Genomic DNA, 55463 nt, shown 5'->3' on the forward strand with positions numbered 1-55463 from the left:
CCTTTGGCCCAGCGCACCGGGGTGAGCACCAGCGCGGTGACGATGTCCTGCAGCAGTTCCCGCTTGCGCGAGTGTGCTGGGTCGTCATCCTCCCACGCGTCGGCCAGCACATCGGCCTGGTGCTGGGGCAGGCGGGCCCGCCGATCGTGGCGGGCCGGATCGAGCACGGGGTCGAGGAACAACTGGACAGCCATTAGCGGTACGGGCTGTTCGAGCAGGTCAGGGCGGTGCACGACCAACAGTGTCGAGTCAGCTTTTCGGCCCGAACATGGCAGGACAGTCCGGCGCGATACCACGATCTTTAGTGTTTCCGCAGGTCGCGGCGACCATCCACACCATGATCCATCTCACCGCCAATGGCTGTCCCCGCGTTCCTCGACCCCGGATCTCCCTCGCCGCCGTCAACCCGCCATCCATGCCCAGAGGGAGAGCCGTGAGCCAGCCGACGAGAGCTCCCAGGGCTCCGACGATCAGCACGTCCCTGAGGACGGGGAGGAGCTCGGTGAGCCTGCCGCGGAAGTGGAAGTCGACGTGGCCCGGTGACTCGGTGAACCAGGGCCCGATCAAGACCATGATCATGAGCGCGGACGGCAGGCCGGCCGATACGCCTGCCACGGGTTGCCCTGTCACCAGGGCGACCCCGATCCCGATCCCGATCGCGGTGGCGACCCCCATGCGGACCGAGATGCTGGACATGTAGCCGGCCAGATACCACCACGCCACGTCATGCGCCTGGCTGAGTGAGAGCTGCCGGGACAGGTATGTGAGCCAGCGGTCGACCGGCTCGGCGGGGCCCAGGTGTGCTGTGGCCGGAAGGGCTGGGCCGGGCCGTCGGCGGGGGGACGCGCGTTCACCAGCGCGGGGATGAGCTGGTCGCACAGATGGTCGTGCAGCTCGGCCGCGCTGCCGCGCCCGAGTTCCAGCAGCGGTGCCGGATCCACTCGCGGCGCGAGGCGCAGAGCGCATGCCGGGCCCGGCATGCATGGTCGGGATGAGCGGGTGGGACCCGGGCGCGGCGCATCCGGACCGGGGCGCGGTCACCTGCCGACGCTGCCTGAAGCTGACCCAAGGCCCCCAGGAGGTCGGCAGCGAACAGCTGGAGCTGTTCACCGCAGCCGCACCCGAGCCAGAAGGGGCCTGACCCCGGCCACCGGATCGTTTCGGGGAGCGTTCTACCTGCACAAACGCGGCGAACTCGCTGCCACAGCCGAGTTCGCGGCAGGCGGTGACCTCCTCAGCCCAGTTCCGAGGCTGCGCCGGAGGTCGCCGTTGAGGTGCTGGAGGGAGGCTCTTCGGGGCTCACGCGCTCGGGCGTACGCTTCGTTCGGCGATGCGGATCAGGGGGCGCTCCGGCGCCAGGCGGCTGATGACGCGTGACACCAGGGCATTGCCGGCGCCGTCGACGACGGTCGCCTTGCGTCCGCCGAGCGCCGCGAGTGCTGTGGCGACGACCTGCTGCGGTGTGCGCCGGGTGCCGACCGACGCGTTGTCACCGGCCACGTCGAAGAACGGGGTGTCGGTGGCGCCCGGGCAGATCCCGAGGACGGTCACACCGGTGCCGCGGGTCTCGCCCCAGAGGGAACGCGTGAAGGACAGGACGAATGCCTTCGTCGCGGAGTACACCGCCATGTGTGGCACCGCCTGGAATCCGGCCGTGCTGGCGACGTTGATGATGGTGCCGCGCCCGCGCTCGACCATGCCGGGCAGGAGCCGGGTGGTGTTGCCGACGAGCGTGCCGACGTTCAGCTGCACCTGGGAGGCCATGTGGTCGGGGTCGGCCTCAGCGAGGTCGCCGTGGGAAGCGAAGCCGGCGTTGTTGACGAGGATGTCCACGGCGACGCCCTGCTCGTCGAGCGTGCGCGCGAGGGTCTCGGAGGAGTCGGGGCGGGAGAGGTCGAGGGTGATCGGCGTGACGGTCACGCCGTGCTTGGTCCGCAGGGTCGAGGCGAGCTCCTCCAGCTTGTCTTTCGAACGGGCGACGAGGACCAGGTCCACACCGCGGGCGGCCAGTTGCTGGGCGAACTCGGCGCCGATCCCTGACGAAGCGCCGGTGACGACGGCCAGCTGGGAGGTGAGGGTGTCCGAGTAGTTCATGTCTGTCTCCATACCGACTCAAAGGTTTTTTTCTTCGTGATGAGGAGGCCGAGGTGGCCGACGTGCGTGGTGTCCGGCCTGCCCGGCGTTCAGTGAGCTTCGATGGCCGCCTCGATGACTTCGGTGAGAACGGCCGCTGCACGGTGCAGCTCTTCGGGGGTGGCGCGTCCAGTGGCCTCGAGGACGCCCTTCAAGCCGTCGAACGCGCCCACAAACACGGTCGCCAGCGTGTGGGCGTCGGCCGAAAGATGGAGGTCGCCCGCGTGGGCGCCTGCGAGGAGGAGTTCTTCGACCAGGCCGACCCACTCCGCGAGAACGGACGCCTCGGCATGGTCCTGCGGCGACTCGGTGGTGAGCTCGCGGTCGAGCCGTACGACGGACCATCCCGCGGGTTCGGCGATGACGAGGTCCACGAGGATGGGGACGAGTCCGCGTACCTGTGCGGCCGGCCCTCCGAGCCCTTCGAGCTGCCTGCGCACATGGGCAAGCGTCCCCTGCTTCTGATCGTCGACGACCGCATGGGCCAGGGCGGCCTTGCTCTTGAAGTGGAAGTACACGGCGCCCTTGGTGAGGCCGGTCTCGCTCACCACGTCGTCCATCCGGGCCAGGGCGTACCCCTTGGCGTCGAAGACACGGGCGGCGGCGCGCAGAATGTCCCGGCGCGTCGCCGCGCCCTTCGGTGTCAGTTGGTCCACTGGCCTTCCCATGCCCCAATAATAAATACCTTCGAGTCGGTTTTTCAAGTTGATCAGGAGCCGCATTGCCCGGAGGGCCGTAGATTGTCGCAGGCAATGACCGGATCGCGCGGAGCTCGCTCACGACGAGTTCGGTGGTGAAGGCTCGCCTCCCCGGACGGCGGCGCGCTGCTCCGCGCCATCGCCGGCGAGCTGGACGGTCACCAAGGCTCGGAGGCGACGCACACCCCGATCACGATGATCCACGCCACCGTCCACCCCGGCGCCGAGGTGACCCTGCCCTGGCGCGAGGTAGCAAACAGCTCCTCGACCACCTCGCGACCACGCATCCGACCGTGACCAAGGTCTGGGCCGACGGCAGATAGCAGACCACCGTCATCAACCACGGAGCCCGCCTGGGCCTCGACGTCGTCGAAGTGGTGAAGCGTCACTCCGCCACCGGCTTCCGACCGCTGCCGAAACGCTGGGCGATCGAGCGAACCTTTGGCTGGCTGATGCTTCTACTGCTGCCCGGGCATCGAAGGAGCTCACGAGAAGGGCGGAGTCGAAGGGATGATCGGCTACTTCCGCCGCAACCACTTCACTCCGGCCTGTTGATGTTCCCCGTGTTAGGTGGAGTCGGGTTGCTGGACTCTTATGCCGGTTGGCGGGTTGGGTAGAGCATCTCGTATTCGATGGGAGTGCGCATCCCGAGGGCGCTGTGGCGGCGTTGCCGATTGTGGAAGATTTCGAGGTAGTCGAAGATCGCGTTGGCGAGTTCGGGGTCGAGGAACAACTGGACAGCCATTAGCGGTACGGGCTGTTCGAGCAGGTCAGGGCGGTGCACGACCAACAGTGTCGAGTCAGCTTTTCGGCCCGAACATGGCAGGACAGTCCGGCGCGATACCACGATCTTTAGTGTTTCCGCAGGTCGCGGCGACCATCCACACCATGATCCATCTCACCGCCAATGGCTGTCCCCGCGTTCCTCGACCCCGTGCATGGCCTGGGGGCCCTTGAACGGGCGGAGCTGCGCCGCCTGCACGCTCTGGCGGCGAAAGCACCGCGATAACGAAGGACCCTGCGCTGGCTGCGGCGAGACGGCTCTGCTCCGAGGCGGCCACTGCCGGTTGTGCTGGAACCAAGCCCGCGCCGAGGCCCGCGCGACGGGCCGGCTGCACGGCCGCGTGGTCGCCTCCCGCTTCCTGGACCGGGTCGGTGCCTTCCATCAGCTGTTCTTCGCCGGGATGCACAATCAGCGGGGCGCGGCCACGACTCCGCCCCGCACGCACGACCGGCGCAGAGCACCCCAGAAACCACCGCCGCCTCCGGCCCACCGACCACCGATCGGCTGGATCCAGCCGAAGCTGTTCGACGCGCCCCGGGCCTTCACCCGGTTCGACGAAGCGGTCGACGCCGACCTTGGGAACCCCTGGCTGGCCTGGGGACTCTATCTCGCCCACCAGATCGGCGAAGCCCATGGCTGGCGACGCGGCACCCATGACGATGTCCGGCGCGCCCTTCCACGAGTGCGGATGGAACGGCAGGCCGCGCTCGTTCAGCCATAACCACAACGGCTCCAGCCCGTGCGGGCCTTCGCCGAACAACAGCGCCCGCTCCGTGACGGACAGCATGCTCAGCAGGTCTTGGCCGACGACACCATCCCGGTCCACCCAATGGACTACTGGATTCAGACCGCGGGTGACCTCGGTAACGATGCGCATCTCGGGCAGTTGCTCATAGGCACCTCGTCGCTGAGCCTGCCGCACCGCCCAGGCCCGCGAGGACTCCACGTAGGCCTCGACATCCCCGATCGCCTCCGAGGCGACGTAGAACGTTCGATCCTTCTTCGATCGCGTCACCACGGCCGCGACCTTGCCGCGGTAGTACCGGCCACCATCCAGTCGCCGCTGGGGGACCTCGAACGTCAGCAGCGACCCGCCCTCGCTGCGCCTCAGGCCCGAGGACACCAGTAGCCGGACGAAGGTTACGTTCCGGTCCTCCAGGCGGCCCACCCAGCCCGGCTCGACCACCCCCTCCTTCGCGTGGCCCCGCAACCCGACGTCGACCCACCGCCGCCAGGTCCGTGGGGTCAGCCAATGCACGTTGCTCGACCGGGCGTCCTTCGCTCGGGCCTGCGCGACCGTCAGCATCTCGCCGTACCGGCCCGTCACCTGCTTCGTGGCCACCGGGTTCTGCTTCATGAGCCCGGCTTTGACGGCCCACCGGTAGAGGCTCATGAAGGCCGCCAGCTCCCGGTCCCACTTCGACCCGCCGATCCTTCTCGGGTTCGACCCCTCGAAGCGCCGCCAGTGCTCGAAGTCCTCCAGATCCCGTTCTCTCGCCTCGGTCCACCCGCGACCACGGCTCCACAGGAAGTTCAGCAACAGGCAGATGTCCGTCGCATAGTTGCGTCGCGTCTCCCGCGTGCAGGATCGGAAGCCCTTCGACCGTCCGTACGTGGACAAGCCTGGATCCACCCGATAGTCGGGGGACAAGAAGATCGGATCCCCGGTCCGCACACCCACCTCACGCTCCCGAGCGGTCAGGTCCTCCCACCCCTCCAGAACCGACCGCCGAACACCGCCACGTGCCGCATCTCGGGGTACCCAAAACACCCGCCAAGCCGTCACATCAGCCACCCTAGTGAGCAGGAACAACACGCCTATTCAATAGGGAAGTGCGGATCCGCGGCGTTGAGCAAGCCGGGGCCCTGGTCGGCGAATCGGGGCGCCGCCGTTGCACCCGTACTCCGTCCCGCCCACGACAACAGTCCGGGCGTCACCCCGCGCCTTGCCTCATCCGGACAGGCGGCGAGCACGAGGCCCCTTCCGCGCGATGCCGGCCCGTGAAGTGGATCTGGTCTCCGCGTCCGGGCCTGGTTTAGGGTCGCGTTCGTGATGATCAGGAACTCGCATTGCTCCTCCTGTGGCAGGGCCTTCACCTCTGACCAGTCGTGGCCGCGTACCTGCTCCGGCTGCGGAAACACCAGCTACCTGAACCCGCTGCCGGTCGCGGTGATGGTGCTGCCGGTGGACGACGGCCTGCTGGTGGTGCGCCGCGCCGTCGAACCGCGGCGTGGCGGGCTCGCCTTGCCCGGCGGCTTCATCGACATGGGCGAGTCCTGGCAGCAGGCGGCCGTCCGGGAGCTTCGCGAGGAGACGGGCGTCGCCGTCGGGGCGGCGGATGTACGGCTCTTCGACGTGCTCAGCGCCCCTGACGGCACTGTGCTGATCTTCGCCTTGGGCCCGCGGACCGCCTCGGCTCTCCTGCCGCCCATGACGCCCACGGCCGAGACGACGGAGTGGCTGCTGATCGACGGGCCGCAGGAGCTGGCGTTCCCGCTGCACACGCAGGTCGTGGCCGAGTACTTCGGCTCGAATTGAGCACAGGCGAACTCAGCCAGCCGTAGTCCTCGCGCCCGGCCCGCATCCCGCTACCGAGCTTCCTGTTCGCGCGAGAGCAGTACGGGCGCGAGGTCGGGGCGCTTGGCGCTGCGGCCGTCGCCGGAGGATCTGCCCCGCATGCGGCGGTAGATCCACGGGCCGGCGAAGCCGGCGACCCAGCGGACCTCCGTCCCCGCGGTGCGCAGGCGGCCGCGCGGGGCGACCGGCACGAGCGGGACCGACCAGGTGTCGTCGCTGCCCGGCAGTCCGAGGGCGTGCGCGAAGGCCGCGGCTATCCGGGCGTGGCCCAGCGGGCTGGCGTGCAGGCGGTCGACGCTCCACATCCTGGCGTCGGTGGCGAAGGCCAGCGGGAAGGTGTCGATCACGGTGACGCCGTGGCGGGCCGCGGCCTCGCGGATCCGCTCGTTCAGGGCGAGCACGCGCGGGAGCAGCGGACGGGCCAGGGGCGCGATCTTCCCGATGTCGGGAAAGGTCACCGTGAGGACGTGCGCGCCCGACGCGGTGAGCGCGGCGAACATCTCCTCCAGGCTCGCGGCGACCGCGGCGGCGTCGAAGCCGGGCCTGATCAGGTCGTTCATCCCGGCTATCACCGTGGCCAGGTCGGGCCGCAGCCGTAGCGCCGGGGCGAGCTGCTCGGCGAGCACCTGCGCGGCGAGGCGCCCCCGTACGCTCAGGTTGGCGTACTGGACGTCCGGGGTCGCCGTGGCGAGGTGCTCGGCGAGCCGGTCCGCCAAGCCGCGGTAACCGCGGATCTCGTCGCCGTCGCCGAGTCCCTCCGTCTGGCTGTCGCCGAGCGCGACATACCGGGTGTACGTCCTGGCGTGCGTCATCGCCCCTCCTCGGGGTGGCTCGCGGCGCGGGAGCGGAGCAGGGCGGCGGTGCTCAGGCACCAGTCGCGCATCTCCCGCTCCAGGCGGCATCCGGCCAGGTAGGTCAGGTATGGGCCGATTCGTGCGGAGGAGCGGAGGAACTCCTCCTCGTCGAGGCCGCCCCGCAACCGCCGCATGCCCTGGTCGAACAGCGCCAGCTTGGCGGCGGCCTCGACGGCCCGCTCGTCGAGCTGGGCCAGTACGGGGGCGGGGTCGAGGTGGTCGACGGCCTGAACCTTCACCGCCAGGTCGTCGCGGATGGACAGCGGTTTGGACGCGGCCGCTGCGAAGGCCGCCAGCTCCTCCAGGCCCGCCTCGGCGACCGTGAAGACCCGCTTGTTCGGCCGGTCGAGCTGGATGACCTGCCTCCCGGAGATCATCCCGGCCTTCTCCAGCTTCGCCAGCTCGGTGTAGAGCTGCTGCGGTGAGGCGTACCAGAAGTTGGACACGCCCACGTCGAAGATCTTGGCGAGCTGGTAGCCGGTGTATTCACCGTCGAGCAACGCCGCCAGCACCGCATGCCGTAACGCCATGAGACAGGACTATCTACTCAATTCCATGACTAGTCAAGAAATGGAAGGCGGCTTTGCCGCTTCCGGCGGGCACGGCGGCCGGGCACGCCAAGATCACGCCTAGAATCTGGGGCTGTGAAGGACCAGCCCGAGGGACTCCGCGACGAGCAGGTACGGCAGGCGCTGCTGGCCTGGGACATCGACGCCGCCTCCCTCCTCTACGAACCCGTCGGCTTCGGCGACCACCACTGGAGCGCGAAGGGGGCCGACGGCCGGCGCTGGTTCGTCACTGTCGCCGACCTGCGCCACAAGGCCTACTGCGGTCCCGACCCCTTCGACGGCCTGCGCCGGGCCATGCGCACCGCCCAGAGCCTGCGCGAGGCCGGGCTGCCCTTCGTCGTCGCCCCCGAGGGCGAGGCCCTGCGCAGGCTCGGCGAGTGGTACGCGATCAGCGTCTTCCCCTTCCTCGACGCCGTCTCCGGCGACTTCGACCAGGCCCTCCCAGCCGAGCGGCGCGCCCAGGTCATCGAGTTCCTCGCCGCACTCCACCAGGCCACACCTCCCGCGAGCACCCCGGCCCCCGGCCTCGGCCTGCCCAAACGGGCCGCGCTGGAGGACGCACTGGCCGCGCTCGGCTCTCCCTGGTACGGCGGGCCGTACGCGGAACCGGCGCGTGAGCTCGTCGCCGGCCGGGCCGGGGCGCTGAGAGGGGGGCTGGAGCGGTTCGACGCGCTCGTCGCCGAGCTGGACGGCCGCGAACGGGTCGTCACCCACGGCGAGCCGCACCCCGGCAACCTGCTGTGGTCCGGCGACCAGCCGCTGGTCGTCGACTGGGACACCACCGGCCTCGCCATGCCCGAGCGCGACCTGCGGGGCGCGGGGGCCGACGACGACGATCTGGCCCGCTACACCGACCTGACCGGCCGCGCCCCCGACCGGACCGCCCTGGACTTCTACGGCCTGCGCTGGGACCTCGACGAGATCTCGATCTACGTCGAGCAGTTCCGCTCGCCCCACGCGCAAACCGGCGACACCGAGCTGGCGTGGACCGGTTTCACCGGCAGCCTGGACCATCTGACCGGCTGACGCTCTCCCGGGCAGTCGTCGGGCAGGGGCATGTCGAGGTGGAGCCCTCGACCGACCGACGCGAGATCACACCGCCTGGAAAGGTGGATATCTTCAAGAATGCGATCTATACCGCCCCACCCGGGCCGCCGGGCATGAGCGAGTCAGCCGTCCGGCATCCGTCCGGTCAAGGGCCCGGCATCGCGCTGCAGCGCCGCCTGCGATCGCTTATCGCCGGCGAAGTGGTCAACATCCCCCTCCAGGCGGCCATCTGGTACGGAATAGTCGGGTTTCCCGCCACTTGGGCCAACCTGGTCGGCTTCGCGGTGTTCTCTCTCCTGCTGATCCAAGGTGCGGCGTACTGGGCGGCGAAGCTGGAGCAGTTGCGAAACCGGAGGGCACTCCCCCGCGGAATGAGCGCCTTCGCGGTCGCGCGCGTGGCGAATCTCGCCGTACTCGGCGCGGGATTGCTCGCGACAGGCGCGGCCGTGCTCACCGACCCCGGCAGGGGCTCCCTGCCGGGGCTGGGCTTCGCCCTCTTCGCGGTGCTCGAGCACGTCAACTACTTCCACACCCAGCTCATGCACGACACGGTCGCCGATCTTCGACGGTTCCGCACGGTCGGCTTTCGTCGCTCACAGCTCGCCCGAGATCTGGCCCGTCACAGCAAGAGCTCCCGGGCCTGAGCGCCAGGTGGGGTCCGGGTTCTCACCGGCTCGCCTGGCTGACAGGATGTCGGTTGTGTCCCCTGAGGATCCGGTCCTGCGTCTGGCCCGAGCCACCGTTTTCGCCACGGTGTGCGTCGTGGTCTCCGCGGGTGGACACGCCTTCGCCAGGGGCGGCGCGGTCGCCCGGCGGTGATGCTTCTCGGCGGGCTCGTCTCGTTCGTTCTGGCCTATGTGCTCAGCGGGCGCGGGCCCGAAACAGTGCTCTTCGCGACGGCGGGTACCCAGATCCTGCTGCATGAGGTGTTCGCACAGACCTCTCCCGCCTCGGTGGCCGCCGCTCCGGGGCATGGGCATCCGGCCAGGCCGGGTCGTAGGCGACAACCTCGATGATCATGGACGCCATCCTGCCGTACGAGCCCACAGGCGGCGAGAGGCGAGCTTCTCCCCCGGTTTCATGGGAGGTGCCGAGTTCTGCGGGCACGCCCGCTCACCGCTGACCCGAGATCTGCGCGGGCGCCGTTCCTTTGCCAACAATGGCCCTGGACCATGCGCCCCGACCAGGCGATACCGGCCGACTCCGGGTAGATGTGACGACGAGAGGACATGTCGGGCGGTGCACGGCTCGGTCCTGCTGATGGGCCGCCACAAGGACCTGTCGCGCCCTGAACGACCGATACGCCAAGACAAGGAGCATCACCGTGACGGACCCGGCCCCGGCGCAGCAGGCGAGTGGCGACTTCGCCCTGCCGAAGGACGTCTTGTGAGCAAGGTCGTTTTCATCACCGGTGCCGGCCGGGGCATGGGCACCGACATCGCCCGGGCGGCTCTGGAGGCCGGGCACCAGGTCGTGGCCACCGGCCGGCGCCCCGAGCGCAGCGACCAACTGACGCGGACGTGTAGGCATCCGATCGCACCCGCACACCACCCATGACCCACCACACCACTGGCATGACGAAGGAGACGCGCCGATGGCCTCGTGGACCAGCGATGAACTCACCGAGATCGGACATGCGGAAGAACTGGAGCTCGCCTCACAGCGAGACGACGGAACCCTGCGCGACCCGGTGACCATATGGGTCGTCCGCCACGGCGACGACCTGTACGTCCGCTCCATGAACGGGCGCACCGGCGCCTGGTTCCGCGGTACCCAGACACGACACGAAGGCCGCATCCAGGCCGGCGGCATCGGCAAGGACGTCACCTTCACCGACGCCGACCCCGCCGTCAACGACCAGCTCGACACCGCCTACCGCACCAAGTACCACCGCTACGGCGAGGGCATCGTCGGCGGCGTCGTCAACCCCGGCGCGCGATCCGCGACGATCAGACTCGTACCGCGCCCGTGATCGGCATCACGACACCGGTCTGAGCCGCAAGGGGCGCCGATCTTCTGGATGGCGTCGCTGTCGCTGGTCCAGGCTGATGTCGGAAGGTGGCCGGGCAGCCAGGGTATGGATCAACGGTGGCCGCCGGCATCGACAGCACCGCGATGGCCGACGTACGCCGCTGGCTGGGCAACGGCTGAGCCGACCAGGGGGTGTCGGGGTACCGGATCCACCCGCTGGTCGGCTCATTCTGGGCGAGGATTCAGCCGCTGGTCGGCGCTTCCAGGTCGCGTGCCTGGTGCAGCCAGGTGGTGAACAGGTCGGGGTCGAGGTCGGCCAGGGTGTGGAGTTTCACGCTGGACATCGCTCGCGCGTTGGGTTCGAGGCGGCCGGAGGGGTCGTCGATCTCCTGTCCGCGCCAGAAGCCGAAGGTCACATAAGCGGAGTAGGCCTTGATGTAGCAGACCGGGGAGTTGCCGGGTTTGTCGCCGAGGCTCCACACCGGGTGCCCCTGCCAGACCGCGCCGGCCCCGGGCAGTGCCGTCTCGATGAGCGGCAGGAGCTTGTCGGCGATCTGGCGCTGGGACTCGGGCAGGGAGGCGAGGTAGTCGTGCACGGTGGCGAACTTGGCCATGTCGATGTCCTTAGTCGTAGGGGGGGTCAGGCCGTCTGGTAGGTCAGGTGGACGACCCCGGTCTTGAAGGTCGTCGACTCGACCAGGGTCATCGGCTGCTGCGGGAGGCCGTCCTCGAACAGGCGCTGCCCGGTGCCCACGACCAGGGGGTGGACCAGCAGTGACAGTTCGTCGAGCAGTCCGTTGCCCAGCAGCCAGCGTACGAGGGTGGCGCTGCCGGTGATCGAGATGTTCTTGCCGGGCTGCCGCTTGAGCGCGGTGATCTCCTCGAGCAGGTTGCCGCGGAGCAGGACCGAGTTCTGCCATGCGACGGTGTCCAAGGTCGTCGAGACGACGTACTTGGCCGTGCTGTTGAGCTGGTCGGCGAGCGGCACGTCGCTGCCCTGGTGCGGCCAGTAGGCGGCGAACTCCTCGTAGGTCGCCCGGCCGAACAGCATGGCGTCGGCGGCGTCCGCCTGGGCTCCGACCCACTGGCCCATCTCGTCGTTCATGTACGGGAAGTGCCACTTGTACGGTGCTTCCACCACGCCGTCCAGCGAGATGAAGAATCCGGCGACGATCTTTCTCATGTGACTTCTCCTTAGATGTGATGGTGTTGGCGATGCCCGGGGAGGTTCAGAGTGCGCTGCGGAAGCGGGCGGCGACCGCGGAGATCCAGAGCATCGCGGTGATGGCGCCGACGGCCAGCGTCAGAGACCCGCCCTGGCCGCCGCTCATCGCCCAGCCGTTGCCGATCAGCAGGGCGGTGCCGGCGACGCGGGAGGCGATGGCCAGACCGCGGTTCCCCGCGCGGCTGAAGTGACGGCCCAGCACGTAGCAGGCGGCGATCAGGGCGACGAAGGCGACCGAGCCGGCGACCATGTGGCCGTAGCTGTGCCAGGTGAGCGCCTCAGGCATCCCGTAGGGGGTGCCGGTCGGGAAGCCGTCGGCCGGGTCCATGACGAAGACCCCCGCGGCGATCATGCCGATGCCGTTGACCCGGACCAGCCATGGCACCCACGTACCTCCGACAGTGCCGCGCAGGACTCGGCGAAGACCGGCCGCTCCGACGATGACCAGGACCCCGGCGACCAGGAAGTTGGTGATCTGCAGCCAGCCGAGGGAGCCGTTACTCAGCGCGCTCAGCGGGTGCCTGGTCAGGTCGAAGCCCTCGCGGGCGGCGGCCTGGGCCAGGGAGACGACCACCCAGAGGGGCCCCGCGACGACCGAGCAGGTGAGCAGTGTGCGGGTAGTGGTGGCGGCGGGGATCTGGGTGGCGGTCATGGCGAGGCCCTTCTCGGTTCGTCCTGGTTCTCACTCACACGTCGATTCGGCGATGTGACAGGGAACGCCGCCGTTCCCTGTCACATAGGGTGCTGTGGACACCCGGACGAGAAGGAGAAAGCCCATGCGCTACCTGATGATGTCCAAGACCGCCTCCGAGAGCGCCCCCGACGAGAACCTGTACCTCGAGATGGGCAAGTTCATCGAGGAGCTGACCGCGGCTGGCGTCCTGCTGGCCACCGGTGGCCTCGCGCCGGGCGGTGTCACCGTGACCTCCTCCGGCGAGGAGATCACGGTGACCGACGGGCCGTTCGCCGAGGCCAAGGAGGCCGTGGCCGGCTTCGCACTGGTCGAGGTCCGCTCCAAGGAGGAGGCGATCGAGCTGACCCGCCGCTTCCGCAAGATCGTCGGTGACGGCGAGAGCGTGATCCAGCAGGTCTTCGGCCCCTGAGCGCCGTCACCGTGCCCATGACGGACGCCCACCGCGCCATCGACGCGGTCTGGAAACTCGAGTCGGCCAGGATCATCGCCGGGCTCACCCGGATGGTGCACGACGTCGGCCTCGCCGAGGAACTGGCCCAGGACGCCCTCGTCGCCGCACTCGAACAGTGGCCCGACTCGGGCATCCCGGATAACCCGGGCGCCTGGCTGACGGCCATCGCCAAGCGCCGCGCCATCGATCACCTCCGGCGCTCCCAACGCCTGGAACGCCGGCACGAGCAACTCGCCCACGAGCTGGACCAGGCACAGGACCCCGAGCGCGACGACGTCCTGCGGCTGATGTTCATCTCCTGCCATCCCGTGCTGCCGACCGAGGCGCGGGCCGCGCTCACGCTCCGGCTGCTCGGCGGCCTGACGGCCGCGGAGATCGCACGGGCCTTCCTCGTCAACGAGCCGAGGATCGCCCAGCGCATCGCCGGAGCGAAGCGGACCCTGGCCGAGGAGCGGGTGCCGTTCGAGCTGCCGGACGAGCCGGAACTGGCCGGGCGTCTGTCGTCGGTGCTCGAGGTCATCTACCTGATCTTCAACGAAGGGTACTCGGCGACCTCCGGCGACGATCTGATGCGGCCCGGACTCTGCCTGGAGGCGCTACGCCTGGGCCGGCTGCTGGCCGACCTGGTGCCACAGGAGGCCGAGGTGCACGGCCTGGTCGCACTCATGGAGATCCAGGCGTCCCGCTCGGCCGCGCGGACCGGCCCCTCGGGCGAGCCCGTACAACTGCACGAGCAGAACCGGGGACGCTGGGACCACCTGCTCATCCGCCGCGGTTTCACCGCGATGCTGCGGGCACGGGAAGCCGGCGGCACGCCCGGCCCGTACGTGCTGCAGGCGGCGATCGCCGTGTGCCACGCCCAGGCCCGGACCCCCGAGGACACCGACTGGGCGCAGATCGCCACCCTGTACGAGGCGCTGGCCCGGCTGCTGCCGACGCCGATCGTGCAGCTCAACCGGGCTGTGGCGCTTGGGATGGCGCGCGGGCCGCAGGCGGGACTCGACCTTGTCGACTCCTTGACCTCCGATCCCGCGCTGCAGGACTACCACCTGCTTCCCGGCGTCCGGGGAGACCTCCTGCTCCGGCTGGGACGCCACGAGGAGGCGCGACTGGAGTTCGTCCGGGCCGCCTCCCTCACCAGGAACGCCGCCGAGCGCGCCTTCCTGCACCGCCGCGCCGACCAGATCCCCACCGGCGACACGCCAGGAGACACCCTCGGGCGGGCCGCCCAGGACTTCCTGAGACGCGACGACCTGGACACCGCGACGATCCGCTCCTACGGGCAGACCCTGCGGCGCCTGTGCCTGACCCTGGGCGAACAACTGCCGCTGACCTCCCTGACCGCCGACCAGGTGACGCGGGTGTTCGCGACGACCTGGGGCGAGGCGGCGGCCAGGACGTGGAACCGGCACCGGTCGGCCGTCCGATCGTTCGGCGCCTGGGCGTCCCTGGACCACCTCACGGCGGGCCTCGACCGGCGCGCCGAGACCCGTCCCCGGACGGCCTCGATCACCCCGCCACAGCTCGAGGCGCTCTGGAGCCGCCCCGACCTGCCGATGCGTGAACGAACCCTGTGGCGGCTCCTGCACGAGTCCGAGGCCACAGTGGCCGCCGTCCTGTCACTGAACGTCGAGAACCTGGACCTGGAGGACCGGCGGGCGCGTACGGGCGACGCCTGGGTGAGCTGGCGTTCGGAGACCGCCCGGCTCCTCCCTCACCTGGTGGCCGACCGGACCCGGGGCCCTTTGTTCCTCGCCGACCGGCGGCCCGGGCCGTCCCGGACCCCGGCCGCCGCCGACCTGTGCCCAGAGACCGGCCGCCGCCGCCTGTCCTACGAACGGGCCGAATACCTCTTCAAACAGGCCACCAAACCCCTGGACCCGACGGGCAACGGCTATACCCTCCGGCAACTCAAGCACGCGCGGTGAGATCGGACCGGCTGAAGGTGCCGGTGCGGCGTTGCGGGCTTCCGGCTCGTGTCCGCGCTATCGAAGATCCTCACCGATGTCATCGCCGAAGGCTGCAGCGAGCGCCTTCGCGATCAGGCCGGGCAGTTCGGTCCGTCCGTCGTCCTCGGCCCAGCGCACCAATGCCGTGTGCAGGGCGGCCAGGCAGGCACTGGCCGCCACTTGGGCGCGGAACGCCGAGTCGGGATCGGCGGCATCGTCCCCGAGGGCGTCGACGATCGCCTGCTGAAGGGCGTAGTGGTTGTCCAGGTGTTTGGCCCTCAAGGCCGGCGTCGAGATCATGAGCCGGAGGCGGGCCAGTAGGAACTGCTTGCCCGCCGTCAGGTCGTCTCCACCGGTCAACGTCGCGGCCGAGTCGATGAGCGCGCCGCCGATGCGGCGGACCAGGGGCTGCGCGGCGGACGACGCGACGATCCGCTCGGCGACGAGCCGACCGTGCTGGTCGACGAGCACCAGGTCCTCCTTCGTGGGGAAGTGCCGGTACACGGTCATGGGCGACACCCCCGCGGCTTCGGCGACATCGGTCACGGTCGTGGCGTCGTATCCGCGCTCGGTGAACAGCCGTACCGCGTGCGTCTGAATCATGCGCTGCGTCTCGGCTCGCCGCTGCGCTCGCAATGTTGAGTGCTGGTCGGGCATGTGATAGACACTACCGCAGTGATAGTTACTACCAAATCGGTAGCAACTAACAAGTAGGGGTGGTTGGCATGAGTGATCTGACCGGCAGGACCGCTCTCGTGACCGGAGCGTCGCGCGGCATCGGGCAGGCGATCGCGGCCCGGCTGGCAGCGCAGGGGGCAATGGTCATCGTGCACTTCGGCACGGACAAGGACGGTGCGGCGGCGACCGTCAACGCGATCGAACGTACCGGTGGAACCGCGCTCGCCGTCAGGGCGGAGCTGGGCGTGGATGACGACGTCGAGACGCTCTTCGCGGGAGTCGAGGCCGGCCTGGCCGGGCGGCCACTCGACATCCTCGTCAACAACGCGGCGGCTGCGCCCGCCGGCCCGCTCGGAGTCACGACGCGGGCGGAGTTCGACCACCTCTTCGCGGTGAACGTGCGAGCGCCGTACTTCATCATCGAGCGAGCGTTGCCGCTGCTCCGCGACGGTGGCCGCATCATCACGATCTCGTCCGTGGCGACCCGGATGGCCAACCCCGCCCAGACGTCCTTCGCCATGACGAAGGGCGCGGTCGAGACGATGAGCCTGACCTTGGCCAACCAGCTCGGAATCCGAGGGATCACGGTGAACGCGGTCGCTCCCGGCGCCACCCGGACGGCGACCAACGGATCGGCCTTCGAAGCGCCGGGCCTGGCCGAACACATCGCCGGATCGACGGCGCTCGATCGCCTGGGCGGGCCCGACGACGTCGCCGACGTAGTCGCGTTCCTCGCCTCCGACGCCGCGCGCTGGATCACCGGTCAGGTCATCGACGCAAGTGGCGGCCTGTTCCTCGGACCGCGCGCCTGATCGCAGTTTGTCGACGAGAACTCACTACTCGATGGCGCCCAGGTGGTGAGGGTCCTCGATTTGACCGGCCACATGCCGACCGCGGGGGTTCGGGTGGAACGGGCACGGGGAGCACGACTCAGAAAGCCGGCCAGGGTCACCCGAGACACAGCGGTCGGGCCGCCGCTCACCGAAAGCCTCACGGACATGCCGTACATCACCGTAGGGGAAGAGAACTCCGGCGCCATCGACCTCTACTACGAAGACCATGGCCAAGGTAAACCGGTCGTCCTCATCCACGGGTTCCCGCTCAGCGGCCACTCCTGGGAGAGGCAACTGCCCGTCCTGCTGGACGCGGGGCACCGGGTCATCACCTACGACCGCCGAGGCTTCGGCGACTCCAGCCAGCCCACCACCGGCTACACCTACGACACCTTCGCCGCCGACCTCGACGTCCTGATGGAGAATCTCGACCTGTGGGAGAGCACCCTGGTCGGATTCTCCATGGGCACCGGCGAAGTGACACGCTACCTCGCCGCGTACGGCTCCAGCCGGGTGAACAAAGCCAGCCTGATCGCCCCCATCCCCCCCTTCCTCCTCAAGACCGACGACAACCCGGAAGGCGTCGACCAGAGCGTCTTCGACGGCATCATGGCAGCGATCGTCGCCGACCGGCCCGCCTACCTGAAGGCGTTCCTCGACGACTTCTACAACGTCGACAAACTCGGCGGCACCCGCATCAGCGAGCAGGCCTGGCAGCTGAGCTGGAACGTCGCAGCCGCCGCCTCGGCCAAAGGCACCCTCGACTGCGTCCCGGCCTGGCTCACCGACTTCCGCGACGACCTGCCCAAGAACAACGTCCCGACCCTCATCATCCAGGGAGACGAAGACCGCATCCTGCCGATCGACTCCACCGGCAGACGCCTGCCCGCACTCATCGCGAACTCCCGCCTCATCGAGATCCCCGGCGGACCGCACAACATCGGCTGGACCCACCCGGCCGAAGTCAACCAGGCCCTGATCGACTTCCTCGCCGAGAAGTGAGCCAAGCCCCCATTCCGGCAGGTCGTACTGTGGGACAAGTGAACCCTGATGAAACGATCCCCTTCGCCCAGTGGCGTACAACAGCCGACGACCCTGTCTTCAGCGAATGGCTGCGCTCATCCAGCGAGCCCGACTGGACCGCCGTCGTCACCCACCCCTTCGCCACCGCGATCTGCCACGGTGAAGCCGACATGCGGCGCTACCTCGCACAGGACTTCCAGTTCGTCGACACCTTCACCGCGCTCCTCGGCGCCGCCGTCGCCTGCGCCGACTCCTTCGAGGCCCGCGTCCCCATCGCCCGCTTCCTTGGCCTCACCGTGACCGACACCGAACGCGGCTACTTCCACCGCGCCCTGGCCGCCCTCGGCGAAGACCTGGTGCCCAAGACACTCGAACCGGTCACCGTGGACTTCCGCGCGCTCATGGACGAGGCACGCACCGGCCGGCGATACCCCCTGATCATCGCCGTCCTGTGCGTCGCCGAATGGTCCTACCTCGGCTGGGCCAGCCGGGCCGAAGAACCACTCCCGGCCGACTTCGTCCACCGCGAGTGGATCGACCTGCACGACGGCCCGGACTTCCGCTCCTGGGTGAACTTCCTGCGCGGCGAGCTGGACCGCCTCGGCCCCGACCTGCCCGACCAGGAACAGCAGCAGGTCCTCGACATCTTCCAGCGCACCACCCACCTGGAACGCCGCTTCTTCGACATGGCCGCCGACTAGAAGAACCAGCCCGGTGCCGCCGCTGTCATCCGTTGGTGCGGAGACTGTCAGCCCCCCAGACCACGCTGCCGCACATGGAAAGCACAGACGCGGTCTCGCTGGAAGCCGTACGCAAGACCTACGGCAAGGACGGCGCGGCAGTGGAGGCACTGGCCGGCGTCACCATCGGCTTCCGTAGGGGAACCATGACCGCGATCATGGGCCCCTCCGGGTCAGGAAAGAGCACCTTCCTGCACTGCGCGGCCGGCCTCGACCGGCCCACCTCCGGATCGGTCACCCTGGACGGCCGCGAGATCACCGCGATGAAGGAGAAAGCACTCACCCGACTACGCCGGCAACGCATCGGCTTCGTCTTCCAAGGCTTCAACCTCCTGCCCACCCTCACCGTCCAGCAGAACATCACCCTGCCCCTGCGACTGGCCGGCCGCCGAGCCGACCACACCCTGGTCACCCAGGTGATCGCCCGAGTCGGCCTCACCACCCGCACCCACCACCTGCCTGGCGAACTGTCCGGCGGACAACAACAACGCGTGGCCATCGCCAGAGCACTCATCACCCAACCCGCGGTGACCTTCGCCGACGAACCCACCGGCGCCCTCGACACCCGCACCGCACTCGAAGTACTGGCCCTGATGCGGGAGATGGTCCGAGACGCCGGACAGACCATCGTCATGGTCACCCACGACCCGGTGGCCGCCTCCCACGCCGACCGCGTCGTCTTCCTCGCCGACGGCAAACTCGTCGACCAACTCGACCAGCCCGGCGCCGACGCGATCGCCAAGCGCATGACGCACCTGGGCGCCTGGGGGCGATCCTGATGTGGCGACTGGCCATGAGCACACTCCGGCTCCGCCTGACGGCCTTCACCGCCGCCTTCCTCGCCATGCTGGTCGGAACCTCGATCGTCGCCGCCTGCGGCGGCCTCATGGAGACCGGCATCCGGCTCGCCGTACCACCACAGCGGCTGGCCGCCGCACCCATCCTGGTCACCGGCGACCAGATCTACGAACTACCCAAGGCGAACCCGGCCGACGACGAAGAAGACACCGAGTCAGCCGTCCTGCCCGAACTCGTCCGCCTCGGAACCGACACCCTCCCCCAGGTCACCGCCATACCCGGAGTACGGCAAGCGACCACAGACCGCCGAAGCGGCGCCATCATGGTGCACCCCGACCCGGACACCGACATCACCACCCTCGCCGACCTGATCGAGAACACCGTCCCCGGCACCGTCACGCTGACCGGCGACGAGCGCGGCCTCGCCGAACACCCGCAAGCCCGGTCAGGCCGCGAGAACCTCATCGTCATCGCCGCGGTCTTCGGCGGAACCGCCGTCATGGTGGCGATGTTCGTCGTGGCCACCACCCTCGGCCTGTCCGTCCAGCAACGCCACCGAGAGATGGCACTGCTCCGCGCCATCGGCGCCACCGCCGGCCAGATCCGCCGCATGGTCCTCGGCGAAACCCTCGCGGTATCCGCCCTCGCGACCCTCCTCGGTTGCCTGTTCGCCCCACTCCTGGGCCACCGGCTGTACGGCCGGCTCGCCGACGGCGGCGTGATCCCGCCCGTGGTCGAATTCCACCAAGGCTGGATCCCCGCACTCGCCGCCGTCGCCGTCTCCGCACTCACCGCCCTCATCGCCGTCCTCACCGCCGTACGAGGCACCACACTCGCCCGCCCCACCGAAGCCCTCGCCGGCGCCGCGGCACCCGGCCGCCCCACCGGCGGACCGCTCCGGCGAACCCTCGCGATCATCTGCTTCGCCGCAGGCTGCGTCCTCGGCCTGGTGAGCGTCCTCTTCATGCCCGCCACCCTGGTCAGCAGCACGGCAGGCCCCGCGGTACTCGTCTGGGCCATCGGCCTGGCACTCATCGGGCCCACCCTGACCAAAACGATCACCAAGGCGCTGCCCTGGCCGTTCCCCGGCCTGGCCGGATACCCCGCCATCGTGAACGCCCGGGCCCGGACCGCCCAGATGGCCGCCGCCATCACCCCCATCATGCTCGCCACCGGCATGGCCACCGCCAACCTCTACATGCAGACCACCCAGGTCGACGCGGCCACCGCCGCCTACACGGCCGGCCTCCGAGCCGACACCGTCCTGTCCCCCGTCACCCCCGGCCTGCTGGAGCGGGTCCGCGCGGTGCCAGGCGTCAGCGCCGCCTCCGAACACGTCACCAGCACCGGCTTCGTCGAGAGACCACACGACAACTGGCAACGCGAGGACGGCTGGCCCCTGCACGGTGTGACCGCCGAAGGCGTCGAGCAGACGATGACACTGAAGGTCACCGCCGGCTCACTCACCGACCTGCGCGGCGACACGGTCGCCCTGGCAGCCGAGCACGCCCGCAACATCGGCGACGGAGTGGGAGTGGGCGACACGATCACCCTGCGCCTCGGCGACCGCGCCGCGGTCGACCTACGCATCGTCGCCCTGCTGGCCGTCGAGACGGGCAGCGAGCAGTTCATCCTGCCCGCCGACCTGCTGGCACCGCACACCACCGCCGGAGTACCCGACCAGATCCTGGTCCGCGCCGCACCGGGCACCGACCTGAGCACACTCGGCGCCAACGCCCAGGACCGCACCGCGCTCTCGGCCGTCTACGGCGCACAGCAACAGACCCAGGCCTGGGTGAACTACCTCCTCATCGCGATGATCATCGCCTACACCATGATCTCGCTGGTCAACACCCAGGTGATGACGACCGCGCAACGGCGCAGAGAGTTCGCCCTGCAACGGCTCACCGGCTTCACCCGCGCCCAGATCATGCGCATGACCGGCCTCGAAAGCCTGCTCGTCACCGCCATCGGCGTCCTGCTCGGCACCGTGGCCAGCATGATCAGCCTGATCCCCTTCAGCATCGCGGTCGCCGGATCGCCTCTCCCCTCAGGACCCGTCTGGATCTACCTCACCACCATCGCGGCAGCGGTGGCCCTGGTCCTCGCGGCCACCTGGGCACCCGCCTGGACCGTCATGCGCACCCGGCCCGCGGAGGTCGCCGCCACCGTGTAGGCGACAGCCAGGATGCCGAACCGCGATAATTCCGGGCATGCAGTTCGGCATCCTGGGGTCAACAGAGGTCTGGTCCGCACCACACCTCCCCCAGATCCCCGTCGGCGGGCCACGCGTACGCGCCGTCCTCGCGCTACTCCTCCTCGCGCCCCGCCGCCTCGTCACCACCGAACGCCTGATCAACGGCATCTACGGCGACACACCACCGAACCGCGCAGACAACGCCATCCACTCACAGATCGCCAGACTCCGTCGCATGCTCGGCGACGACCCCCTGATCCACTCCAGGCCAGGCGGATACCTCCTCGCCACCGACCCCGACGACATCGACGCCCACCGCTTCGAGCGACTCGCCGCCGAAGGCCACCGGGCACTCACCACCGGCGATCACCGACGGGCCACCGCCCTCCTCCGCGAAGCCCTGGCACTCTGGCGCGGGCCGGCCCTGGCCGATGTCGGCCCCGCGCCCTTCGCCGCAACCCAGATCACCCGACTCTCGGAACTCCGGATCACCGCCACCGAGGACCGCGTCGAAGCCGAACTGGCCCTGGGCGGCCACCGAAACCTCGTGCCCGAACTCGAAGAACTCGTCACCGCCCACCCCACCCGCGAACGCCTCCGCGCCCACCTCATGCGCGCCCTCGCCGCCTCGGGCCGCCAGACAGAGGCCCTGGAGACCTTCGAGGACATCCGCCGAACCCTCGCCGACGAACTGGGCGCCGATCCCTCTCCCGAACTCGCCGCCGCCCACCTCACCGTGCTGCGCGGCACCCCGCCCACACCCCCGAACAGCAGGACCGGCCTCCCCGCCCAGCTCACCGCATTCGTCGGCCGAACCGAAGACCTCCAACGACTCACCAACCTGCTCAGGACGCACCGCCTCATCACCCTCACCGGGCCCGGCGGCATGGGCAAGACCCGACTGGCCATCGAAGCCGCCGCCCAAGAGACCGGCGACGTCTGCTTCGTCGAACTCGCCGCCCGCTCGAGCGTCCTGCCCGCCATCCTGGACGCCCTCGACCTCCGCGAAAGCGGCCTGCACCCACAGGGCCCCGCACCAGACCCGACCCAACGACTGATCGCCGCCCTCGCCGACCGGCCCCTCCTGCTGATCCTGGACAACTGCGAACACCTCGTGGACGAAGCCGCCGCACTCGCCCACCACCTGCTCGGCCGCTGCCCCACACTCCGCATCCTGGCCACCAGCAGAGAAGTCCTCGCCATCACCGGCGAAGCCGCCTTCCCCGTCCCACCGCTCTCCCCCGCCTCGGCCACCCGACTCTTCACCGAGCGCGCGGCAGCCGTACAACCGTCGTTCGTCCCCGACCCGCCCGCGATCGAGCGCATCTGCGACCTTCTGGACCGATTACCGCTCGCGATCGAACTGGCCGCCTCGCAACTGCGCACCCTGCCGTTCGCGGAGCTCGAGTCCCGGCTCGACGACCGCTTCGCCCTGCTCTCCCGCGGCAGCCGTACGGCACAGCCACGGCACCGCACCCTGCGCGACGTGGTCGAATGGAGCTGGAATCTGCTCGAAGAGACCGAGCGGACGACGGCACGACGCCTCGCGGTGTTCGTCGGCGGAGCCACCAGAGAGGCCGCCGAACGCGTCTGCGGCAGCCACACCGCCGCGACACTCTCCTCACTCGTCGACAAATCCCTCGTCGACTTCGACGGAGAGCGCTACCGGATGCTCGCCACGATCAGAGCCTTCTGCCTCGACGGATCCACCACGGGCCGGCAGGCGCACCTGGACTACTACCTCGACCTGGCCGAAACCGCCGAACCGATGCTGCGGCGAGCCGAACAGCTCTCCTGCCTGGCCGCGCTCACAGCCGAGCACGCGAACCTGGACGCCGCCCTGCGATGGGCGATGACCTCGGGAAACCTGAACGCGGCGATCAGACTGGTGGCCGCGCTCTCCCCGTACTGGCTGCTCAGCGGACGACGCGGCGAGGCCGGGCGGATGGCCGCCGAACTCCTGGAACTGCTCACCGGGCCGATCGACGGGCTGGAGGAGGAGTACGTCCTGTGCGTGCTGGACGCCGCGGCCGTCGGGATGGCGCCGGACGGCCATGTGGCGTGCGCCCGGGCCGTGATGGCCGGGCGGACCGCCACCAGGCCGTTCCTGACCCTCATGTGGGGCAGCTTCTCCGGCGTCGCCGAGGGGCCCGCCGACCTGCGAGCCTCCGGGGACCCGTGGACGCTGGCCCTGCTCTACCTCGGGCTGGGGCTGCGGTCGTGGTGGGTGTACTCGGACCGCGTCGCGGCGGAACGCGAGCTCGGCCTCGCCCTGCAGGGGTTTCGCGCACTCGGCGAGCGCTGGGGCATGGCCGCCACGCTCGCCGAACTCGCGTTCCTCACCGACCAGCGCGTGGACCCCGCGGTGACCACGGCCATGATCGATGAGGCGCTGGATCTCACCGAACAGCTCGGTGCGATCGAGGACATGGCGAACCTGCTGTGCCGCAGAGGCGACGCCGGCCTGACCCGCGACCTGCTCACCAGCGCGAGCGAGGACTACCGGCGGGCCGCCGTACTGGCCAAGCGGGTCGGCTCGCCCGGTTCGCTGGCCATGGCCCAGCAGGGTCTGGCCGGAGTGGCGCGGGCCATGGGCGACCTGGCGGAGAGCCGCCGGCTGTGCCACGCCGCGCTCGCCGCCTGCCCGGACGGGTGGGTCAGCGGTGAGGAGACGCGGGCCAAGGTGTACATCTCACTCGGTCGGATCGCCCAGGCGGAAGGCGACCACGGCGAGGCCAGGATTTGGCTGCGCCGAGCCCTCGGATCCCAGAACCTCGAGATCACCGCGGCGGCGACTACGTCCCTGGAGGCGCTGGACGATGTGCCCTGCTCCTCCTCGACGGCATCGCTCTTCCCGGAGCCCGGCTCCTGACGTTTAGCGGACACCGAACTGGCCGACCGCCTTTACAAAGTAGATCAGAAGTCGGCGATGATGCGACTCAGGGTGGCGCGCAGGTCGGTGAGGCCCTGCTCGCCCAGCAGGGTCGCGAGGCGGCGTTCGACCTCGTCGATCGCCGCGTACCCGGTCAGCAGCGCCTTGTCGCCCTGGTCGGTGAAGACGATGAGTTTGGCCCGGCGGTCCCCCGGGTCGGGCACCCGGCGCAGGTAGCCCAGCTCCTCAAGGTCGTCGACCAACTCCCCCATCGCCTGCGGGGTCATCTGGGCCTTCTCCGCGAGCCGGCCCAGCCGGATGCCGTCGTGCTCCATATGGAAGAACACCGCCGAGTGGGCGGGCCGGATCCGGGCGTCGAACGTCTTCCCCACCTCCAGAACCACGTTCGAGACGCGCAGGTAGGCCTCGTAGAGCTGGGCGACGACGTGGGGTGGATGAGTCGGGGCCAAGGGCTTCTCCAATTGCTAAGGCGGCATTATATTCAGGTTACCTTAGTAGGAGGTTCGCGATGAACCAGGAAGAGATCTGGGCGGCCCTTGAGGTCGAGCGGCGCGGCCTGGCCGACCTGCTCGACGAACTGCCCCAGGGCGACTGGGAACGGCCGTCCCTGTGCGCGGGCTGGCGGGTCCGCGATGTGGCCGCCCACCTCGCGCTCGCCACCCAAGCGACGGCCGGGCAGGCGTTCGTCGAACTGGTCAAGGCGCGCGGCAGCTTCAACGGCATGATCTACAACTCGGCGGTACGGCACGCCAGGCGGCCGATCGCCGAGATCATCGGGCAGATCCGCGAGTCGGCCGTCTCGCGCCGTCGGGCGCCCACCACCAAACCGCTCGACCCCTTGTTCGACGCACTCGTGCACGGCCAGGACATCGCCGTACCGCTGGGGATCGAGCGGGTCATGCCGCTCGAACCGGCGCGGGCCTCCGCGACCCACATCTGGGAACGCGGCTTCCCCTTCCACCCCAAGCGGCGGCTGCGCGGGCTGCGACTGGTCGCCACCGACGTGGACTGGTCGGTCGGCGAGGGAGACGTGGTGGAGGGACCCGTACAGGCTCTGCTGCTGCTGGTGAGCGGGCGGCCCGCCGCGCTGCCGAGCCTCAGCGGCACCGGCATGGCCGCGCTGACCTCGCGCATGCCCTGACCCCGGTGGCCGCCGGGCCTCGGCCAGGCGCGGAGACCGCTCAGCCGGCGGGCGACCCGAGCCGGGCCTGGAGGCCGTCGAGGACTCGGTCCAGGCCGTAGGTGAAGTTCTCTTCGCGGTTCTGCTCCGGGTCGTGGTCCCGGTAGGCGGCGTACAGCTCGCGTAGCCGCGGGTGCGCCTGCGCGGCACCTTCGGCGGACGGCCGCAGGCCCTCCATCCACTCCCGCTCGTTCTGGTCGCCGCCGGCGAGTCTGGTCAGCACTGCGGCCTCGCCGCCGGTCATCCCCAGGACGTACGCGATCACCGTCTTCATCGCCTGGTCGGCCTCCACCAGAGCGAAGCCGCCCGCCTCGAACAGGGCGAGCATGCGGTCGGACAGCCGCATCATGTTCGGCCCGAGGTGGGTCAGGCCCACCTGGTCAAGCACGGAGACCATCCAGGGATGGCGGAGGATCATCGACCGCAGGCTGCGGGCGCAGGTGGCCGCGGCCTCCCGCCAGGACGCCGGATCGTCGACCTCCGGCACCTCCATCTCGCCGTAGACCTCGTCCACGACCAGTTCGATCAGCTCGTCCTTGTTGGCCACATGCCAGTAGACCGCGGTGGCCACGGCGCCGAGCCGGGTGCCGATCTCCGGTCGTCCGGTAACGGCGGCGGAGCCGGAGCGATTCACAGGGCGTGGAGAAGATTGGGTTGCCGGAGGCGATCGAGGCGGTGCGGGCGGAGCTGCGGGCCGCCGTGGATCAGGCGGCCGGACAGGACATGCAGTTCCCGGTCTCGTCCGTGGAGCTGCAGTTCCAGGTGGGAGTGACCCGGGAGAAGAGCGGCTCGGCGGCGCTGAAGGTGTGGGTCGTCGAGCTTGAGGGGGGCGGCGGGCTGACCCGCGAGGACACCCACACCGTCACGGTGACCCTCGGTCCTCCGGTGGACCAGGACGGAGAGCCCGTCAAGGTGCGTCGCCGCAGGCGTGAGAAGCCGTAGCGGGCGATGACCGGGATCTCCCTGGCCGACCTCGTTGTCGAGGTGCTGCACGACCAGGGCGGCGAGGACGACCCCGACTGGTCCACCGGGTCCGGCTACGTGGTGGCGCCCCACACGGTGCTCACCGCGGCGCACAACGTCGGACCTGCGGGGACCCTGTTGGTGCGCGTACGGGATGTGGAGTATCCCGCCACGGTGGCGCTGCTCGGCGACGATGTCGTCGACGTGGCCGTTCTCACGGTGCCCGGTCTCCTTCCCGAGGCGGCTCCCCCGCCGTGCGGAAAGGTCAACCGGCACCGGGCCGCGCTGATCCGCGACTGCTGGGCGGTCGGGTTCCCCCGGTTCAAGGAACGGCGGAAGCGGCAGTTGACGGCCCAGGCCAACGGCGACATCGCCACCGGTGAGAACCTGGCCGCCGACCTGCTCACGCTCCGCGTCACCGCGACTCCGCGCGCCCTCGCGGCGGGTTCCGACGGCAGCGAATGGTCGGGGATGTCCGGTGCGGCGGTGTTCAGCGGCACCATCCTGATCGGCGTGGTGACCGAGCATCACCGGCCGGAAGGCGGCCAGGCGCTCGGCGTGGTCCCGCTGACAGCGCTCGACGGGCGCGCCGACGCCGACCGGTGGTGGTCGGCGCTGGGTGTCGCCCGCGACGACTTCGTCGACCTCCCGCACGCCCCGCCCTCGGACGAGTACCTGCGCGAGCGCGTCGCCGAGCTGGGCGCGGACGAGCTGCTAGACCGCGAGGACGAGCTGGCGTTCCTGGCCGCCTTCTCGACCGGCCGGGAGCCACTGGCCTGGCTGGTGGGCGGCCCGTGGGCGGGCAAGACGTCACTGACGGCCCATTTCCTCCGTACGCCGCCGGAGAACGTGGACTGCCTGGCCTTCTTCCTGTCCAGGCGCATGGGCGACGCCGACGCCTCCGCCTTCCTTCACGCGGTGTCCACGCAGCTCACCGCGCTCCTCGGCGTCACGGCCGACCGGCTCGGCACCCACCAGGTGTTCCGCTCGCTCTGGCGGCAGGCGGTAGGCCGCGCCCGCCGCCTCGGCCGCCATCTGCTGCTCGTCGTGGACGGCCTGGACGAGGACCTCGGCCCCCAGCGCGGCCAGCCCAGCGTGGCCTCGCTGCTGCCCGGCGAGACAGGCGAGCGGGTCCACCTCCTCGTCACCAGCAGACCGCTGCCGGAACTCCCGGTGGATGTCATCGACCACCCCCTGACGAGCATGCGGAAGACCCCGCTCAAGCCGAGTCGCCACGCCCTGGAGCTGGCCCGGCGCGCCGCCTACGACCTGGACGACCTGCTCGGCCCGCGCGACCCCGATCCCGCCCGAGAGGCGCTGCTCGCGGCCCTGGTCGCCGCCGAAGGACCCATCGCCGCCGACGACCTCCCCACCGTGCTCCGCGAGTCGGGGCTCGACGTGGGCCGCCCCCGCATCCTGCGGCTGCTCGACCAGGATGTCGCCCGGCTGCTCGAACGCACCACCGGGACCGAGCCCAGGTACGTCTTCGCCCACGAATCGCTGCGCGAGTCGGCCGAGTCGGCGCTGGGCGAGACGGAGGTGAACCGGCTGCGCGGCTGCGTCCACGCCTGGGCCGAGCGGTTCCGAGCGGAACGCTGGCCGTACCGGACGCCCAGGTATCTGCTGGACGGCTACCCGGGCATGGTCGCCGCGGGCGCCCCCGAGCGGCTGATCTCGCTGTACGGCGACGCCGGGTACGTGGGCAGGGCCGTGGCCGCGCTCGGGGTGCACAGGGTCGGTCAGGAGCTGCGGCGGGCCGAGGCGGCGTGTCCGGCTGAGCCGTTGTTCGCCCGGCTCGGCCAGGCGCTCTACCGCGAGAGCCACCGCTTCGGCTCCCGGGAGGGCGACACCCAGCTGGATGTTGTGAGAGCACTGCGCCTGCAAGCCCTGGAGAGCGGCGACGGCGGGCTCGCCGAGCGGGCCGACCAATGGCTGAGCGAGGAACCGGCACCACTGGTGATGCCCGTGTGGACGGCCGACCGCGTCCCGTCGGCGCTGACCCGCACCCTGCTGGGGCACGCCAAGCCGATTGAGCGGGTGGCGATCGACCGGGCCCGCCACAACGGCCCGGTCTTGTTCCTCGCCGTCGACGCCCACCGCCAAATGATCACCAGTGGGGGCGCCGACTGCACCGTCCGCACCTGGGATCTGCGGAACGGCTGCCCCTGGGGTATCTCCGGAGGTCCCACCGGCCTGGTCGAAGTCATCGGCGACTCGCTGTCGGTGCTGCACGAGGTGCCGGGCTACTCCCAGTGGTCCCGGCGTGACCGCAGGCTGCGACGCACGGCGGACCGGTGGGACGCGACCCCGAGGCCCCCCACCGCCATGGCCGTGAACCAGCGCGGCACCCGCGTCATCACAGGCAGCGGCGACTGGCATGTGCGCGCCTGGGATCTCAAGCACGGCAGGCGGCTGCCGCTGCGCGACGAGATGTCCCGGCACACCTCGCCCATCCGCGCGGTCGCGCTCACCCCCAGAGGCGATCGGGCGGCGACGATCGACGCCTCCGGACACCTCAAGCTCTGGCTGGTACGGCGCGGCCTCCCCTACAGCGAGCAGAGCTTCCCCGCCAACGCCACGGTCGCGATCAGCGGCGACATGAGCCATGTGATCGCCCTCAAGGACGACGTCGTCCACGTGTGGCCCGTCACCACCGACACCACCCGCGCCCACCGGGTCAGCGCCGGCGTCGAGGCCGGGCGCGCGGTGGCGATCAGCGGTGACGGCCGGGTCGCGCTGGCCGACAGCGGCGATCGCGAACTGCTGGTGTGGGACGTGCGAGCGGGAAGGCTGCGATGCCGCGCCGACGGCCTGCTCGGTCCGGTGGAGTCGATCGTCACGGACGCGACCGGCTCCTACGCCGCGACGATGTCCGCCGAGGGGATCGTCCAGATCTGGCGGCCGGCCGAGGGAACCTGCCTGCTCACGTTCGCCGCGCCGAGACCCGTGACAGCGTGGGCCCTGGCCAGCGGCGGATCACTGCCCGGAGTGGCCCTGGTGCTGGGCGGAGACGGTGGCGCCCTGTCAGCCTTCCAGATCGTTCCCTGAGCTCGGCCGGATGCGCCGGGCCCGGCGCATCCGGCCGCGCCCGGCGCTCAGACCAGGCCGTCGGCCCTCATCTCCTTCAGCACCTCGGCCGCCGCCTCCAGCGTGCGGTCGATGTCGTCGTCGGTGTGCGCGCCGGAGACGTGGTTGCGCTTGAGCGCCATCGGCAGCATGAGGAACCCGCGTTCGGTCATCCGCCGGTGGAACGCCGCGTAGGCGGTGTGGTCGTTGCGCATCAGGTCGCGGTAGCCGGACACCGGGCCGGGGGTGAAGTAGAGCACGAACACCCCGCCGAACCCGCTGACCGTGGCCGGGATGTCCAGTTCGGCGGTGATCTGGCCGAGACCCTCGCGCATGCGCGCGCCGAGCCGGTGGGTGCGCTGGTAGAAGTCCGGGTGGTCGCGTAGGTAGGTCATGGTGGCGATGGCGGCGTGCGCGGCCACGGGGTGGCCGTTGAACGTGCCCGCCAGCAGCACGTCCTTGCTGAAGCGGGTCATCAGGTCGCGCCGTCCGGCCAGCCCGGCCACGGGGAAGCCGTTGGCCATCGCCTTGCCGAACGCGGTCAGGTCGGGCCGTACCCCGCAGACTTCCTGGTAGCCGCCGAGCGCGTGCCGGAAGCCGGTGATGACCTCGTCGAAGACCAGCAGCGCGCCGTGCTCCGCCGTCATCGTGCGCAGCCCTTCGACGAACTCCTGCGTCGGCAAGAGCGCGCCCACGTTGTGCGGGATCGGTTCGAGGATGACCGCCGCGATCCGTTCGGCGTGCGCCTCGAACAGCGTGGCGACCGAGTCGAGGTCGTTGAACTCGGCGATCAGCGTGGAGTCCACGGCCTCGTCCAGCAGTCCGGCCGAGAGCGGGTCCCTGGCGTAGGCCCGGCCCTGCGGCGAGATCACGTTGCGCGCGACCGCGTCGCTCCAGCCGTGGTAGCAGCCCTGGAACTTGACGATCAGCGGCCGTCCGGTGACCGCGCGGGCCAGCCGTACGGCCTGCGCGGTCGCCTCTGACCCGCTCAACGTGGTGATCATCATCTCGGCCGACGGGATGAGTTCGCACACCAGCTCGGCCAGCTCCACCTCCACCGGGGTGGTGCCCAGGCCGACGAGGTCGACGCCGTCGAGGGACCTGATCACGGCCTCGCGCACGACCGGCGCGTTGTGGCCGAGCAGGATCGCGCCGAAGGCCGCGTGGTAGTCGAGGTAGCGGGCCCCGTCGGCGTCGGTGACATAGGCGCCGTCGGCGGCGACCAGGGAGTACGGCTCGCCCACGTAGCGGGTCGCCGAGTTGACCCCGCCGGGGAGCACCGCGCGGGCGGCCTCGTCGAGCGCACGGCCGAGCGGTTTGAGTGAGTTCACAATCGCCCCTTACACGGAATGATGTTTCACGTTGGGAAGCTACGTGGAACATCATTTCACGTCAATGCCTTCCATCCCTTGACACTTGCCCGGCCCGAACCCAAAGATGCACGCATGGAAAGACATTCCATATCAACGGGTGTTCTTGTCGTCGGCGCTGGCGCCATCGCCGACCTGCACGTCGCCGCGTTGTCCACCGATCCGAGAAGCAGGCTGGCCGGGTTCGTCGACACCAGCGGGGAGCGGGCCGCGCAGGCCGCGCACCGCAACGGCGGCGTCCCTTGGAGCACCGACCTGGCCGAGGCGCTGTCCTGGCCCGGCGTCGACGCCTGCATCATCTGCACCCCCAACGACACTCATGAGCGGCTCGCCGTCCAGGTGGCCACGGCGGGTAAGCACCTGCTCGTGGAGAAGCCGCTCGCCACGACCGTCCCGGGCGCGCGCAAGGCCGCCGAGGCCTTCGCCGGGAACGGCCTGACCCTGGCGGTGGCCCACTCGCACCGCTTCTACGACTACGCCCGCACGGTGCGCGAGGAGATCCGCTCCGGCGCGCTCGGCCGGCCCGTGCTGGTACGGCTGGCGCTGCTCGGCAGCTGGATCTGGCCGGACTGGCGGGCCTGGGTGCTCGACCCGGCCCGTTCGGGCGGGCACGCGCTGCACAACGGCGTGCACCTGCTCGACCTGGTCACCTGGTGGATCGGCAGCCGCCCCCTCAGCGTCTACGCGCGAGGGCAGCGCAGGACGGCGGCCGAGCTCGACGTGCACGACTACCTGGAGATGGTGGTGCGCTACGAGAGCGGCGCGACGGCGGTCTGCGAGATGAGCAGGGCGCATCGGCCGGCCGGCTACAGCGGGCGCGACGTCGTGGTGCAGGGCACCGAGGGACTGCTCACCCTGCCCTGGGACGGCGAGGGCCCCCTCCTGACCGACGAGCGCGGCACCGCCCCGCTCGACCCCGGCGTCGCGTACGGCTTCGCCGCCCAGCTCGGCGCCTGGCTGGACGCCCTCACCGCACCGCCGGGCCCGGCGGCGACCGAGGCGGGCGTCGGCGCCGAGGAGGCGCTGCTCGCGGTGGCGCTCGGGGTGGCGGCCGAACGGTCCATGGCGCTCGGCCGCCCCGTCGACCTGGAGGAGGTCCTGTGAGGGTGCTCAACGTCCTGCTGGCCGGCTCGGCCGGGCTCGGCCACCAGAACCACCAGGCCGACATGTACGCCCCCGGCTTCGCCGCCCACCCCGGTTTCGCCGTCGTGGGCGCGGTGGAGGCGGACGACCGGTTCGACCGGCCGGACGTGGACGTGGTCAGCGTGTGCGTGCCGTTCGAGGACCGGGTCGAGGTGGTCTCGCGGGCGCTGCGGGCGGGCAAGCACGTGCTGGTCGACAAGCCGATGGCGCTGACCTCCGCGGAGTGCGAGCGGATCGCGGCGGTGGCGGCCGAGACCGGGCTGGTCTGCATGCCCGCCTACCACCAGCGTTTCCAGCCGGCCGTCCGCTCGGCCCGCGAGGCGGTGGCGGGCGGCAAGGTCGGGCTGCCGTGGAACGTGCAGGCCGACTTCCTGGTCGCGGGCGGCGGCGCGGTGTGGCCGCTCGGCGAGCTGCTCAACTTCGCCCCCTACGCGACCGACGCGATCCAGGCGATCACCGGGCTGGCCGTGACCGAGGTCTACGCGATCGCGGGCGTGAACTTCCAGGACGCGGCGGGTCCCGAGGATCTCGTCACGCTCTGCCTGACCCACGAGCGCGGGCTGACCAGCACGGTCGTCGCCGGGCGGACCCCTGCCGCGGCCGGGGTGCACGGGCTGTCGCTGCACCGCTACCGGATCAGCGGCTCGCATGGCACGCTGCTGGCCGACTGCACCCGCCCGGCCGCCGAGGTGCTGACCGCCGCGGGCGCCCGCCGGTCGTGGGCGGGGCCGGGCACCGTACACCGGATGCTCACGGAGTTGCACGCGGCGGTCGTCGCGGGCCGCCCCGCCGAGCTTGGCCCGGCCGACGGCGTCGCGGCGCTGCGCCTGGTCGAGGCCGCGAGGCAGGCCATCGCCACCGGCCAGGTGGTCCCGGCCGCCGCGCCGCGGGCCTGAGTACCGCTTTCCCCACCCCCCAGAGGAGAGTCCCACGTGAAGCTGCTGACCTACCTGCGCGACGGCGCCGTACGGCACGGACGGCTGGTGGACGGTGACCGCGTCGAAGAGCTCGGCGACGGCGACCTGACCCGCTGGCTCACCCGCCCGCCCGCCGACGCCCCCGCCCGCGGCGCGCTGCCGCTCGGCTCGCTCCAGGTCCTCGCGCCGATCCCGCACCCCGGCAAGCTGATCGGCGTGGCCGCCAACTACCAGGAGCACGTCCTGGAGGGCGGCGCCGATCCGCTGGAGCGGGAGCGCCTAGCCCCGCGCCTGTTCCTCATGCCGCCTACCGCGGTCACCGCCCCGGGCGACCCCATCCCGCTGCCCTCGGTGAGCCGGCAGGTCGACTGGGAGGGCGAGCTGGGCGTGGTGATCGGCCGTACCGCCAAGGACCTGCCGGTCGAGGAGGCGCTGACCGCCGTCGCCGGATACACGGTCGCCAACGACGTCTCGGCCCGGTCCATGGAGTACGGCTACGCCCGGGACCTGGACGACCCGGCCGTGCGCTTCTTCGACTGGCTGGCCGGCAAGTGGCTCGACGGCTTCGCGCCGTTCGGCCCCTACCTGGTGACCGCCGACGAGGTGCCGGACCCGCAGAACCTGCAGATCGAGCTGCGGGTCAACGACGAGGTCAGGCAGTACGGCACGACCAAGGACATGATCTTCACGGTGGCGGAGCTGGTGGCCTTCGCCTCCCGGCTGATGACGCTGCATCCGGGGGACGTGCTGATGACCGGCACCCCGGCCGGCGTCGGCGCCACCACGGGGGAGTTCCTCTCCGCCGGGGACGAGGTCACGGTCTCGATCACCGGCCTCGGCACGCTCACCAATCCCGTCTCGTCCACGGAGACCTCATGACCACACCACGCGTGCTGACGTCGCTCGCCGTCGCCGCCTCGCTCGTGCTGGCCTCGGCCGCCTGCTCCGCGCCGCCCGGCGCCCAGAGCCAGGGCGCCTCCGAGGCGCTGAACGTCTACCTCTACCAGAAGCCCAAGCGGTTCAGCCCGCTCGATCCGCCGACCGGCCCCGACCAGCAGGTCATGCAGCTCGTCTACGACAACCTGGTGACGGTCGACGACGGCTACGAGTACGAGCCGCGCCTGGCCGAGAAGTGGGAGGTCTCCCGCGACGGCGCCGGGTTCACCTTCCACCTCAGGAAGGGCCTGAAGTGGAGCGACGGCACGCCGTTCACCAGTAAGGACGTGCTGTTCAGCTACCGGCTGCTGGCCGACGCCAAGAGCGGCAGCGCGATGGCGGGCAAGCTGGCGGGCGCGTCGTTCGAGGCGCCCGACGAACACACCTTCGTCGTCAGGCTGGCCAAGCCGAACGTCGGCTTCCTCAGCCTGATCGCCGGGCCGTTCATGTTCGTCATGCCCGAGCATGTGCTGGGCAAGGAGCCGCTGGACAAGGTCGCGGGCAGCCCGTTCTTCAACAAGCCGACCGTGGGCCTCGGGCCGTACACGTTCGTGCAGTACAAGACCGACCAGTACGTCGAGCTGGCCGCCAACCCCCACTACCGCAAGCCGGTCGCGATCAAGAAGATCTTCCTGAAGCCGGTGTCCTCCGACGTGGCGACCGCGCAGCTCGGCACCGGCGAGATGGACCTGGCCCAGATCTCCCCCACCGACCTGGGGGCCGTGAGCGCGCTCAAGGGGGTGACGGTGGCGGCCAAGCCCAGCCCCGGCTTCATCAGGATCGCGCTCGACCTGACCGACAAGCGCTTCGCCGACGTGCGGGTACGGCGGGCCCTGCTGCACGCCGTCGACCGCGCGGCGCTGGTCGACAAGCTGCTCGCGGGCAAGGGGCGGGTGCAGAACTCCTCCTTCGTCGCCTCCTGGGCGGTGCCCGACGGGCTCGACGACTACGCCTACGACCCGGCCAAGGCGAAGGCGCTGCTGGCCGAGGCGGGCTGGGACGCGAACGAGACGGTGACGCTGTCGTGGATCCCCGGCCAGCGCGACCGCGACGCCGCCGCCACCGTCGTGCAGAGCGCGCTGGGCGCGGTCGGCGTGCAGGTCAAGCTCAAGCAGGTGCAGTCGGCCGAGCTGCTGGAGTCCTACGAGAAGCGCACCTTCGACCTGGCGCTGTTCGGCGGCGGCACCTACGCGGTCGACCCGTCCAGCAGCATGCCGATCGTGAGCTGCTCCGCCTTCTACCCGTCGGGCGGCAACATCCCGCGCTTCTGCGACAAGGCCGTCGACGAGCTGACCGCCAAGGCCAACGCGACGACGGACCAGGCCGAGCGGACCGAGCTGTACCGGCAGGCGGCGCGCAAGGAGAACGAGCAGGCCGCCTACCTGTGGCTCTACAACCCGGACACGCTCTGGGCGCACAGCGGCAGGCTGCACGGCTTCAAGGCCAGCGGCGACTTCGCGGCGGGCTTCTGGAACGCCGACGAGTGGACGCTGGCGGGCTGAGCATGCTCACCTACCTCGCGCGCAGGCTGCTGGTCAACGCCGTGGTCTTCCTGTTCATCAGCATGGGGGTGTTCCTGCTGGTCAGGGCCGCCCCCGGCGACCCGGTCCGGATGATGGTCAACCCCGAGCAGCTCCAGGCGGGCGGTCCCGAGTTCGTCGCGCTCAAGCGCGCCGAGCTGGGGCTGGACGACCCCGTCCTGGTCAGGTACGGGATCTGGCTGCGTGACGCGCTCAGCGGCGATCTCGGCTACTCCTTCGTCAGCCAGCGGCCGGTGGCCGAGGTGCTCGGCGAGCGGATGGGCCCGACCGTGCTGCTGATGAGCACCGCGCTGCTCGTCGGGCTGGTGCTGGCGGTCGCGGCCGGCACGCTGGCCGCGGTGCGGCGCAACAGCGCCGTCGACTACGCCGCGACGATGGCGAGCCTGGGCACCGTCTCGGTGCCCAGCTTCTTCCTCGGCATCGCCGCGATCTACGTCTTCTCGCTGCGGCTCGGCTGGCTGCCGTCGGCCGGCATGTCGACGCCCGGCGACGGCGGCGGGCCCGACGTGCTGGCCCACCTCGTGCTGCCCGCCGCCATCCTGGGGCTGTCCATCGCCGGGCCGTTCACCCGGTATGTACGGGCCGGGCTGCTGGCCGAGCTGGGCTCGGACTATGTGCGGACGGCCGAGGCCAAGGGCGCGGGGCCGGGCCGGGTGCTGTTCCGGCACGCGCTGCGCAACGCGCTGATCCCGTTGATCACCGTCGTGATGATCTACATTCCGCAGCTCCTGGCCGGGGCGGTCGCCCTGGAACAGGTCTTCGCCTGGCCCGGCATGGGGCAGCTCGCGGTCAGCTCCATCGGGCAGCTCGACTACCCGGTGGTGATCGGCTTCGCCCTGTTCATCGCGGTGCTCGTGCTGGTCTGCAACCTCGCGGCCGACCTGCTGTACGCCGTAGCCGACCCGAGGATCAGCCTGACATGACCACCACACAGTTGACAGCGCCCCGCTCCCCCGCCGCGTTGGCGGCCCGCCGGTTCAGGCGCAGCCGGCCGGCCGTCGCGGGCGCCCTGTTCCTGCTGCTCGTCGTGCTGCTGGCGGCGGCCGCGCCGCTGGTCGCCGGGCACGACCCCAACGCGGTCGACCTGGCCGCCTTCCGGCAGCCGCCGTCGGCGGGGCATCCGCTCGGCACCGACTCCTCCGGCCGCGACGTGCTGGCCAGGCTGCTGCACGCGGGCCGGGTCTCGCTGCTGGTGGGGCTGCTCGCGTCGCTGGTGGCGGTGGCCTTCGGCACGCTGCTCGGCGCCGCCGCGGGCGTGTTCGGCGGCGTGCTGGACACCCTCGTCATGCGGACGGCCGACGTCGTCCTGTCCTTTCCCTCCCTGGTCGTCATCGTGGTGCTGGCCGGGATCCTCGGGCCGAGCACGGCGATGCTGGTGATCGTCTTCGGCGTGTGCAACTGGCCGACGGCGTGCCGGGTGGTGCGCGGGCTGGCGCTCGGGCTGCGCGAGCAGGAGTACGTCCAGGCGTCCAGGGCGTTCGGCGCGGGCCGGTTCTCGGTGATCGCCAGGCATGTGGTGCCCGCCGTACTGTCGCAGGTCGCGGTCGTCGGGACGCTGCTGGTGGCGCAGATGATCCTGCTGGAGGCGGTCCTGTCCTTCCTCGGCCTCGGCGTGCAGCCGCCGCAGGCGAGCTGGGGCAACATGCTGACCGACGCGCAGAACCTGACGCTGATCCAGACGATGCCGTGGCTGTGGCTGCCGCCCGGGCTGGCCATCGCGCTGACCGTGCTGGCGGTCAACTTCGTCGGCGACGGACTGCGCGACGCCGTCGACCCGAGAGGGGTGCGCTGATGGACACGCTGCTGCGGATCGAGGATCTCGCGGTCGAGTTCCCCACCGAGGACGGCGTGGTGCGCGCCGTGGACGGGGTGAACCTGGAGGTACGGCCCGGCGAGATCGTCGGGCTGGTCGGCGAGTCGGGCTCCGGCAAGAGCGTCACCGCGATGTCGGTGCTCGGCCTGGTCAGGCCGCCCGGCAGGGTCGTCGGCGGCTCGATCGTCTTCGGCGGCAGGGACCTGCTCGGCCTCCCGCCGCGCGAGCTGCGGGCGGTGCGCGGCAAGGAGATCGCGATGATCTTCCAGGATCCGATGACCGCGCTCAACCCGGTGCTGCCGGTCGGCGCGCAGATCGCCGAGGCCATCCGGCTGCACCGCCCCGGCCTCGGCCGGAAGGCGGCCAAGGAGCGGGTGCTGGAGCTGCTGGCCACCGTCGGCGTCGCCGACCCGGCCGCCAGGTACGGCCGGCACCCGCACGAGTACTCGGGCGGCATGCGGCAGCGCGCCATGATCGCGATGGCGCTGGCCAACGAGCCCGCCTTGCTCATCGCCGACGAGCCGACCACCGCGCTCGACGTGACGATCCAGGCGCAGGTCCTGGAGCTGATCAGGACGTCCGCCAGGGACAGCGGCGCGGCCACCGTGCTCATCACGCACGACCTGGGTGTGATCGCCGAGCTGGCCGACAGGGTGGCGGTGATGTACGCCGGGCGGGTGGTCGAGCACGGCGACGTCGAGGCGGTCTTCTCCGCGCCCCGGCATCCGTACACGGCCGGGCTGCTGGCCGGCCGGCCGCGCCTGGAGTCGGCGCTGGGCGAGCTCGTCCCGATCCCCGGCAGCCCGCCGAGCCTGCTCAACCCGCCCCCCGGCTGCGCCTTCCACCCCCGCTGCGCGCTCTCGTCGGACCGCGAGCCCTGCCGTACGGCCAGGCCCGCGCTCGCGACGGTCGGCGACCTGCACCAGTCGGCCTGCCACTACCCCGAGGAGCTGCCATGAACGACGCGATCCTCACCGCCGAAGGGCTGGTCAAGCACTTCCCGATCAGGTCGGGCCTGCTGCGCGGGCAGACCGGCGCGATCCGCGCGGTCGACGGCGTCGACCTGACCCTGCGCAGGGGCGAGACGCTCGGGCTGGTCGGCGAGTCGGGGTGCGGCAAGAGCACGACGGGCCGCATGGTCGTCAGGCTCACCGACCCCACGGCCGGACGCATCCTGTACGGCGGCCGCGACCTGGCCGCCCTCTCCCCCGCCGAGCTGCGCCCACTGCGCGGCGAGATCCAGATCGTCTTCCAGGACCCGCACTCGTCGCTGTCGCCCAGGCTGACCGTGCACGAGATCGTCGCCGAGCCGCTGCGCGTGCAGGCCCGCTACCGCGACGGCGGCCGGCGGCGGGTGGCCGAGCTGCTGGAGCTGGTGGGCCTGTCGGCCGAGCACGCCAACAGGTACCCGCACGAGTTCTCCGGCGGACAGCGCCAGCGGGTCGGCATCGCCAGGGCGCTCGCGCTCGACCCGAAGGTGCTGGTGCTGGACGAGCCGGTCTCCGCACTCGACGTCTCGATCCAGGCCCAGGTCGTCAACCAGCTCGCCGAGCTGCAGCGCGCGCTCGGCCTGGCCTACCTGTTCATCTCGCACGACCTGTCCGTGGTCCGGCACCTGTGCGACCGGGTGGCGATCATGTACCTCGGCCGGATCGTCGAGGAGGGTACGCGTGAGGACATCTTCGAGCGGCCCAGCCACCCCTACACCCGGGCGCTGATCTCGGCCGTGCCGGTCTCGCACCCTTCGCTGCGCGGCAGCAGGGAGCGGATCGTGCTGTCGGGCGAGGTGCCCAGTCCCGCCGCCCCGCCGTCCGGCTGCCGGTTCAGGACCCGCTGCTGGAAGGCGCGCGAGCGGTGCGCCACCGAAGAGCCCCTGCTCGTCGACCGGCTGGACGCCGGGCACCCGAGCGCCTGCCACTACCCAGAGGAGAACTCCCGTGCAGGACAGCATCCTGGACACCCTGCCGTCCGTGCCGCCGACGCCCGCTGAGCCGCCGTCGATCGCGTTGGTCCGCCGCGACGGCACGACGCTCGTGGCCTCCGGGCAGGTCGCGATGGCCGACGGCGCGCTGGTGGCGCACGGCCTGGTCGGGGCCGAGGTGGACCTGACGACCGCGCGGCACTGCGCCTGGCAGTGCGCCCGCAACCTGCTCGGCGCGGTGCGCGCCGAGGTCGGCTCACTGGAGGCGGTCACGGCGGTGAAGCTGACGGTGTACGTGGCCACCGCGCCCGGCTTCACCGACCAGCACCTGGTCGCGCACGCCGCCACCGAGCTGGTGCACGCCGTGCTCGGTCCCGAACGCGGGCGGCACGCCCGCGCCGCGATCGGCGTCGCCGCGCTGCCGCTGGGCAGCCCGGTGGAGGTGGAGGGGATCTTCAAGGTGGAGGAGACGTGACGGCCGACCTGCTGCTGACCGGCGGCCGGCTGGTCGACGGCACCGGCGCGCCCGCCCGCGACGCCGATGTCGCGATCACCGGCGGGCTGGTGAGCGCGGTCGGCCCGCGGCTGCCCCGGGACGCCCGCCGGGTGCTCGACGTGCGGGACCGGATCGTCTGCCCGGGATTCGTCGACGTGCACAGCCACTCCGACCTGGCCCTGCTCAGCAACCCCGAAGCCCACAGCAAGGTACGGCAGGGCGTCACGACCGAGGTCGTCGGCAACTGCGGCCTGGGCGTCTTCCCGCTGACCGGCGACCCGGCGGCGATCAGGGCGGCGACCGCGTTCATCGACCTCGACCCGGCCATCCCCTGGACCTGGCACGACGCCGACGGCTACCTGAAGTCGCTGGCCGAGGCCCGGCCGTCGGTGAACGTCGCCACGCTGGCCGCGCACCTGCCGCTGCGCGCCGGGGTCGTCGGATTCGGCGACCGCCCGGCCACCCGCGCCGAGCTGGACACGATGTGCGGGCTGCTGGGCGACGCGCTGGACGCGGGCGCGGCCGGGCTGAGCACCGGGCTCGTCTACGCCCCGCTCTGCTACGCCACGGAGGACGAGCTGGTCGCGCTGGCCAGGGTGGTCGCCGCCAGGGGCAAGGTGTTCGCCTGGCACCTGCGCGACTACACCGACGGCCTGCTGGAGTCGCTGGCGCAGGCCGTACGGGTGGCCGGGCTGACCGGCTGCCGGACGCAGATCTCGCACCTGGCGGCGGTCGGGCGGCGCAACTGGGGCGCCGTCCGCGCGGCGCTCGACCTGGTCGAGCGGGCGGGCGCCCCGGTCCACGTGGACGCCTACCCCTACCTCGCGGGCAGCGCCAACCTCTCCCAGCTGCTGCCGTCCTGGGCGCACGAGGGCGGCGAGAGCGCGATGCGGGCCAGGCTCGCCGAGCCCGAGGTCCGCGCGCGGGTGCGCGCCGAGTGGCGCGGCCGGTGGTGGGAGTGGCCGGACATCGTCGTCGACGGCGAGCCGCTGTGCGACGCCGACCAGGCGCTCGACCTGGTCGCGGCGCGCGGCAACGCGGTGGCGATGGTGGCGTTCGGGCGCAGCGAGGACGACCTGCTCACGGTGCTGCGCCACCCCGCCGCGGTGATCGGCTCGGACGGGTTCGCGCTCGACCCCGCGGGACCCACCGGGTCGGGCACGCCGCACCCCCGCTCCTACGGCTGCTACCCACGCTTGCTTGGCCGCTATACCGGGCAGGGCGGGCTCACGCTGGAGGAAGCGGTGCACAAGAGCACCGGACTCCCCGCCTCGATCTTCGGGCTCACCGGGCGCGGCCTGGTCGAACCCGGCACGCCCGCCGACGTGCTTGTCCTGGACCCCGCGACGATCAATGATCTGAGCACCTTCACCGACCCGCACCGCCATCCCGCGGGTGTCGACCTGGTCCTGGTGAACGGCACCGTCGTGGTCGACGGAGCCGCGCACACTGGAGAAAGACCCGGCGCCGTCCTGACGGCGCGTCCCGCCACGAGAAGAGCCCTCTGATGAGAAGAACGGTCGACGACGACAGACCGGCCGCGGCCAACTACCACGCACACGCCCTGGCCAGGGGCCTGGCATTGCTGGAGCGGCTGGCGCGGAGCAGGCAACCGGTCACCCTGTCCGAGCTGTACGACGAGACCGGCCTGCCCAAGAGCACGCTGATCCGGCTGCTGAGCGTGCTGGCCGAGACCGAGTACGTGGTGCGGGTGGACGACCGGCCCTCCTTCAGGCTCGGCCACAAGGTCCTGGACCTGTCCACCGCCTACGTCTCGACGCTGGACGCGGGCGCCGCCGCCCGCGGCTACCTGGCCGAGCTGGCCGCCCGGACCGGGCAGACCGCCAACCTGGGCGTGCTGGACGGCCTGCAGGTGCTGCACCTGTGCGTGGAAGAGCCGGACCGGCCGATCCGCTACATGGCGATCAGCGGTTCCCGGGCCGACGCGCACGCCACGGGGCTGGGCAAGCTGCTGCTGGCCCACCTGGAGGAGGGCGATCTGACCTCGCACCTGGGGGCCGAGCCGTACCAGGCGCCGACCGAGCGCACGCTGACCGGCTTCACGGCCCTGCTGAAGGACCTGCGCAGGACCCGCAAGCGGGGCTACGCCTTCGACGACAACGAGCACAGCATCGGCCTGCGCTGCCTGGCGATCCCGCTGGAGGTGGACGGCCACTGCCTGGCCTCGATCAGCGTGTCCGGCCCTTCGGGCGAGCTGTCCACCGACAAGCACAAGCACTTCCTGACGGAGCTGCGCGCCACCGCGGACGCCATGACGGCCGACCCCGACCTGGTGACCGCGCTGCGCCTGCTGACCAGATCGCTGCTGCCCACGGTAGAGGGGAGATCGGGATGATCGACGTGCACACCCACTGCATGCTGGCCGAGCACTGGGGCTGCGAGTGGGAACAGAACTGGCGGCCCGTGTACGGCAGGGCCTGGTCCGACGTGCTGCCCGCCGACTTCGACGCCGCCATGCGCGGCGTGCGCAGCGCGTTCGTCTTCGGCATCAGGGCCACCGCCGCCGGGGTGGCGACCGCCAACGAGCACGTGGCCAGGTTCTGCGCCGACACCACCACCGACACGGTCGGCTTCATGGCGCTCGACCCGACCGACCCCGACGTGCTGGAGCAGCTCGCCGACGGGGTGGCGCGCGGGCTGCGCGGGATCAAGCTCTACCCGGTGCTGGCCCGCTTCGACCCCAGGGACCGAGCGCACGACCCGTTCTACCGCGCGGCGGAGGAGGCGGGCCTGGTGCTGCTGTGGCACATGGGCGCGACCCCGAGCCCGCACGGCGACCTCGCGGTCAGCGACCCGCTCGGCGTCGACGTCGTCGCGCAGCGCCATCCCGGCCTGACCCAGATCATCGCCCACCTCGGCCACCCCTGGCAGCGCGAGACCATGATCGTGCTGCGCAAGAACGCGCGGGTCTTCTCCGACGTCTCCGCCACCTGGGCCCGGCCCCTGGACGGGTTCCTCTCCCTGGTGCGGGCCCAGGAGTGGGGGGTGACGGACAAGCTGCTGTTCGGCTCCGACTACCCGCTCTGGACCCCCGACGAGGCGGCGAAGGGGCTGCGGGCATTGACCGCCATCCAGATCCCCGGCCTCGAAGGCGTCCGCAAGGAGACCGTCGAGGAGCTGCTCGATGGCGACCCGCGCGCCCTGCTGGGGGTGTCGTGAACCTCCCGCTGTCTGAGCTGCCCACTCCCGCCCTGCTGATCGACAGGGCGAAGCTGGAACGCAACGTCGCGGACATGGCCGCGCTCACCGCCTCGGCCGGGGTCCGGCTCCGCCCCCATTTCAAGGCGTCCAAGTGCCTGGAGGTGGCCAGGCTGCAGCTCGAGTACGGCGCGACCGGGTTCACCTGCGCGACCATGGGCGAGGTCCGGGCACTCAGCGACGCCGGCATCGACGACCTGATCTGGGCGCATCAGCCGGTCGGCCCCGCCAAGGTGGCCTTCGCGGTGAGCACCGGCGTGACGGTCGCGCTCGACTCGGTCGAGGCCGCCGAGCCGCTGGCCGCCGCGGCCCGCGCCGCCGGGGTGCGCCTGCCGTACGTCATCGAGGTCGACACCGGGCTCGGCAGGGCGGGTGTGGCGCCGGAGGACGCGGTGGCGCTGGCGGGCGAGCTGGCGGGGCTGGGTTCGTTACGGCTGCGCGGGGTGCTGACGCACGAAGGGCACCTGATGACCTATCTCGGCGACCGGGACGGGCTGGAGAAGGCGGGGCGGCGCGTCGGCGAGGCGCTGGCGGGTGTCGCCGGTGAGCTGGCGGCGACCGGGCACGCGTGCGAGATCGTGTCGGTCGGGTCGACGCCGGGGGCCGCCAGCGCACCGTTCGTGCCGGGCGTGACCGAGGCGCGGGCCGGTACCTACGTGTTCTACGACGGCAACCAGGTCGCGCTCGGCAGCGCCGGGGAGGACAGGTGCGCGCTGACCGTGCTCACCCGCGTGGTCAGCGTGCCGAGAGGGGAGGGCACGGCGATCACCGACGCCGGGCTCAAGGCGATGAGCTCCGACGCCTCGGTGCGCGGGCCCGGGTTCGGCGTCGTGCTCGGGCGGCCCGGCGTGGTGTTCGGCAAGGCCAACGAGGAGCACGGCTACCTGTCGGGGGCGGACGGCCTGCGGGTGGGCGAGCTGCTGCGGATCCTGCCCAATCACGGGTGCGGGGTGGTCAACATGTGGAGCTCGGCCTATGTGGTCGAGGACGGGCGCGCGGTGGCGAGGTGGCCGATCACCGGACGGCACTAGGGATGTCCGCCCGGTCGCGTCGCAGGGCGCTCGGGGCGGTGCCGCGGACTCGTTTGAAGGCGGCGCTGAACGTGAACGGGTCGGTGTAGCCGACCTGCCGGGCGACCTCGGCGACGGTGGCGGCCGACTCCCGCAGCAGGTCGGCGGCCAGGGCCATCCGCCAGTCGGTGAGGTACCCCAGGGGTGGCCGGCCGACGAGCGCGGTGAACCTGCGGGCGAAGGCCGCCCGTGACATGCCGGCCTCGGCGGCCAGCGTCGCCACCGTCCACGGCCGGGCGGGCCGGCGGTGCAGCAGTCGCAGCACGTGACCGATCCGCGGGTCGCCGAGCGCGTGGTACCCGGCGGGCGGTCGCGCCTCCGGGCGCCCGAACCAGGAGCGCAGCACCCGGACTAGCAGCAGGTCGAGAAGCCGGTCCAGGACGGTCTGCTGGCCCGGCTCGTCCAGGACGATCTCGCCGGCGATCAGATCCGCCAAGGGCGCGAACTCCGGTTCCCGGCGGACCACCGCCACCTCGGGCAGCACCTCCAGCAGCCGCCCGCAGACGGCACCCCGCGCACGGTACGCGGCTGTGACGAGGACGTCGGGCCCGTCGGCGGAGAATCCGTAGGTGCGAGTGCCCAGCCGGAAGTGGTCACCGGCGGCCGCCGGGGCCTCGTCCGTGCCCCGGCACAGGTCGTTCCCGTCGATCACGACCCGGGGCGGCACGCCGGGGCGGTCGGCGACGGTGAAGGGACGGGTGCCGCGCAGCAGGACGACATCCCCCTCCCCCAGACGCACCGGCCGCCCTTCGGCGGGGACGATCCACGCGGCGCCGCGGAGCATCGTCGCCAGGGTCAGCGGCGCGGGCTCGCTGAAGCGCATCGACCACGGCGGCGCGCAGATCGACCGGGCGAACAGCGCGCCGCGGGCCCGGAGCCCCGAAAGGTAGTCGTCGAGCGGATCCATGCTGAGACGATTCCACATGTCGACGCGCCTCACGGCCATGTACCGTCTCGACTTGGACCGATTGGCTTGGCTCCATGAACGTCACCACCCCTGCACCGACTCTCGTCCTCGGCGCCCGCGGCAAGACCGGACGCAGAGTCGTCGCCCGCCTCCACGACCTCCGGCTACCCGTGCGCGCCGCCTCCCGCTCCGCGCCCACCCGGTTCGACTGGGACGCCCCCGGCACCTGGGGTCCGGCGCTGGAGCGGGCGGGCGCCGTCTACCTCGTCCCGCCCACCGAGCACCTGGACGCCTCCCCCGTCGAGGACTTCGTCTCCCAGGCGGTGAAAGCCGGGGTACGGCGGCTGGTGCTGCTGTCCGGCCGCGGCGCCGACCACGCCGGGGAACCACCGGTCGAGCGCGCGGTCCGCGAGTCGGGGATCCCGTGGACGATCCTGCGGCCCTCCTGGTTCGCCCAGAACTTCAGCGAGGACCGGTTCTTGGAGCCGATCCAGGCCGGCGAGCTCGCCCTGCCCGCCGGTGAGGGGCGGGAGGCGTTCGTGGACACCGACGACGTCGCCGACGTCGCGGTGGCCGCGCTCACCCGGGACGGTCACGCGGGTGAGGTCTATGAGCTGTCCGGGCCGGAGCCGCTGTCCTTCCGCGCCGCCGTCTCGCTGATCGCCGAGGCCACCGGCCGCCGGATCGGCTATCGGCACGTGAACGCCGGCGAGTACGCCGCCGCCCAGGCCGCGCTGGGCACGCCCGCCGAGATGGCGGCACTCTTGGCCGGACTGCTGGAGGGGATCGGCCACGGCTCGGGCGACTACGTCAGCGACGGCGTCCACCGGGCCCTCGGCCGCGCACCGAGGGCGTTCGACGACTACGTCAAGGCGACGGCTGCCGCCGGCGGCTGGCCGGAGCCGCCGATCCGACACCGGGTATGAGGGTGACCGGACGGTGCCGGCGGTCTCCTTGTCGCCGAGCGGGGTCGGCAGGAAGGGGTGGTAGCCGAGGATGACGGGGTTGGCGGCGGCCTCGACGAGCAGCCGCACCTGCTCGCCGCCCGCGGCGGGCGCGGCGACGCGGACCCACTGGTTCTCCGGGTTGAGGCCCTTCACCGGGGTGCCGTCGGGCCGGTAGACCAGCCCCTCGCACTGGAATCCCGGCATGTTGGCGTCGAATCCGAGGTCCAGGAGCGCCTCGACGGTCCGACCCGACCAGGCGGCGGGCACCGTACCGGTGACGGTGAACCAGCTCGTGCCCCAGGGGACGCCCCACTGGTCGCCGGCCGCGATGGGCTCGGGCACCGCCGCCAGGCCCTCGGCGACCGGGACGGGCTCGTGCGGTCATCATGCATCAGGGAGCTCCTCACAGTAGACGGACAGCAGAGCGATCAGCCCTTGATCGCGCCTTCGTCCGCCTCGCGTCTAATAGGCGTCGCGGAGCCGCTCGCGTAGCGCGGCCAGGGCGGCTCGGTGCCGCCACAGCAGCAGCCCCGCCCAGGTCAGCGCCGTGAGCCCGCAGAGCAGTGCGGGCCAGCGGTAGGCACTCACTGCGGACTCGGCCCTGCGGATCTCGTCGGCGGCGCTGAACACCACCTGCCCGTCGATCGCCACTCCCACGACCTCGATAGAGTGGCTCGCGTTCGGATTCCGCTCGGCCGCCAGTGCCTTTCGGAGGTCGCCGAGCGCCTCGAATCGCACCATGTCGCCCGCGACGATCGACTTGGGCGAACCTCCGGTCAGCGTGAACCTCAGCTGCGGATGGCCCTTCAGCGTCACGGTGTTCACGACCCTGCGCGTCCGGTACCCCGTTTCGACGGCGGTCTCGGAGGTGGCGACCTCACCCGACACCGTCTCGACGTCCGACAGGGCGTAGCGGGGCGCGCTGTTGGCCGCCTGCGACTGCAGGAAGAACGCCATGCCGACCAGAAAGGCGAGGCCCACGCACGTTCTTTGCCAGGAGGAGAACGCTCTCACCCGGTGCAGCATACCCAGACCGATCTTCGCCGCCGGCGCGCTCAGGTGCTGACCCCCGCGACGCGCAGCGCGAACTCGGCGTAGGTGTCGGCGACCTCCTCCGGCGTGTACGGCACGCCGGAGCCGTACCAGTTGGCCACCCGCATGCCCATCCCGCTGATCGCGGTCACCGCCAGGAACGGGTCGGGCAGGGCGAACACGCCCTCGTCGATGCCGGCGTTCAGGATGTCGATCAGTAGTTGCCTGCCGTCGGCCCTGATCAGCAGCGCGGGGGCGGCCATCTCGGCGGAGAGCGCGTGCAGCTCGTTGTTGGCCACCGTGGCCAGCAGCGGGTATTCGGCGTGGGCCAGCACGTGCTCGCGTACGACGGCGCGCAGCCGGGAGACCGGGTCGGTGCCGCCCGCCCGCGCCAGCCTGCCGTAGTGGTCCTCGTGGCCGATCCGGATCAGCTCGGCCAGGACCTGCTCCTTGGCCGGGAAGTGGGCGTAGAGCGTGGCGGGCCGGATGCCGCAGGCCTCGGCCAGGTCCCTGATGGAGGTGCCGTGGAAGCCGCGCTCGGCGAACAGCCGCAGCGCCTCCAGCAGGATCCGGCCGGGGGTGCCTTCGAGCAGCACGCTGGGCGGCAGCCGGACCTCTTCGGCCGCGATCCTGCGTTGCTCGACGGGAATGGTCACGTTGCCTGCCGATCGATCGTTTGCCACCAGGCCCATTCTGCCCTGGAACCTAGCCTCCGGTGAGGTCGCTCTGGTTGGTCTCCTTGAGCGCCAGCGTCGAGACCAGCGAGATGATCATCGCAACGCTGATGTAGGCGGCCACGCTCCAGGACCTGCCGCCGGAGGCGGCCAGGAGCGCGGTGGCCACCAGCGGGGCGAGGCCGCCGCCGAGGACGGCGCCGAGCTGGCCCGCCAGGGAGGCGCCGCTGTAGCGCACCTCGGTGGGGAACTGCTCGGCGATGAAGGTGATCAGCGGCGAGTACATGATGACGACGCCGCCGAAGGCCAGCGCGAACGCCAGGTAGATGAGCCCGGTGTTGCCGGTGTCGAGCATCGCGAAGAAGCCGAAGCTGAAGACCGTCAGCAGGCCGGAACCCGTGACGATCATCGGGCGGCGGCCGAAGCGGTCGGACAGCTTGCCGCAGAGCGGTCCGAAGACCAGTGCCACCACGGATCCGATGGCGACCGCGATCAGCGGGACCTGGGCCGGCAGCTTGAGCTGGGTGGTGAGGTAGGAGGCCGAGAAGACCAGCAGGATATAGAAGATCACGTAGAAGCCGAACCCGGTGCCCGTCCCCAGCAGGACCTGCTTGGAGTGACGGCGGAAGACCTCCAGGACGGGTGCCCTGTGCTGGGTGTGCGTCTTGGCGAAGGCCGGGCTCTCCGGAATGCTCCGCCTGATGACCAGCCCGACGACCACCAGCACGATCGACAGCAGGAACGGCACCCGCCAGCCCCAGGACAGGAACGCGGCCTTGTCCATCCCGGCGACGCCCAGGATGGCCAGCGTCGCGAGCAGCAGACCGGCCGGTCCCGCGGCGGGGATGAAGCTGCCGTAGTAGCCGCGCCTGTGCCTGGGGGCGAACTCGGTGGTCATGAGCACCGCGCCCGCGACCTCGCCGCCGTACGAGAAGCCCTGGATGACGCGGAGCGTCACCAGCAGGATCGGCGCCCACACCCCGATCCCGGCGTAGGTGGGCAGGGCGCCCATCAGGGTGGTCGCGACCCCGGCCACGAGCAGGGTCATGACCAGCATCGACTTGCGGCCGATCCGGTCGCCGTAGTGGCCGGCGACGATCGCGCCCGCGGGGCGGGCGACGAACCCGATGGCGAAGCCGGCGAAGGCGACCAGGGTGCCGACCGTGGGGTCGTCGCTGGGGAAGAACAGGGCGTTGAACACGAGGGCCGACATGAAGCCGTAGAGCAGGAAGTCGTACTGCTCGATGACCGTGCCGACGAAGCTGGCCGCGGTGACCCGGCCGAGCGAGACCGTGGGTGGACGCTCAGAGGTGGTGGACATGGGCCTTCCTTCGTGAAGTTGGGGGGATACATCACGACGACCGAACGATCGTTAGGCAACAGTAGCGACCGATCGATCGTTAGGGAAGGTTAGGCTTCTCGGACGAAGGTCAGGAAGGAAGTGCGATGGAAGCGACGACACGGCAGGGCAGGGTCCGGGGCAGGATCAAGGACGGGGTGGCCGCTTTCCTGGGCATCCCGTACGCGGCGCCGCCCTTCGGCCCGCACCGCTTCGGGCCGCCGGCCCCGCCCGCCCCCTGGGAGGGTGTCCGCGACGCGCTGGAGTTCGGGCCGACCGCCCCGAAGCGGCCCTACCGCCCGCCGCTCGACCGCCTGATCCCCGACCCGGACATCCCCGGCGACGACTGCCTCAACCTCAACGTCTGGACTCCGGAGGGCGCCGAAGGGCTGCCGGTCATGGTGTGGATCCACGGCGGGTCGCTGCGCAACGGCTCCAACAGCCTGTCCCTCTACGACGGCGGCGCCTTCGCCCGCGACGGGGTGGTGCTGGTGTCGGTCAACTACCGGCTCGGGGTCGAGGGCTTCGCGGTCTTCCCCGACGCCCCGAGCAACCGCGGCCTCCTCGACCAACTGGCCGCGCTGCGCTGGGTGCGGGACAACATCGCGGCCTTCGGCGGCGACCCCGGCAACGTCACCGTGTTCGGCGAGTCCGCGGGGGCGATCAGCATCGGGGCGCTGCTGGCCGGCCCGCACTCGGCCGGGCTGTTCCACCGCGCCATCCTGCAGAGCGGCCCGCCGCACGCCGTCTCCCCCGAGGACGGGGCCAAGATCACCCGGATCATCGCCAAACGGCTCGGCGTCGCGCCGACCGCCGCGGCCTTCGCCGCCGTGGACCGGGAACTGCTGCTGACCGCCCAGGCCGAGGCCACCGCCAAGGGCAATCCGCTCAGCGGCGGCGCGGGCTTCCAGGTCGTCATCGACGGCGACACCGTCCCGTCGCATCCGCTGGAAGCCCTGCGCGCGGGTACGGCAGGCGAGATCGACCTCCTGGTGGGCTCCAACACCGAGGAGTACCGGCTGTGGTTCGTGCCGACCGGGGTGGTCGACCGGGTGGGCCGGCTGGCCCTGCGGCTGGCCCTGGCCAAGTTCAGGATCAAGGGCCGGGTGGCCAAGGTCTACCAGGCGAACCGGCCGGGGGCGAGGCCCGGCGAGATTCTCGGCGCCCTGGCCACCGACCTGCTGCTGCGCGTACCGCTGAACCGGCTGGCCGACTCCCGGGCCAGGACGTTCGTGTACGAGTTCGGCTGGCGCTCGCCCATGGAGGGCCTGGGCGCCTGTCACGCGCTGGAGATCGGGTTCGTCTTCGACACCCTGCGCACTCCGGGGCAGCTCACCCTGGCGGGTCCCGACGCGCCCCAGGAGTTGGCCGACGCCATGCACCGCGCCTGGATCGCCTTCGCCGAATCCGGCGACCCCGGCTGGCCCGCCTGGGACGCGACCCGGCCGGTCATGCTCTTCGACCAGCCGGGTCCCGCTGTCGTCAGGGGTCCGCGCGACGACGAGCTGAGCCTCTGGCCTTAGGGGATCTGCGTGGCCAGGGCGTTGCGGCGGACGGAGGACCAGGTGCTGGTGTCGGCGCAGATGCGGCAGCCCGCGCCGAAGAACTCGCCGCGCGCCTCCTCGTCGCCCATGAGCTGGAAGCGGAACCACGCCGTCGTCGGAGCCGCGAAGGGACCGGGGTCGCCGACGACGGTGAAGTGGTTGGCGCCCCTGACCTCACCGTAGATCGCGGGGATGTGGTCGGCGTCGTTGTAGAAGGCCTTGACCAGGGACGGCCAGACGATGCTGTCGTACTGCCCCGCCAGGATGAACATCGGCCCGTGCACCGCGTCGACGTTGGCCAGCGGTCCCGGCTGGATCGGCAGGATCGTGTCCACCCGGGAGTCGTCACCGACGACGATGGCGCCGGCGCCGCCCTGGGAGTGGCCTGACGCGCCGATGCGGTCCAGGTCGACGCGGTTGTACATGATGCTGTTCGGGTCGGCGTTCCGGCCGGCGAGCAGATCGATCCCGGCCCGCATCGAGATGCCCAGGTTGGACTGCGGGGTGTTGGCCGCGGCCACGATGAAGCCGTGGCTGGCCCAGTGCAGCAGCAACTCGCGGTAGACCACCGGGAAGGCGAACGTTCCGTTGCCCCAGACGATCACCGGGTGGCGGAGCTGGCTCTGCGCGATGTCCCGGGGGTAGTACAGGGTGGTGATCGCGCCCACGTCCACGGCGGTGGCGTAGGGGCCGGGGGCGCCCCAGTTCCCGCCGACGGACGGGAAGCCGGTGCCGGTGGCGGCGGTGTCGGCGGTGGCGGTGTTCGGCAGGCCGGTGAGGGCCAGCACGAGGGCGATCAAGGGGACGAGCAGTCTGCGGAGCATGGGGGGTTCTCCTGACTGGGCTGGGGGCGTGGGAAGTGAACGGGATGTTGCGTCCGCCGCACTTCTCGTTTGATCGCACATCCTGATTCAGGCGGCGCCCGCCGTCTCTCCGCTTTCGCGGCAATGATTGACGCACGGGTTTGTGCGATGTGACGATCCCTGGATGCTCGACCTCCACGCCCGCATGGCCCGGCGCAGCAGGGAACTCACCCGGGCGGTGGTCGCGCGATGCGAGTCCGAGGTGCCCTTCTACCGGGAGCTGCCCAGGGAGGTCCTCGACGAGGAGGTCAGCCGGTCGGTCACGGCGGTGCTCGGGCTGATGCTGCGGACGCTGCGCGAGGGCGAGGCGCTCGGTCCCGGCACCCTGACCGAGCTCATCGCGTGGTCTGCCCGGCGAGCCGAGGAACGCGTCCCGCTGGAGGCCGTGCTCACCGCCTACCTCATCGGCGCCGAGGTCTGGTGGGGTGCGCTGGCGGAGGCCGCGACACCCGGGGAACTGGCCGGGGCGGGCATGGACCTGCTCGGCTGCCTGCGCTCGGCCCTACCTGCCGTCGCCATCGCCCACCTACAGGCGCAGGAGGACATCCGCAGCGAGGAGGGGAAGGTACGGCGGGCGCTGGTGAGCGCGCTGCTGTCCGGCCAGCCGTACGAGGCGCTGGCCGAGGCGGCACGGGTGACGATCGCGGCCTCCTACGAGGTGCTGGAGATCCGCTTCACCAGTGCCCGGCCGGCCGACCGCCGTACCGTCAGGTTCGTGCAGTCCGCCCTGGACGCGAGTACGGGCACGCCGGTGCTCGCCGTCCTCGACCACACGGGCGGGGTGGCGCTGCTGCCGGGCGCGCCCGATCTGCGCGCCCTGGTGGGCAGGGTGGCCGAGGCGGGCGGGCGGCCCGTCGTGGTGGCCGCCGCCCTGGCCGCCGAACCCGGTCTGATCCCCGAGGCCGCCGAGGAGGCGGGCCGGGTCATGGAGATCGTGCGGCGGCTCGGCCGCCCGCCGGGGCTCTACCGCTTCGACGACGTCCTCCTCGAATACCAGTTGGCCAGGCCCGGGGGCGGGCTGACCAGGCTCGCCGCCAAGCTCGACCCGCTGGACGGCCACCCCCACCTGGTCAGCACCCTGCGCGCGTTCGTGAACCGCGGTCACAACCGCAGCCAGGCCGCCAGGGACCTGCACATCCACCGCAACACCCTGGACTACCGGCTGCACCGGGTGACCGCCCTGACGGGCCTCGACCTCGCGGTCCCCGCCGAGGCCCGCCTGCTGGAGGCGGCCCTCACCGCCAAGGACCTCTGTACCTCCGCCTGAGCCCTTTTCTCCGGATCACTTCATGCGACCTAGCCGCGACGCCATGATGGAGCCATGTCAGCGCGCATTCTGAAATGGGTCGGTGGCACCCTTTTCGCGGGGACCGCCATCGGGATGAGCGTCTATTTCGCCCGTGTCGGGTTGGAGCGGGCCGACCAGGCGGCCAGCGTGATCAGCGCGTTCGTCGCCCTCGCCGGTCTGGCACTGGCGATCTACGCGATGGTGAGAGACCGCCGGGCAGGCGAGCAGGCTCCGGCCGCCGGCGGCCCGTCCGAGGTCAGGAACACCATCAGCGGCGGCACCTTCCACGGCCCGGTCACGCAGGGCCGCGACTTCGACCAGATCGCCCTCGGCTCCCCGCCGCCCCGTTCCTCGGACGAGCCCGGCAGCACCACCGCTGGATGACGTGATGAGCGGAGACACCCACAACCACATCAGCGGCGGGACCTTCTTCTCCACGGTGATCCAGGGCCGCGACCTGACCGTCCAACTGCCGCCGCAGGTGACTCCCGCACTGTCCGGGCTGCCCGCGGGCTCACCGGCGTTCACCGGCCGCATCGATGATCTCCAGACGGTGCTGGACGGCCTGGCCCCCCACGCCACGGCGACCGGGGAGACGGCCGCCGGATCAGCCGTGGTGGTGACCGCGGTCGGCGGGATGGGCGGGGTCGGCAAGACCGAGCTGGCCGTCCAGGCCGCTCGCGCCGCGCTGGCGCGGGGCTGGTTCCCGGGCGGCGTGCTGTTCGCCGACATGTTCGGCTACGACCCCGCTCGCCGGGTGGAGGTGGGCCAGGCGCTGGAGGGATTCCTCCGCGCCCTGGGGATTCCGCCGCCGCCCGCACCGCCATGGCCAAGGATCTCCCCCTGGCGATGTGGGACTTCCTGCAGTTGCGGCGGCACTCCAACGACTGGGTCACCTTGTCCACCCTCGCCCTCGAGGCCGCCCGACACCTCGGCGACCGGGACGGCGAGGGCCGGGCGCTGACCACGCTCGGGATCGCCCTGCGCGAGGTTCGGCGCTTCCAGCGACACTCCAGGAGGCCGCACGGTTGTGTCGCGCCACCGGCGACCGGCACTGCGAGGGCATAGCCGTCAACTTGACCCGGCCCTTAAGGACCGGGCTTGGAGGTAGGGCACTACTGGCTGTGGTGTGGCCTCCTCCGTCCAGACCACCTATGGGGTGGCTGGGACGCGTGACTCACGCCCCGCAATCCACGCGGCCTCGCCGCGTGCGGCGATGTTGCGGGAAGCATTCCGGTCGGCGTGGGCAACGACCCCGCAGTTCCGGCAGATGAAGAGGGCCTGGTTGACCCGGTTGTTCTTCTCGATGTGGTGGCAGTCGGCGCATTCCTGACTGGTGTAGGCCGAATCGACGTGCACCAGCGGGACGCCCGCCCGCCGCGCCTTGTACTCAAGGAAGGTCCCGAGCTGGTGGAAAGCCCAGGAGTGGAGCGTGACCCGTTGGGGCTTGCGGAGCCGTACCCTCTCCCGGATTCCGCCCAGGTCTTCCAGGGCGATACCGCAGGAGGTGCGTGCAGCCTCGGTCACGATCTTCTTCGAGATGATGTGGTTGACGTTCGCGGCGTGCCGCTGCTCTTTGCGGCGGCGATGCTTGAGCCGTCGTCTCGCGGACTTGGCGCCCTTGGCCTGGAGCTTGCGGCGAAGTTCGAGCTGCCGCTTGCGGTGCCGGTTCAGAGCACGTCCGTTGAACGGCGTCATGCCGTCCACGGTGGCGATGTCGACGATGCCGAGGTCCACGCCGAGCCAGCCGTCGGGGTGCTCGTTGAGCGGGGCTTCGGGTACCTCGCACACGGCGATCAGGTAGAACACGCCGTCGCGTTCGATCAGATCGGACTCGCCCTTGCGGTGTTCACGCAGCGTCTTGAGCGTGTCGGCGGAACAGACGAAGCGGACGTTCTTGATACGCCCGGCGGTGGTCCAGATACTGAGGGTCTGAGCGTCGTACTGCCAGCTCAGACACCGGTCGTCAAACGGGTGCGCCGCCTGTGGACGGAAGGTGATCGGCTTGGACTCCGCTTTGGTCCGGCGCTTTGAGCTCTTCTTGCCGAGGTTCCCGGCACGGATGTTCGCCTTCAATGTGGTGTAGGCATCGCGGACCTTCTTGATGGTGTGCTGAGCGGCCTGTGCCCCCAGCCCCCGCGTCTTCAACTCGGCGTAGGTGTGCTTGCGCAGCTAGCTCATACTCACGCGGCACGCCGTGCTCGAATGCCACGGCCGACACCCAGTTCGCGGCGTCGTTGACCGCCCGCAGGGTCACCGACAGCGTGGAGGCCTGATCGGCCTCCGGCATCAGCTTCACCTGCACGACGATCTTCACATGGAAGATCGTGCCATCCATGTCACCACGCTGGGAGCCAAACCCCAACCTTCGCAGGGGCCGTACGGTGGTCTACACCCTCCACGCACACTTGGTCTTTACACCCAAAATACCGGCGCGGACCGTTCACCGACGAAATCCTCACGCGATGCGAAGAAATCATGCGGGCCGTCTGCGCCGACTTCGAGACCGAGCTGGTCGAGTTCAACGGCGAGCGTGATCACGTGCACCTGCTGGTGCACTACCCGCCGAAAGTCTCCCTGTCCAGGCTGGTCGGCTCCCTCAAAGGCGTGTCCGGAGATTGCGACAGGAATACCCCGACCACATCCGCACATACCTGCGGGGCGCCCACTTCTGGTCACCCTCGTACTTCGCAGCCTCGTGCGGCGGAGCACCGCTGTCCATCATCAAGCAATACATCGAAAACCAGAAACACCCAGGCTGAACCGCTCCCCGAAAGTTGCCGTCACCGCACCACTCGGCCCTTGGCAGGCCTCCCCCGCTGCCGCTTCCTCCCGAGCGTGAACGCCCGGGCTTCCACGACAGATCACGCTGAACCACATGGCGAGCGCCCTCAGGGAGACCCGGCGGTTCGACGAGGCCATGGCCGTTCACCACGAGGTGCGGGAGATCTACCGTGACGCCGGCAACCGGCGCGGCGAAGCAGGCGCGCTGTACGACCTCGGCGTCACCCTCCAGCAGGCGAGACGGTTCGCGGAAGCCGTCACCGCCCACGAACTGGACCTGGGGGTCTGCCGCGAGCTCGGCGACCGCGGCGGCACAGCCTCGGCGCTGACCGGCC

58 protein-coding genes and 3 pseudogenes (1 of these 61 running past the window's edge) are annotated in these 55463 nt (G+C 70.9%); 38 read left to right on the forward strand and 23 right to left on the reverse strand.

Features of this window, described 5'->3' with window-relative positions; genetic code table 11:
- Both ABZ911_RS28210 and ABZ911_RS28215 read right to left on the reverse strand, forming a co-directional pair.
- The coding region (locus ABZ911_RS28210; RefSeq protein WP_358062207.1) for a hypothetical protein at positions 1-233 on the reverse strand (233 nt) is incomplete at its 3' end.
- A 16-nt stretch (positions 234-249) separates the two neighbouring features.
- Positions 250-675: a hypothetical protein gene (locus ABZ911_RS28215; RefSeq protein ID WP_358062210.1), complete on the reverse strand. Its 426-nt coding sequence runs from the start codon at positions 673-675 to the stop codon at positions 250-252.
- 316 nt (positions 676-991) lie between these two features.
- Between ABZ911_RS28215 and ABZ911_RS28220 the strand changes: the two genes are divergently transcribed.
- Positions 992-1141 carry a hypothetical protein gene (locus ABZ911_RS28220; RefSeq protein ID WP_358062212.1) on the forward strand — a complete coding sequence of 50 codons (150 nt, stop codon included), beginning with the start codon at positions 992-994 and terminating at the stop codon, positions 1139-1141.
- 158 nt (positions 1142-1299) lie between these two features.
- Here the strand turns inward: ABZ911_RS28220 and ABZ911_RS28225 are convergent, their stop codons facing one another.
- The 3 genes from ABZ911_RS28225 to ABZ911_RS28235 form a co-directional block, all read right to left on the reverse strand.
- The gene (locus ABZ911_RS28225; protein ID WP_358062215.1) at positions 1300-2094 is read right to left on the reverse strand and encodes an SDR family oxidoreductase; all 795 of its coding nucleotides are present in this window, start codon (positions 2092-2094) and stop codon (positions 1300-1302) included.
- A gap of 89 nt (positions 2095-2183) precedes the next feature.
- Positions 2184-2801: a TetR/AcrR family transcriptional regulator gene (locus ABZ911_RS28230; protein WP_358062218.1), complete on the reverse strand. Its 618-nt coding sequence runs from the start codon at positions 2799-2801 to the stop codon at positions 2184-2186.
- A gap of 188 nt (positions 2802-2989) precedes the next feature.
- Positions 2990-3220, reverse strand: a complete 231-nt coding sequence (locus ABZ911_RS28235; protein ID WP_358062221.1) for a hypothetical protein — start codon at positions 3218-3220, stop codon at positions 2990-2992.
- On the opposite strand from ABZ911_RS28235, the pseudogene ABZ911_RS28240 reads away from it, so the two are divergent.
- A pseudogene (locus ABZ911_RS28240) lies at positions 3197-3286 on the forward strand (IS5/IS1182 family transposase); the annotation flags it as partial. The gene ABZ911_RS28235 and the pseudogene ABZ911_RS28240 sit on opposite strands and share 24 nt — an antisense overlap.
- A gap of 137 nt (positions 3287-3423) precedes the next feature.
- Here ABZ911_RS28240 and ABZ911_RS28245 read toward each other — a convergent pair.
- Positions 3424-3549: pseudogene (locus tag ABZ911_RS28245) on the reverse strand (IS3 family transposase); the annotation flags it as partial.
- Between the two features lie 82 nt (positions 3550-3631).
- Positions 3632-5431 (reverse strand): site-specific integrase, encoded by a 1800-nt coding sequence (locus ABZ911_RS28250; protein ID WP_358062224.1) that lies wholly within the window; start codon positions 5429-5431, stop codon positions 3632-3634.
- Between the two features lie 237 nt (positions 5432-5668).
- Here ABZ911_RS28250 and ABZ911_RS28255 point away from each other — a divergent pair, with 237 nt between their 5' ends.
- The gene (locus tag ABZ911_RS28255) at positions 5669-6154 is read left to right on the forward strand and encodes an NUDIX domain-containing protein (protein ID WP_358062575.1); all 486 of its coding nucleotides are present in this window, start codon (positions 5669-5671) and stop codon (positions 6152-6154) included.
- A 50-nt stretch (positions 6155-6204) separates the two neighbouring features.
- Here ABZ911_RS28255 and ABZ911_RS28260 read toward each other — a convergent pair whose 3' ends face one another.
- Both ABZ911_RS28260 and ABZ911_RS28265 read right to left on the reverse strand, forming a co-directional pair.
- Positions 6205-7005 (reverse strand): SGNH/GDSL hydrolase family protein, encoded by an 801-nt coding sequence (locus ABZ911_RS28260; RefSeq protein ID WP_358062227.1) that lies wholly within the window; start codon positions 7003-7005, stop codon positions 6205-6207.
- On the reverse strand, positions 7002-7577 hold the full coding sequence (locus ABZ911_RS28265) for a PadR family transcriptional regulator (RefSeq protein WP_358062229.1): 576 nt from the start codon (positions 7575-7577) through the stop codon (positions 7002-7004). Before ABZ911_RS28265 ends, ABZ911_RS28260 begins: the two co-directional genes overlap by 4 nt.
- Before the next feature lie 114 nt (positions 7578-7691).
- Between ABZ911_RS28265 and ABZ911_RS28270 the strand changes: the two genes are divergently transcribed.
- The 4 genes from ABZ911_RS28270 (at position 7692) to ABZ911_RS28285 (ending at position 10635) form a co-directional block, all read left to right on the forward strand.
- A complete protein-coding gene (locus ABZ911_RS28270) occupies positions 7692-8642 on the forward strand; it encodes an aminoglycoside phosphotransferase family protein (protein WP_358062232.1) in 951 nt (316 codons plus the stop codon).
- Between the two features lie 38 nt (positions 8643-8680).
- Positions 8681-9307 carry a hypothetical protein gene (locus ABZ911_RS28275; RefSeq protein WP_358062235.1) on the forward strand — a complete coding sequence of 209 codons (627 nt, stop codon included), beginning with the start codon at positions 8681-8683 and terminating at the stop codon, positions 9305-9307.
- 742 nt (positions 9308-10049) lie between these two features.
- Positions 10050-10220 (forward strand): SDR family NAD(P)-dependent oxidoreductase, encoded by a 171-nt coding sequence (locus ABZ911_RS28280; protein ID WP_358062238.1) that lies wholly within the window; start codon positions 10050-10052, stop codon positions 10218-10220.
- Between the two features lie 37 nt (positions 10221-10257).
- On the forward strand, positions 10258-10635 hold the full coding sequence (locus tag ABZ911_RS28285; protein WP_358062241.1) for a DUF2255 family protein: 378 nt from the start codon (positions 10258-10260) through the stop codon (positions 10633-10635).
- Between the two features lie 241 nt (positions 10636-10876).
- On the opposite strand, the gene ABZ911_RS28290 is transcribed toward ABZ911_RS28285, so the two are convergent.
- The 3 genes from ABZ911_RS28290 to ABZ911_RS28300 are packed head-to-tail and all read right to left on the reverse strand — an operon-like array spanning position 10877 to position 12511.
- Complete coding sequence (locus ABZ911_RS28290) at positions 10877-11248, reverse strand: DUF1801 domain-containing protein (RefSeq protein ID WP_358062244.1); 372 nt, start codon at positions 11246-11248, stop codon at positions 10877-10879.
- A 26-nt stretch (positions 11249-11274) separates the two neighbouring features.
- On the reverse strand, positions 11275-11817 hold the full coding sequence (locus tag ABZ911_RS28295; protein ID WP_358062247.1) for a dihydrofolate reductase family protein: 543 nt from the start codon (positions 11815-11817) through the stop codon (positions 11275-11277).
- A gap of 46 nt (positions 11818-11863) precedes the next feature.
- On the reverse strand, positions 11864-12511 hold the full coding sequence (locus tag ABZ911_RS28300) for a DUF998 domain-containing protein (RefSeq protein WP_358062250.1): 648 nt from the start codon (positions 12509-12511) through the stop codon (positions 11864-11866).
- Positions 12512-12635: 124 nt separating this feature from the next.
- Between ABZ911_RS28300 and ABZ911_RS28305 the strand changes: the two genes are divergently transcribed.
- Together ABZ911_RS28305 and ABZ911_RS28310 are read left to right on the forward strand one after the other, a co-directional pair.
- Positions 12636-12962 carry a YciI family protein gene (locus ABZ911_RS28305; protein WP_358062253.1) on the forward strand — a complete coding sequence of 109 codons (327 nt, stop codon included), beginning with the start codon at positions 12636-12638 and terminating at the stop codon, positions 12960-12962.
- Positions 12963-12979: 17 nt separating this feature from the next.
- Positions 12980-14932, forward strand: a complete 1953-nt coding sequence (locus ABZ911_RS28310; protein WP_358062256.1) for a sigma-70 family RNA polymerase sigma factor — start codon at positions 12980-12982, stop codon at positions 14930-14932.
- Positions 14933-14989: 57 nt separating this feature from the next.
- On the opposite strand, the gene ABZ911_RS28315 is transcribed toward ABZ911_RS28310, so the two are convergent.
- Positions 14990-15556, reverse strand: a complete 567-nt coding sequence (locus ABZ911_RS28315; RefSeq protein WP_358062258.1) for a TetR family transcriptional regulator — start codon at positions 15554-15556, stop codon at positions 14990-14992.
- 122 nt (positions 15557-15678) lie between these two features.
- Here ABZ911_RS28315 and ABZ911_RS28320 point away from each other — a divergent pair, with 122 nt between their 5' ends.
- The 6 genes from ABZ911_RS28320 (at position 15679) to ABZ911_RS28345 (ending at position 24094) form a co-directional block, all read left to right on the forward strand.
- On the forward strand, positions 15679-16443 hold the full coding sequence (locus ABZ911_RS28320) for an SDR family oxidoreductase (protein ID WP_358062260.1): 765 nt from the start codon (positions 15679-15681) through the stop codon (positions 16441-16443).
- 186 nt (positions 16444-16629) lie between these two features.
- Positions 16630-17466: an alpha/beta hydrolase gene (locus tag ABZ911_RS28325; RefSeq protein ID WP_358062263.1), complete on the forward strand. Its 837-nt coding sequence runs from the start codon at positions 16630-16632 to the stop codon at positions 17464-17466.
- A gap of 38 nt (positions 17467-17504) precedes the next feature.
- Positions 17505-18188: a TenA family protein gene (locus tag ABZ911_RS28330; protein WP_358062266.1), complete on the forward strand. Its 684-nt coding sequence runs from the start codon at positions 17505-17507 to the stop codon at positions 18186-18188.
- Between the two features lie 74 nt (positions 18189-18262).
- Entirely contained in the window at positions 18263-19006 is a 744-nt protein-coding gene (locus ABZ911_RS28335) for an ABC transporter ATP-binding protein (protein WP_358062269.1), read from the forward strand.
- 14 nt (positions 19007-19020) lie between these two features.
- On the forward strand, positions 19021-21201 hold the full coding sequence (locus ABZ911_RS28340; protein WP_358062272.1) for an FtsX-like permease family protein: 2181 nt from the start codon (positions 19021-19023) through the stop codon (positions 21199-21201).
- Positions 21202-21238: 37 nt separating this feature from the next.
- Entirely contained in the window at positions 21239-24094 is a 2856-nt protein-coding gene (locus ABZ911_RS28345) for a BTAD domain-containing putative transcriptional regulator (protein WP_358062275.1), read from the forward strand.
- A gap of 44 nt (positions 24095-24138) precedes the next feature.
- Here ABZ911_RS28345 and ABZ911_RS28350 read toward each other — a convergent pair whose 3' ends face one another.
- Complete coding sequence (locus ABZ911_RS28350; RefSeq protein ID WP_358062278.1) at positions 24139-24564, reverse strand: MarR family winged helix-turn-helix transcriptional regulator; 426 nt, start codon at positions 24562-24564, stop codon at positions 24139-24141.
- 59 nt (positions 24565-24623) lie between these two features.
- On the opposite strand from ABZ911_RS28350, the gene ABZ911_RS28355 reads away from it, so the two are divergent.
- Positions 24624-25256, forward strand: a complete 633-nt coding sequence (locus ABZ911_RS28355; protein ID WP_358062281.1) for a maleylpyruvate isomerase family mycothiol-dependent enzyme — start codon at positions 24624-24626, stop codon at positions 25254-25256.
- 40 nt (positions 25257-25296) lie between these two features.
- Here ABZ911_RS28355 and ABZ911_RS28360 read toward each other — a convergent pair whose 3' ends face one another.
- The gene (locus ABZ911_RS28360; RefSeq protein WP_358062284.1) at positions 25297-25929 is read right to left on the reverse strand and encodes a TetR/AcrR family transcriptional regulator C-terminal domain-containing protein; all 633 of its coding nucleotides are present in this window, start codon (positions 25927-25929) and stop codon (positions 25297-25299) included.
- Between the two features lie 5 nt (positions 25930-25934).
- On the opposite strand from ABZ911_RS28360, the gene ABZ911_RS28365 reads away from it, so the two are divergent.
- Both ABZ911_RS28365 and ABZ911_RS28370 read left to right on the forward strand, forming a co-directional pair.
- Positions 25935-26237, forward strand: a complete 303-nt coding sequence (locus ABZ911_RS28365) for a trypco2 family protein (protein ID WP_358062287.1) — start codon at positions 25935-25937, stop codon at positions 26235-26237.
- A gap of 6 nt (positions 26238-26243) precedes the next feature.
- On the forward strand, positions 26244-29306 hold the full coding sequence (locus ABZ911_RS28370) for a trypsin-like peptidase domain-containing protein (RefSeq protein ID WP_358062290.1): 3063 nt from the start codon (positions 26244-26246) through the stop codon (positions 29304-29306).
- 47 nt (positions 29307-29353) lie between these two features.
- On the opposite strand, the gene ABZ911_RS28375 is transcribed toward ABZ911_RS28370, so the two are convergent.
- Complete coding sequence (locus ABZ911_RS28375) at positions 29354-30655, reverse strand: aminotransferase class III-fold pyridoxal phosphate-dependent enzyme (protein WP_358062293.1); 1302 nt, start codon at positions 30653-30655, stop codon at positions 29354-29356.
- Positions 30656-30769: 114 nt separating this feature from the next.
- Here ABZ911_RS28375 and ABZ911_RS28380 point away from each other — a divergent pair, with 114 nt between their 5' ends.
- From ABZ911_RS28380 to ABZ911_RS28440, 13 genes are read left to right on the forward strand one after another with little or no spacing between them, the layout of a single operon-like run.
- Complete coding sequence (locus tag ABZ911_RS28380) at positions 30770-31798, forward strand: Gfo/Idh/MocA family oxidoreductase (RefSeq protein WP_358062296.1); 1029 nt, start codon at positions 30770-30772, stop codon at positions 31796-31798.
- Positions 31795-32733, forward strand: coding sequence for a Gfo/Idh/MocA family oxidoreductase (locus tag ABZ911_RS28385; protein WP_358062299.1), 939 nt, complete (start codon positions 31795-31797; stop codon positions 32731-32733). Before ABZ911_RS28380 ends, ABZ911_RS28385 begins: the two co-directional genes overlap by 4 nt.
- Before the next feature lie 36 nt (positions 32734-32769).
- On the forward strand, positions 32770-33633 hold the full coding sequence (locus ABZ911_RS28390) for a fumarylacetoacetate hydrolase family protein (RefSeq protein WP_358062302.1): 864 nt from the start codon (positions 32770-32772) through the stop codon (positions 33631-33633).
- Positions 33630-35192 carry an ABC transporter substrate-binding protein gene (locus tag ABZ911_RS28395; RefSeq protein WP_358062305.1) on the forward strand — a complete coding sequence of 521 codons (1563 nt, stop codon included), beginning with the start codon at positions 33630-33632 and terminating at the stop codon, positions 35190-35192. The genes ABZ911_RS28390 and ABZ911_RS28395 overlap by 4 nt, the downstream gene beginning before the upstream one ends.
- Positions 35193-35194: 2 nt before the next feature.
- On the forward strand, positions 35195-36154 hold the full coding sequence (locus ABZ911_RS28400; protein WP_358062308.1) for an ABC transporter permease: 960 nt from the start codon (positions 35195-35197) through the stop codon (positions 36152-36154).
- Positions 36151-37023 (forward strand): oligopeptide ABC transporter permease, encoded by an 873-nt coding sequence (opp4C, locus tag ABZ911_RS28405; RefSeq protein WP_358062311.1) that lies wholly within the window; start codon positions 36151-36153, stop codon positions 37021-37023. The genes ABZ911_RS28400 and opp4C overlap by 4 nt, the downstream gene beginning before the upstream one ends.
- On the forward strand, positions 37023-38003 hold the full coding sequence (locus ABZ911_RS28410) for an ABC transporter ATP-binding protein (RefSeq protein ID WP_358062314.1): 981 nt from the start codon (positions 37023-37025) through the stop codon (positions 38001-38003). The genes opp4C and ABZ911_RS28410 overlap by 1 nt, the downstream gene beginning before the upstream one ends.
- The gene (locus ABZ911_RS28415; protein WP_358062317.1) at positions 38000-39034 is read left to right on the forward strand and encodes a dipeptide ABC transporter ATP-binding protein; all 1035 of its coding nucleotides are present in this window, start codon (positions 38000-38002) and stop codon (positions 39032-39034) included. The genes ABZ911_RS28410 and ABZ911_RS28415 overlap by 4 nt, the downstream gene beginning before the upstream one ends.
- Positions 38982-39440, forward strand: coding sequence for a RidA family protein (locus ABZ911_RS28420; protein ID WP_358062320.1), 459 nt, complete (start codon positions 38982-38984; stop codon positions 39438-39440). Before ABZ911_RS28415 ends, ABZ911_RS28420 begins: the two co-directional genes overlap by 53 nt.
- Positions 39437-40969, forward strand: coding sequence for a D-aminoacylase (locus ABZ911_RS28425; RefSeq protein ID WP_358062323.1), 1533 nt, complete (start codon positions 39437-39439; stop codon positions 40967-40969). Before ABZ911_RS28420 ends, ABZ911_RS28425 begins: the two co-directional genes overlap by 4 nt.
- Positions 40969-41817 (forward strand): IclR family transcriptional regulator, encoded by an 849-nt coding sequence (locus tag ABZ911_RS28430; protein ID WP_358062326.1) that lies wholly within the window; start codon positions 40969-40971, stop codon positions 41815-41817. Before ABZ911_RS28425 ends, ABZ911_RS28430 begins: the two co-directional genes overlap by 1 nt.
- Positions 41814-42641, forward strand: coding sequence for an amidohydrolase family protein (locus ABZ911_RS28435; RefSeq protein WP_358062329.1), 828 nt, complete (start codon positions 41814-41816; stop codon positions 42639-42641). The genes ABZ911_RS28430 and ABZ911_RS28435 overlap by 4 nt, the downstream gene beginning before the upstream one ends.
- Positions 42638-43711 carry an alanine racemase gene (locus ABZ911_RS28440; RefSeq protein WP_358062332.1) on the forward strand — a complete coding sequence of 358 codons (1074 nt, stop codon included), beginning with the start codon at positions 42638-42640 and terminating at the stop codon, positions 43709-43711. The genes ABZ911_RS28435 and ABZ911_RS28440 overlap by 4 nt, the downstream gene beginning before the upstream one ends.
- Here the strand turns inward: ABZ911_RS28440 and ABZ911_RS28445 are convergent.
- A complete protein-coding gene (locus ABZ911_RS28445) occupies positions 43695-44657 on the reverse strand; it encodes an AraC family transcriptional regulator (protein ID WP_358062335.1) in 963 nt (320 codons plus the stop codon). The two genes, ABZ911_RS28440 and ABZ911_RS28445, sit on opposite strands and share 17 nt — an antisense overlap.
- Positions 44658-44731: 74 nt before the next feature.
- On the opposite strand from ABZ911_RS28445, the gene ABZ911_RS28450 reads away from it, so the two are divergent.
- Positions 44732-45583, forward strand: a complete 852-nt coding sequence (locus ABZ911_RS28450; protein WP_358062338.1) for an NAD(P)H-binding protein — start codon at positions 44732-44734, stop codon at positions 45581-45583.
- A 483-nt stretch (positions 45584-46066) separates the two neighbouring features.
- Here ABZ911_RS28450 and ABZ911_RS28455 read toward each other — a convergent pair whose 3' ends face one another.
- The 3 genes from ABZ911_RS28455 to ABZ911_RS28465 form a co-directional block, all read right to left on the reverse strand.
- Positions 46067-46585, reverse strand: coding sequence for a hypothetical protein (locus ABZ911_RS28455; protein WP_358062341.1), 519 nt, complete (start codon positions 46583-46585; stop codon positions 46067-46069).
- A 74-nt stretch (positions 46586-46659) separates the two neighbouring features.
- Entirely contained in the window at positions 46660-47319 is a 660-nt protein-coding gene (locus ABZ911_RS28460; protein WP_358062344.1) for a TetR/AcrR family transcriptional regulator, read from the reverse strand.
- A gap of 22 nt (positions 47320-47341) precedes the next feature.
- Complete coding sequence (locus ABZ911_RS28465; protein ID WP_358062347.1) at positions 47342-48631, reverse strand: MFS transporter; 1290 nt, start codon at positions 48629-48631, stop codon at positions 47342-47344.
- A 125-nt stretch (positions 48632-48756) separates the two neighbouring features.
- Here ABZ911_RS28465 and ABZ911_RS28470 point away from each other — a divergent pair, with 125 nt between their 5' ends.
- Complete coding sequence (locus tag ABZ911_RS28470; protein WP_358062350.1) at positions 48757-50172, forward strand: carboxylesterase family protein; 1416 nt, start codon at positions 48757-48759, stop codon at positions 50170-50172.
- On the opposite strand, the gene ABZ911_RS28475 is transcribed toward ABZ911_RS28470, so the two are convergent.
- Positions 50169-51017 (reverse strand): acetylxylan esterase, encoded by an 849-nt coding sequence (locus tag ABZ911_RS28475; protein WP_358062353.1) that lies wholly within the window; start codon positions 51015-51017, stop codon positions 50169-50171. The two genes, ABZ911_RS28470 and ABZ911_RS28475, sit on opposite strands and share 4 nt — an antisense overlap.
- 163 nt (positions 51018-51180) lie before the next feature.
- Between ABZ911_RS28475 and ABZ911_RS28480 the strand changes: the two genes are divergently transcribed.
- Genes ABZ911_RS28480 through ABZ911_RS28490 form a run of 3 tightly spaced genes read left to right on the forward strand, consistent with a single transcriptional unit; the run spans position 51181 to position 53308 of the window.
- Positions 51181-52323, forward strand: coding sequence for a helix-turn-helix domain-containing protein (locus ABZ911_RS28480; RefSeq protein ID WP_358062356.1), 1143 nt, complete (start codon positions 51181-51183; stop codon positions 52321-52323).
- Between the two features lie 54 nt (positions 52324-52377).
- Positions 52378-52728: a hypothetical protein gene (locus tag ABZ911_RS28485; RefSeq protein ID WP_358062359.1), complete on the forward strand. Its 351-nt coding sequence runs from the start codon at positions 52378-52380 to the stop codon at positions 52726-52728.
- A 4-nt stretch (positions 52729-52732) separates the two neighbouring features.
- Positions 52733-53308: a hypothetical protein gene (locus ABZ911_RS28490; protein ID WP_358062361.1), complete on the forward strand. Its 576-nt coding sequence runs from the start codon at positions 52733-52735 to the stop codon at positions 53306-53308.
- A gap of 188 nt (positions 53309-53496) precedes the next feature.
- On the opposite strand, the gene ABZ911_RS28495 is transcribed toward ABZ911_RS28490, so the two are convergent.
- Together ABZ911_RS28495 and ABZ911_RS28500 are read right to left on the reverse strand one after the other, a co-directional pair.
- Entirely contained in the window at positions 53497-54492 is a 996-nt protein-coding gene (locus ABZ911_RS28495; RefSeq protein WP_358062364.1) for a transposase, read from the reverse strand.
- Between the two features lie 267 nt (positions 54493-54759).
- Complete coding sequence (locus ABZ911_RS28500) at positions 54760-54885, reverse strand: hypothetical protein (protein WP_358062579.1); 126 nt, start codon at positions 54883-54885, stop codon at positions 54760-54762.
- Here ABZ911_RS28500 and tnpA point away from each other — a divergent pair.
- Together tnpA and ABZ911_RS28510 are read left to right on the forward strand one after the other, a co-directional pair.
- A pseudogene (gene tnpA / locus ABZ911_RS28505) lies at positions 54823-55106 on the forward strand (IS200/IS605 family transposase). The gene ABZ911_RS28500 and the pseudogene tnpA sit on opposite strands and share 63 nt — an antisense overlap.
- Before the next feature lie 107 nt (positions 55107-55213).
- Positions 55214-55463, forward strand: the beginning of a protein-coding gene (locus tag ABZ911_RS28510; RefSeq protein WP_358062577.1) for a tetratricopeptide repeat protein. The gene runs 614 nt beyond the window's last position; only the first 250 of its 864 coding nucleotides appear in the window; the start codon lies at positions 55214-55216; its stop codon lies off the right edge, out of view.

The organism is Nonomuraea sp. NPDC046570, assembly GCF_040645915.1.
Taxonomy (GTDB): Bacteria; Actinomycetota; Actinomycetes; order Streptosporangiales; family Streptosporangiaceae; genus Nonomuraea.

Excerpts from the sequence above, each read along its gene's own strand:
- ABZ911_RS28335 (WP_358062269.1), top strand. The coding sequence starts at position 18,263 with ATGGAAAGCACAGACGCGGTCTCGCTGGAAGCCGTACGCAAGACCTAC.
- ABZ911_RS28310 (WP_358062256.1), top strand. The coding sequence starts at position 12,980 with ATGACGGACGCCCACCGCGCCATCGACGCGGTCTGGAAACTCGAGTCG.
- ABZ911_RS28355 (WP_358062281.1), top strand. The coding sequence starts at position 24,624 with ATGAACCAGGAAGAGATCTGGGCGGCCCTTGAGGTCGAGCGGCGCGGC.
- ABZ911_RS28380 (WP_358062296.1), top strand. The coding sequence starts at position 30,770 with ATGGAAAGACATTCCATATCAACGGGTGTTCTTGTCGTCGGCGCTGGC.
- ABZ911_RS28290 (WP_358062244.1), bottom strand. The coding sequence starts at position 11,248 with ATGGCCAAGTTCGCCACCGTGCACGACTACCTCGCCTCCCTGCCCGAG.
- ABZ911_RS28370 (WP_358062290.1), top strand. The coding sequence starts at position 26,244 with ATGACCGGGATCTCCCTGGCCGACCTCGTTGTCGAGGTGCTGCACGAC.
- ABZ911_RS28490 (WP_358062361.1), top strand. The coding sequence starts at position 52,733 with ATGAGCGGAGACACCCACAACCACATCAGCGGCGGGACCTTCTTCTCC.
- ABZ911_RS28435 (WP_358062329.1), top strand. The coding sequence starts at position 41,814 with ATGATCGACGTGCACACCCACTGCATGCTGGCCGAGCACTGGGGCTGC.
- ABZ911_RS28410 (WP_358062314.1), top strand. The coding sequence starts at position 37,023 with ATGGACACGCTGCTGCGGATCGAGGATCTCGCGGTCGAGTTCCCCACC.
- ABZ911_RS28265 (WP_358062229.1), bottom strand. The coding sequence starts at position 7,577 with ATGGCGTTACGGCATGCGGTGCTGGCGGCGTTGCTCGACGGTGAATAC.
- ABZ911_RS28325 (WP_358062263.1), top strand. The coding sequence starts at position 16,630 with ATGCCGTACATCACCGTAGGGGAAGAGAACTCCGGCGCCATCGACCTC.
- ABZ911_RS28485 (WP_358062359.1), top strand. The coding sequence starts at position 52,378 with ATGTCAGCGCGCATTCTGAAATGGGTCGGTGGCACCCTTTTCGCGGGG.
- ABZ911_RS28285 (WP_358062241.1), top strand. The coding sequence starts at position 10,258 with ATGGCCTCGTGGACCAGCGATGAACTCACCGAGATCGGACATGCGGAA.
- ABZ911_RS28295 (WP_358062247.1), bottom strand. The coding sequence starts at position 11,817 with ATGAGAAAGATCGTCGCCGGATTCTTCATCTCGCTGGACGGCGTGGTG.
- opp4C (WP_358062311.1), top strand. The coding sequence starts at position 36,151 with ATGACCACCACACAGTTGACAGCGCCCCGCTCCCCCGCCGCGTTGGCG.
- ABZ911_RS28305 (WP_358062253.1), top strand. The coding sequence starts at position 12,636 with ATGCGCTACCTGATGATGTCCAAGACCGCCTCCGAGAGCGCCCCCGAC.
- ABZ911_RS28415 (WP_358062317.1), top strand. The coding sequence starts at position 38,000 with ATGAACGACGCGATCCTCACCGCCGAAGGGCTGGTCAAGCACTTCCCG.
- ABZ911_RS28400 (WP_358062308.1), top strand. The coding sequence starts at position 35,195 with ATGCTCACCTACCTCGCGCGCAGGCTGCTGGTCAACGCCGTGGTCTTC.
- ABZ911_RS28320 (WP_358062260.1), top strand. The coding sequence starts at position 15,679 with ATGAGTGATCTGACCGGCAGGACCGCTCTCGTGACCGGAGCGTCGCGC.
- ABZ911_RS28395 (WP_358062305.1), top strand. The coding sequence starts at position 33,630 with ATGACCACACCACGCGTGCTGACGTCGCTCGCCGTCGCCGCCTCGCTC.
- ABZ911_RS28450 (WP_358062338.1), top strand. The coding sequence starts at position 44,732 with ATGAACGTCACCACCCCTGCACCGACTCTCGTCCTCGGCGCCCGCGGC.
- ABZ911_RS28480 (WP_358062356.1), top strand. The coding sequence starts at position 51,181 with ATGCTCGACCTCCACGCCCGCATGGCCCGGCGCAGCAGGGAACTCACC.
- ABZ911_RS28465 (WP_358062347.1), bottom strand. The coding sequence starts at position 48,631 with ATGTCCACCACCTCTGAGCGTCCACCCACGGTCTCGCTCGGCCGGGTC.
- ABZ911_RS28475 (WP_358062353.1), bottom strand. The coding sequence starts at position 51,017 with ATGCTCCGCAGACTGCTCGTCCCCTTGATCGCCCTCGTGCTGGCCCTC.
- ABZ911_RS28430 (WP_358062326.1), top strand. The coding sequence starts at position 40,969 with ATGAGAAGAACGGTCGACGACGACAGACCGGCCGCGGCCAACTACCAC.
- ABZ911_RS28340 (WP_358062272.1), top strand. The coding sequence starts at position 19,021 with ATGAGCACACTCCGGCTCCGCCTGACGGCCTTCACCGCCGCCTTCCTC.
- ABZ911_RS28230 (WP_358062218.1), bottom strand. The coding sequence starts at position 2,801 with ATGGGAAGGCCAGTGGACCAACTGACACCGAAGGGCGCGGCGACGCGC.
- ABZ911_RS28255 (WP_358062575.1), top strand. The coding sequence starts at position 5,669 with ATGATCAGGAACTCGCATTGCTCCTCCTGTGGCAGGGCCTTCACCTCT.
- ABZ911_RS28345 (WP_358062275.1), top strand. The coding sequence starts at position 21,239 with ATGCAGTTCGGCATCCTGGGGTCAACAGAGGTCTGGTCCGCACCACAC.
- ABZ911_RS28220 (WP_358062212.1), top strand. The coding sequence starts at position 992 with ATGAGCGGGTGGGACCCGGGCGCGGCGCATCCGGACCGGGGCGCGGTC.
- ABZ911_RS28315 (WP_358062258.1), bottom strand. The coding sequence starts at position 15,556 with ATGATTCAGACGCACGCGGTACGGCTGTTCACCGAGCGCGGATACGAC.
- ABZ911_RS28225 (WP_358062215.1), bottom strand. The coding sequence starts at position 2,094 with ATGAACTACTCGGACACCCTCACCTCCCAGCTGGCCGTCGTCACCGGC.
- ABZ911_RS28470 (WP_358062350.1), top strand. The coding sequence starts at position 48,757 with ATGGAAGCGACGACACGGCAGGGCAGGGTCCGGGGCAGGATCAAGGAC.
- ABZ911_RS28215 (WP_358062210.1), bottom strand. The coding sequence starts at position 675 with ATGGGGGTCGCCACCGCGATCGGGATCGGGATCGGGGTCGCCCTGGTG.
- ABZ911_RS28260 (WP_358062227.1), bottom strand. The coding sequence starts at position 7,005 with ATGACGCACGCCAGGACGTACACCCGGTATGTCGCGCTCGGCGACAGC.
- ABZ911_RS28445 (WP_358062335.1), bottom strand. The coding sequence starts at position 44,657 with ATGGATCCGCTCGACGACTACCTTTCGGGGCTCCGGGCCCGCGGCGCG.
- ABZ911_RS28300 (WP_358062250.1), bottom strand. The coding sequence starts at position 12,511 with ATGACCGCCACCCAGATCCCCGCCGCCACCACTACCCGCACACTGCTC.